50 protein-coding genes, 1 other RNA gene and 1 pseudogene (1 of these 52 running past the window's edge) are annotated in these 57,671 nt (G+C 53.2%); 24 read left to right on the plus strand and 28 right to left on the minus strand.

Features of this window, described 5'->3' with window-relative positions:
* The 4 genes from L1D47_RS03390 to L1D47_RS03405 form a co-directional block, all read right to left on the minus strand.
* Positions 1-175, minus strand: a 175-nt coding sequence (locus L1D47_RS03390; RefSeq protein ID WP_239882609.1) for a transposase, incomplete at its 3' end; no start/stop codon positions are given.
* Between the two features lie 366 nt (positions 176-541).
* Entirely contained in the window at positions 542-1,132 is a 591-nt protein-coding gene (locus L1D47_RS03395; RefSeq protein WP_239882569.1) for a hypothetical protein, read from the minus strand.
* 168 nt (positions 1,133-1,300) lie between these two features.
* Positions 1,301-4,339, minus strand: a complete 3,039-nt coding sequence (locus L1D47_RS03400; RefSeq protein ID WP_239882570.1) for a molybdopterin dinucleotide binding domain-containing protein — start codon at positions 4,337-4,339, stop codon at positions 1,301-1,303.
* 9 nt (positions 4,340-4,348) lie between these two features.
* On the minus strand, positions 4,349-5,044 hold the full coding sequence (locus tag L1D47_RS03405) for a 4Fe-4S dicluster domain-containing protein (RefSeq protein ID WP_239882571.1): 696 nt from the start codon (positions 5,042-5,044) through the stop codon (positions 4,349-4,351).
* Positions 5,045-5,603: 559 nt separating this feature from the next.
* Between L1D47_RS03405 and L1D47_RS03410 the strand changes: the two genes are divergently transcribed.
* The 7 genes from L1D47_RS03410 (at position 5,604) to L1D47_RS03440 (ending at position 14,385) form a co-directional block, all read left to right on the plus strand.
* Positions 5,604-6,569: a LysR family transcriptional regulator gene (locus tag L1D47_RS03410; RefSeq protein ID WP_239882572.1), complete on the plus strand. Its 966-nt coding sequence runs from the start codon at positions 5,604-5,606 to the stop codon at positions 6,567-6,569.
* Positions 6,570-6,756: 187 nt separating this feature from the next.
* Positions 6,757-8,970, plus strand: coding sequence for a molybdopterin-dependent oxidoreductase (locus L1D47_RS03415; protein WP_239882573.1), 2,214 nt, complete (start codon positions 6,757-6,759; stop codon positions 8,968-8,970).
* 10 nt (positions 8,971-8,980) lie between these two features.
* Positions 8,981-9,526, plus strand: coding sequence for a 4Fe-4S dicluster domain-containing protein (locus tag L1D47_RS03420; protein ID WP_239882574.1), 546 nt, complete (start codon positions 8,981-8,983; stop codon positions 9,524-9,526).
* Complete coding sequence (locus L1D47_RS03425) at positions 9,526-10,140, plus strand: molecular chaperone TorD family protein (RefSeq protein ID WP_239882575.1); 615 nt, start codon at positions 9,526-9,528, stop codon at positions 10,138-10,140. The genes L1D47_RS03420 and L1D47_RS03425 overlap by 1 nt, the downstream gene beginning before the upstream one ends.
* A 64-nt stretch (positions 10,141-10,204) precedes the next feature.
* A complete protein-coding gene (locus tag L1D47_RS03430; RefSeq protein WP_239882576.1) occupies positions 10,205-11,185 on the plus strand; it encodes a formate dehydrogenase subunit gamma in 981 nt (326 codons plus the stop codon).
* Positions 11,186-11,322: 137 nt separating this feature from the next.
* The gene (locus tag L1D47_RS03435; protein ID WP_239882577.1) at positions 11,323-12,411 is read left to right on the plus strand and encodes a porin; all 1,089 of its coding nucleotides are present in this window, start codon (positions 11,323-11,325) and stop codon (positions 12,409-12,411) included.
* Positions 12,412-12,486: 75 nt separating this feature from the next.
* Positions 12,487-14,385: a methyl-accepting chemotaxis protein gene (locus tag L1D47_RS03440; RefSeq protein WP_239882578.1), complete on the plus strand. Its 1,899-nt coding sequence runs from the start codon at positions 12,487-12,489 to the stop codon at positions 14,383-14,385.
* A gap of 9 nt (positions 14,386-14,394) precedes the next feature.
* On the opposite strand, the gene L1D47_RS03445 is transcribed toward L1D47_RS03440, so the two are convergent.
* Complete coding sequence (locus tag L1D47_RS03445; protein WP_239882579.1) at positions 14,395-15,303, minus strand: LysR family transcriptional regulator; 909 nt, start codon at positions 15,301-15,303, stop codon at positions 14,395-14,397.
* 87 nt (positions 15,304-15,390) lie between these two features.
* Between L1D47_RS03445 and L1D47_RS03450 the strand changes: the two genes are divergently transcribed.
* Positions 15,391-16,341 (plus strand): cysteine hydrolase family protein, encoded by a 951-nt coding sequence (locus L1D47_RS03450; RefSeq protein WP_239882580.1) that lies wholly within the window; start codon positions 15,391-15,393, stop codon positions 16,339-16,341.
* Between the two features lies 1 nt (position 16,342).
* Here L1D47_RS03450 and L1D47_RS03455 read toward each other — a convergent pair whose 3' ends face one another.
* The 3 genes from L1D47_RS03455 to L1D47_RS03465 all read right to left on the minus strand — a co-directional run bounded on the left by L1D47_RS03455 (position 16,343) and on the right by L1D47_RS03465 (position 19,632).
* Entirely contained in the window at positions 16,343-16,702 is a 360-nt protein-coding gene (locus tag L1D47_RS03455; RefSeq protein WP_239882581.1) for a YkvA family protein, read from the minus strand.
* A 72-nt stretch (positions 16,703-16,774) separates the two neighbouring features.
* Entirely contained in the window at positions 16,775-19,096 is a 2,322-nt protein-coding gene (locus L1D47_RS03460; protein ID WP_239882582.1) for a YgiQ family radical SAM protein, read from the minus strand.
* Between the two features lie 140 nt (positions 19,097-19,236).
* The gene (locus L1D47_RS03465) at positions 19,237-19,632 is read right to left on the minus strand and encodes an MAPEG family protein (protein WP_239882583.1); all 396 of its coding nucleotides are present in this window, start codon (positions 19,630-19,632) and stop codon (positions 19,237-19,239) included.
* A gap of 397 nt (positions 19,633-20,029) precedes the next feature.
* Here L1D47_RS03465 and L1D47_RS03470 point away from each other — a divergent pair, with 397 nt between their 5' ends.
* The 7 genes and pseudogenes from L1D47_RS03470 to L1D47_RS03500 all read left to right on the plus strand — a co-directional run.
* Positions 20,030-21,250, plus strand: coding sequence for a threonine/serine exporter family protein (locus L1D47_RS03470; RefSeq protein WP_239882584.1), 1,221 nt, complete (start codon positions 20,030-20,032; stop codon positions 21,248-21,250).
* 184 nt (positions 21,251-21,434) lie between these two features.
* Positions 21,435-23,150: a ShlB/FhaC/HecB family hemolysin secretion/activation protein gene (locus L1D47_RS03475; protein WP_239882585.1), complete on the plus strand. Its 1,716-nt coding sequence runs from the start codon at positions 21,435-21,437 to the stop codon at positions 23,148-23,150.
* A gap of 683 nt (positions 23,151-23,833) precedes the next feature.
* The gene (locus tag L1D47_RS03480) at positions 23,834-25,207 is read left to right on the plus strand and encodes a glutamate decarboxylase (protein ID WP_041511788.1); all 1,374 of its coding nucleotides are present in this window, start codon (positions 23,834-23,836) and stop codon (positions 25,205-25,207) included.
* A gap of 81 nt (positions 25,208-25,288) precedes the next feature.
* Complete coding sequence (locus tag L1D47_RS03485) at positions 25,289-27,157, plus strand: transporter (RefSeq protein ID WP_239882586.1); 1,869 nt, start codon at positions 25,289-25,291, stop codon at positions 27,155-27,157.
* Between the two features lie 101 nt (positions 27,158-27,258).
* Positions 27,259-27,909: a hypothetical protein gene (locus L1D47_RS03490; protein ID WP_239882587.1), complete on the plus strand. Its 651-nt coding sequence runs from the start codon at positions 27,259-27,261 to the stop codon at positions 27,907-27,909.
* A 133-nt stretch (positions 27,910-28,042) separates the two neighbouring features.
* Entirely contained in the window at positions 28,043-28,534 is a 492-nt protein-coding gene (locus tag L1D47_RS03495; RefSeq protein ID WP_239882588.1) for a transporter substrate-binding domain-containing protein, read from the plus strand.
* Positions 28,491-28,766 (plus strand): annotated as a pseudogene (locus L1D47_RS03500) (integrase core domain-containing protein); the annotation flags it as partial. The gene L1D47_RS03495 and the pseudogene L1D47_RS03500, both read left to right, overlap by 44 nt.
* Positions 28,767-28,973: 207 nt before the next feature.
* Here L1D47_RS03500 and rnpB read toward each other — a convergent pair.
* Both rnpB and rsmI read right to left on the minus strand, forming a co-directional pair.
* An RNA gene (gene rnpB, locus L1D47_RS03505) (RNase P RNA component class A) lies at positions 28,974-29,319 on the minus strand.
* A 59-nt stretch (positions 29,320-29,378) separates the two neighbouring features.
* Positions 29,379-30,221, minus strand: a complete 843-nt coding sequence (gene rsmI / locus L1D47_RS03510) for a 16S rRNA (cytidine(1402)-2'-O)-methyltransferase (RefSeq protein WP_239882610.1) — start codon at positions 30,219-30,221, stop codon at positions 29,379-29,381.
* 88 nt (positions 30,222-30,309) lie between these two features.
* Between rsmI and L1D47_RS03515 the strand changes: the two genes are divergently transcribed.
* The 4 genes from L1D47_RS03515 to L1D47_RS03530 all read left to right on the plus strand — a co-directional run bounded on the left by L1D47_RS03515 (position 30,310) and on the right by L1D47_RS03530 (position 33,753).
* A complete protein-coding gene (locus tag L1D47_RS03515) occupies positions 30,310-32,184 on the plus strand; it encodes a penicillin-binding protein activator (protein WP_239882589.1) in 1,875 nt (624 codons plus the stop codon).
* Positions 32,181-32,525: a YraN family protein gene (locus L1D47_RS03520; RefSeq protein ID WP_041511784.1), complete on the plus strand. Its 345-nt coding sequence runs from the start codon at positions 32,181-32,183 to the stop codon at positions 32,523-32,525. The genes L1D47_RS03515 and L1D47_RS03520 overlap by 4 nt, the downstream gene beginning before the upstream one ends.
* 68 nt (positions 32,526-32,593) lie before the next feature.
* The gene (locus tag L1D47_RS03525) at positions 32,594-33,187 is read left to right on the plus strand and encodes a phosphoheptose isomerase (protein ID WP_033540410.1); all 594 of its coding nucleotides are present in this window, start codon (positions 32,594-32,596) and stop codon (positions 33,185-33,187) included.
* Positions 33,184-33,753 carry a BON domain-containing protein gene (locus tag L1D47_RS03530; RefSeq protein WP_239882590.1) on the plus strand — a complete coding sequence of 190 codons (570 nt, stop codon included), beginning with the start codon at positions 33,184-33,186 and terminating at the stop codon, positions 33,751-33,753. The genes L1D47_RS03525 and L1D47_RS03530 overlap by 4 nt, the downstream gene beginning before the upstream one ends.
* Before the next feature lie 21 nt (positions 33,754-33,774).
* Here the strand turns inward: L1D47_RS03530 and L1D47_RS03535 are convergent, their stop codons facing one another.
* A complete protein-coding gene (locus tag L1D47_RS03535; protein WP_239882591.1) occupies positions 33,775-34,644 on the minus strand; it encodes a DMT family transporter in 870 nt (289 codons plus the stop codon).
* 126 nt (positions 34,645-34,770) lie between these two features.
* Here L1D47_RS03535 and L1D47_RS03540 point away from each other — a divergent pair, with 126 nt between their 5' ends.
* On the plus strand, positions 34,771-35,646 hold the full coding sequence (locus L1D47_RS03540; protein WP_239882592.1) for a LysR substrate-binding domain-containing protein: 876 nt from the start codon (positions 34,771-34,773) through the stop codon (positions 35,644-35,646).
* Between the two features lie 61 nt (positions 35,647-35,707).
* Here the strand turns inward: L1D47_RS03540 and trpS are convergent, their stop codons facing one another.
* From trpS to rpe, 3 genes are read right to left on the minus strand one after another with little or no spacing between them, the layout of a single operon-like run.
* Positions 35,708-36,706 (minus strand): tryptophan--tRNA ligase, encoded by a 999-nt coding sequence (trpS, locus tag L1D47_RS03545; RefSeq protein WP_239882593.1) that lies wholly within the window; start codon positions 36,704-36,706, stop codon positions 35,708-35,710.
* A 5-nt stretch (positions 36,707-36,711) separates the two neighbouring features.
* On the minus strand, positions 36,712-37,407 hold the full coding sequence (locus L1D47_RS03550; protein WP_239882594.1) for a phosphoglycolate phosphatase: 696 nt from the start codon (positions 37,405-37,407) through the stop codon (positions 36,712-36,714).
* Between the two features lie 2 nt (positions 37,408-37,409).
* Positions 37,410-38,084, minus strand: a complete 675-nt coding sequence (gene rpe / locus L1D47_RS03555) for a ribulose-phosphate 3-epimerase (protein ID WP_041511778.1) — start codon at positions 38,082-38,084, stop codon at positions 37,410-37,412.
* A 211-nt stretch (positions 38,085-38,295) separates the two neighbouring features.
* Between rpe and L1D47_RS03560 the strand changes: the two genes are divergently transcribed.
* Together L1D47_RS03560 and L1D47_RS03565 are read left to right on the plus strand one after the other, a co-directional pair.
* Positions 38,296-38,640 carry a hypothetical protein gene (locus L1D47_RS03560; protein ID WP_239882595.1) on the plus strand — a complete coding sequence of 115 codons (345 nt, stop codon included), beginning with the start codon at positions 38,296-38,298 and terminating at the stop codon, positions 38,638-38,640.
* An 8-nt stretch (positions 38,641-38,648) separates the two neighbouring features.
* Positions 38,649-38,822 carry a DUF2970 domain-containing protein gene (locus L1D47_RS03565; protein WP_239882596.1) on the plus strand — a complete coding sequence of 58 codons (174 nt, stop codon included), beginning with the start codon at positions 38,649-38,651 and terminating at the stop codon, positions 38,820-38,822.
* A 29-nt stretch (positions 38,823-38,851) separates the two neighbouring features.
* Here L1D47_RS03565 and L1D47_RS03570 read toward each other — a convergent pair whose 3' ends face one another.
* From L1D47_RS03570 to L1D47_RS03610, 9 genes are all read right to left on the minus strand, one after another.
* Positions 38,852-39,712, minus strand: a complete 861-nt coding sequence (locus L1D47_RS03570; protein ID WP_345778750.1) for a Dam family site-specific DNA-(adenine-N6)-methyltransferase — start codon at positions 39,710-39,712, stop codon at positions 38,852-38,854.
* Positions 39,713-39,909: 197 nt separating this feature from the next.
* Complete coding sequence (locus L1D47_RS03575; RefSeq protein WP_239882597.1) at positions 39,910-41,478, minus strand: AAA family ATPase; 1,569 nt, start codon at positions 41,476-41,478, stop codon at positions 39,910-39,912.
* Positions 41,479-41,494: 16 nt separating this feature from the next.
* Positions 41,495-42,571 carry a 3-dehydroquinate synthase gene (gene aroB, locus L1D47_RS03580; protein ID WP_239882598.1) on the minus strand — a complete coding sequence of 359 codons (1,077 nt, stop codon included), beginning with the start codon at positions 42,569-42,571 and terminating at the stop codon, positions 41,495-41,497.
* 15 nt (positions 42,572-42,586) lie between these two features.
* Positions 42,587-43,102, minus strand: a complete 516-nt coding sequence (gene aroK / locus L1D47_RS03585) for a shikimate kinase AroK (protein WP_011864020.1) — start codon at positions 43,100-43,102, stop codon at positions 42,587-42,589.
* A 215-nt stretch (positions 43,103-43,317) separates the two neighbouring features.
* Positions 43,318-45,369, minus strand: a complete 2,052-nt coding sequence (locus L1D47_RS03590) for a type IV pilus secretin PilQ family protein (RefSeq protein WP_239882612.1) — start codon at positions 45,367-45,369, stop codon at positions 43,318-43,320.
* A gap of 22 nt (positions 45,370-45,391) precedes the next feature.
* Entirely contained in the window at positions 45,392-45,907 is a 516-nt protein-coding gene (locus L1D47_RS03595) for a pilus assembly protein PilP (protein WP_041511771.1), read from the minus strand.
* A complete protein-coding gene (locus tag L1D47_RS03600; RefSeq protein ID WP_239882599.1) occupies positions 45,904-46,527 on the minus strand; it encodes a type 4a pilus biogenesis protein PilO in 624 nt (207 codons plus the stop codon). Before L1D47_RS03600 ends, L1D47_RS03595 begins: the two co-directional genes overlap by 4 nt.
* Positions 46,524-47,105: a PilN domain-containing protein gene (locus L1D47_RS03605; RefSeq protein WP_239882600.1), complete on the minus strand. Its 582-nt coding sequence runs from the start codon at positions 47,103-47,105 to the stop codon at positions 46,524-46,526. Before L1D47_RS03605 ends, L1D47_RS03600 begins: the two co-directional genes overlap by 4 nt.
* Positions 47,093-48,172, minus strand: a complete 1,080-nt coding sequence (locus tag L1D47_RS03610) for a pilus assembly protein PilM (protein ID WP_239882601.1) — start codon at positions 48,170-48,172, stop codon at positions 47,093-47,095. Before L1D47_RS03610 ends, L1D47_RS03605 begins: the two co-directional genes overlap by 13 nt.
* A 184-nt stretch (positions 48,173-48,356) precedes the next feature.
* On the opposite strand from L1D47_RS03610, the gene L1D47_RS03615 reads away from it, so the two are divergent.
* A complete protein-coding gene (locus tag L1D47_RS03615; protein WP_239882602.1) occupies positions 48,357-50,927 on the plus strand; it encodes a PBP1A family penicillin-binding protein in 2,571 nt (856 codons plus the stop codon).
* Between the two features lie 170 nt (positions 50,928-51,097).
* Here the strand turns inward: L1D47_RS03615 and argH are convergent, their stop codons facing one another.
* From argH to argC, 5 genes are all read right to left on the minus strand, one after another.
* Positions 51,098-52,459: an argininosuccinate lyase gene (gene argH, locus L1D47_RS03620; RefSeq protein WP_239882603.1), complete on the minus strand. Its 1,362-nt coding sequence runs from the start codon at positions 52,457-52,459 to the stop codon at positions 51,098-51,100.
* 80 nt (positions 52,460-52,539) lie between these two features.
* The gene (locus L1D47_RS03625) at positions 52,540-53,763 is read right to left on the minus strand and encodes an argininosuccinate synthase (protein ID WP_041511765.1); all 1,224 of its coding nucleotides are present in this window, start codon (positions 53,761-53,763) and stop codon (positions 52,540-52,542) included.
* Positions 53,764-53,816: 53 nt separating this feature from the next.
* Complete coding sequence (locus tag L1D47_RS03630) at positions 53,817-54,722, minus strand: ornithine carbamoyltransferase (protein WP_041511764.1); 906 nt, start codon at positions 54,720-54,722, stop codon at positions 53,817-53,819.
* 42 nt (positions 54,723-54,764) lie between these two features.
* Complete coding sequence (gene argB / locus L1D47_RS03635; protein ID WP_239882604.1) at positions 54,765-55,550, minus strand: acetylglutamate kinase; 786 nt, start codon at positions 55,548-55,550, stop codon at positions 54,765-54,767.
* Positions 55,551-55,578: 28 nt separating this feature from the next.
* On the minus strand, positions 55,579-56,559 hold the full coding sequence (argC, locus tag L1D47_RS03640; protein ID WP_239882605.1) for an N-acetyl-gamma-glutamyl-phosphate reductase: 981 nt from the start codon (positions 56,557-56,559) through the stop codon (positions 55,579-55,581).
* Positions 56,560-56,835: 276 nt separating this feature from the next.
* Between argC and argE the strand changes: the two genes are divergently transcribed.
* Positions 56,836-57,671: the 5' portion of an acetylornithine deacetylase gene (gene argE, locus L1D47_RS03645; protein ID WP_239882613.1), read on the plus strand. It continues 322 nt past the right edge of the window; the window shows 836 of its 1,158 coding nt (coding positions 1-836); it begins with the start codon at positions 56,836-56,838; its stop codon lies beyond the right edge, outside the window.

A 57,671-nucleotide genomic window follows, 5' to 3' on the forward strand; every position in this document is an offset into this window, starting at 1 on the left:
CTTTGGGGGATACGCCTTGCTTCTCCTGTCGAAGCTGGTTTACCCATTTACGCATGGCTGAATTACTGACGCCCATCGCGCTTGCAGCCTCAGTTATGCTGTATCCCTGTTTCGTTACCAGCTGCGCAGCTTCTAATTTGAACTCTGCACTGAATGTCGGTCTTGTGTTCTTCATTTCTACCACCTTTTCTCTGGAAGTGAGTCTATCACTTCGTCTATTCAGGTGGCCAAATTCACTATGCCACTACAGTTTTTGTTTGCGCTTAATCAGATCACATTCCAAGGTGCAAGTTCACTCTAATCTCATGATTTATCTCAAAGTTATCAGGGGATTCCTCAGCGTGGAGCGTATATGGATATATTCACAGCGTGCCAAAAGAGTGCTTGCACATACGTCGTTCTTTCACATCCATGTGATCACGACATTGGTACTTCCATATACAGCACCCGCCGGGCAAGCGATAGGTCACAATGAAAGTTTGACCTTCAAAAACCAACCAAATACCCACTCAACCAGATGCTAAACATCGAAAACAAGAAGCTACTCATGCCCCCATGGCGCAGGCGGCAAGGCCACCGGCTTGGTCAGATCAAACGTCACCTTAAAGTCGCGATTCTCGCGGGTAAGACGATAGATAAACTGGCTCTCTGTGATCCCCATGTGCCACACATTGGTGACCGACTGGCTCAGGCCATTCTGTTTAAAGTTGTCGATCGAGTAGGCATCGACGGGGAAAGATTGCAGCTCGGCGCTGCCGCCATCTTGTGTGTCACCACCATACATGGTGACCTTGTCTTCGCTGCCATCTTGGTGTCTGTGATCGTGCTTGAGGCGCAGTCCGGTGTCCGTCTTAGTGATCACCCAGGTGCGGGAGTGATCCTCGCCCACATGAAACGGCACCTTGAGCTCGCCGTCGCTACACTCGCGCACATGCATCACCAGCTTCTTACCACTGAAAACCGAGTCGGCGCTGTTGCCCGCCGTCACCTCGCCTTCGAACGCCTGGCCACAGTGAGCGGCAATGGCATCAAAAAACTGAGTCTGTTCGACCGTGGTCGCCATTGCGGGGGCGGCTAACAATAGAGAAAAACTAGCGCCAAGAGATAGTGATTGAGATAGGGATTTTGCCATCTTGTTTTTATGCTCCTTTTTCATGAGCCTTTGGATTGAGCATCCACACTAGCACGAACAGATAAATTGAAGCTGAATAAAAAAAGCCCCCGAAGCCGAAGCGACGGGGGAAAGGTTTACAGGATAACTATGTTTACAAATACTTATGATTCAGCTTAAAACACAGGATCAAGCTTTCTCCACCCGCACCGGGATACCGTGGCGACAGTTGGCCCCGGTCCAGTAGTCGTTGAGCATACTGGCTGCGCCGTTACGGGTCGGGTCCGCCGGGATCATCTGGTTGATCGCCACCCCGCTGGCGCGGCTGGCAATACCGGGTAACCGCTTGCCATTGATGATGCGATCGTCACCGCCGAAGCCCTCGCTATGACCAAAGCCATGGGAGACACACACGGCGCCTTTGGCGACCCCGATATCTGTCTGCAAAGTGCCGACACAGGGCTTACCATTGGCGGTCATTAGGCGCACCTGGTCACCATCACTCAGCCCCTGGGTCTTGGCCGTATCGCTATGCATGTAGACGAAGTTGGTCGGGCTGATCTCGCCGATGCGTTTAAAGGCCACCGCGTAGTTAGAGCGTACCGTCGCCTTATAGCTGGAGAACAGCAGCGGATACTCGCTTTGGGGCCAATGGCTCTCCCAGGTATCGCCGTTCCAGAACTTATGTTCTTGCAGGGTCGGCGTGCCCGGATAAAACTCACCCGAGTAGGCATGACGCAGCTGCGCCACCTCCTGATGATAGATCTGCAGACACTTGGCCCCCGCGCCCTTGATGAAGTCGCCCTCGTAGCGATCGTCATCTTGGTAGTAGCCGCCGCGTGACAGCAAGGCCTCGACCCCGGCGGCCTCCTCGGCGGTGAGCCTAGGCTTAAGCGGTTTCATGGCGTAATCCAATCCGGCCCAGAGACGATCTTCCTCGGTCACCCTAGGCAGCTGCTCACACTGGGCGGCGACGTTGGCCAGGTATCTGGCGTGCCAGTCCTCGAAGGTCAGCAGATCCACCTTGCGGCCATCGCTGGTTGCCAAGGCCTCCTTACCAAAGCCTGGCAGCTTGAGCCTGAGGGCGATATCGATCAGCAACTGCTCCATGCAGATATGCTCTCCCGCCTCATTCTTCTCGGTTCTCGGGGTCACCACGGGCGATGCCGCCACCACGCCCAGCTTATGAGATCCCCACATGCGATCCGCCGCATACTCCTCGAGCATGGAGCGATCCGGGATCAGGTAGTCGGCATAGCGATTGGTCTCGTTCATGTGGCAGTCGATCCCCACCACCAGCGGCAGACGCTTAGGGTCGGCGATGCTGGCCACCACCTCCTGGCTGATCGATGCCGCGCTGTAGAGGAAGTTGTTGCGCCAGTTGAACAGCGCCTTGGCACTGTAGGGATCGCCGTTGGCATGGCTGGTCCACTGCTCGGCCGCATTCATGGCGGGCAGTACCTCATGCCAAGGGGTGCTGGCGGGATAAGGATGCTTACCCTGCTCCACCTTGAGACGATATTCGGTCGAGGCCTCGTAGGCACCGTCGCGGCAGGCGTTAACGATGCCGTCGAGCGATACGCCGCCCTCGATGTTGGCCAGATCATACAGGCCCTCCAAGCCACCGATAGGCCCGTTGCCATAGATGGCGCCGCCCTTGGCATCGTGGGAACCCGCCAAAGTATTGAGCAGCGCCCAGATCCAGCCCATCACGAAACCATCTGACGAGTTGGTGCCGCCGTTGCCTGCCACACAGGCCTTACGGCCATAGTGAGCCAAGTCCTTGGCCACCTGACGCATATCTTTGATGCTGATACCGCTGCGCTTGGCATACTCTTCCATGCTGGTGCGCTGAGCCTCGACGCGTAACAGATAGAGGGATGACATCAGGGTCACCTTGCGACCACGGCTATCGGTAAGGCGCTTGTTCACAAACAGCTCGGCCTTGTCACCGGACTCGGCGGAAACCAGCGTCTGGCTGCCCGCCTTGATGATTAGCGCCTCATCGCCGCCCAGGCCGAAGTCTTGCGCCTTGGCAAACTTACGATAGTCGGGATGCTTAGGGTCCATCACCACCAGGTGGCCGGCGTTGGTGTAGTTCAGCTCACCTGCCGCCTCGGCCGCCTTCTGGCTCGGATTCTCAAGGTGTGGCTTGTTAAACCATTGCTCTTCGAGCATGGTGCGGATCACCCCGAAGGAGAAGGCCGCATCCTGGCCGGGTTTTACCGCCAGCCAGGTGGCGTTGGTGTCGGCCGCGACCGTGGTGCGCAGCAGTGGATCGACACACACATATTTAAAGCCGCGATCGACACGGCTGTTGGCCAGCCCCCGGCCGACACGGTTAAGGCTCACGCCTGACGAGCCAGGACTGGTGCCCATGAACAGGCCATATTCGACGTTTTCCCAATCGACATCGTTGAGCCACTCTTCGAAACCCGCCGCCATGCCCAGGCTGTAACCCGTTGCCTGAGCGGCGCCGCAGTAGGCATGCTTAGTCCCCAGGTTAACCGTGCCCCATGATTGCATCATGAAACGAGCATAGAAGCTTCCGCGCAGGGTATCTTCGGCGCAGAAGGTGGCAAACAGCTGATTCGCCTTGCTACCAAATTCGCTATGGCCCGGTTTCACCTCCTGATCCAGCCGACGAATGGCGCGCAGCCCATCCACATGGCCTTCGCCAAAGAGATCGCCCCCTTCAACTATCTCCTGCAGTGCCTGTTCATAGCTGATAGTGACCCATTGTCCACTGCCACGCTTGCCAGCACGCTTCAATACCTGAGTCACCCGGCGCTCATCGTCCACCGAATCGACACAGCTCGCCCCCTTGGCGCAAGTAGTGGCGCGATTCTTAAGGCCCGCCTCGCCCGCCAGGGCGATATAGCTCTGCTTCACCTCTGTGCTCAACGGCAGCGGCGAGCCTGAGTTGTTCTCGCAGTAGGGGTTACCACCTACCTTCAAGACCTTATCTGTCTTCTCATCCACACGTACCCTGAGGCCACAGATGTTGTAGCAGCTAAAGCAGCGGGAATAGGCGGTGCGTACCCCCTCTGTCTTTTGCCATTTACCCTCGCCATCGAAGCCCCCCTCGGCGGCGACGGGATGACCGAAACGTGTAATGTCCTGGGTCTTTTGCGGTTCAGACTCGGCATTGACTCGACTGCAGGCCGCACCCGTGATGGTCGCGGCAGACACCAGACCCGCCTGAGTTAAAAACTTACGTCTATCCATCTTTGACTCCTAGCGCTGCCAATCGAGGTAATTGAGATTCAAAATGGCTTGGTCATCGGTCGATGTTGGCAAACCAATATAGAAGATGTTGGGTGAGGTGCCGGCATCGGACAGCATGGCGTAGACCTTGTTGTCCCGCACCAACTTAGATACCTGACTATCGGGATCGTTAAGGTCGCCAAAGGTGCGGGCGCCACCGATACAGGTCTCGACACAGGCGGGTAGCAGACCCTGAGTTACGCGGTGAATGCAGAAATTACACTTCTCGGGCGGGTTATCCAGGCTCTCATCCTTACGGCGCGCCCCATAAGGGCAGGCATCGACACACAGCTGGCAATGAATGCACTCTTCGTGGTCTATTACCACTATGCCATCTTCCTTACGCTTATAAGTCGCCTCAACCGGACAGACCTGGGTACAAACAGGATTGTCGCACTGGTTACATTGGTTCGGCACCGCAAGCGTCGCGATGCGCTCACCCAAGGTCAGGCTGGCCTGGTTGACTCGGGTACGGCATCTGCCCACATCTGTTTGATTTTCAACGGAACATGAAACGGTACAGGAGAGACAACCGGTACAACGTCTGACGTCAAACACCATGGCATAACGTTTTCCAAGGGTTTTCGCTTGCAGCGTGCTGGCGGGCACCAATGAGAGCAGTGCTCCTCCTGCCGCCATTTTTAATATCGAGCGCCGATCTAACATAACGAGATCCTTAACTATGTTTTTCTAAAATAAAAACATGACTTCTGCATGACTTCTGGAAGGTTTCTTTATTATTTAAAATACACACGCAACAATAAAACTTGCAACAGGCAATAAAGCTATAAATTGAAATTAAAATAGAGATCACGAATCAAATAAAAATATAAATTCGATGAAATTATTTATGAGCAGCGGGTATAATAGTCACAGTAAAAAGACGAACTTCTCATATTAAAAATAAATTTAATTTTGATGAAATAAAATCGAAAGCTCACAATTCGAACACTTACCCTACCTAAACAGCAACTTACGGCTACACCAGTGATAGCAAGGCCTGACAAGCCCCCGCCTAGAAGTTGTTCGCCCGTACCAGTTATGATGAAAGATATATAAAGTCTGAAAATTTTAAATATCGCATTTTGCAAAATGCAGATATTAAAAAATGAGAAGTAATGCAAACTTTAAATAATAGCCATGTTAAAAGTGTGACTTTCAACACTGAACATGTGTAGATATATATAGATGATAATACCTCAATATATTTACTTAGTTCACAGCCATGAATAAGATTGACCAACTTAATTACAATCAACTAAAAGTGTTCATCGCCGTCTATGAGCACGGGCAGAGTCATCAGGCTGCCAATGAACTGGGTATTACTCCTTCAGGTGTAAGCCGCACCCTTAAGATCTTAAGAGACATCTTTAAAGACTCACTCTTTATTCGTCGTTGTTCCGGCTTCGTCGCAACCGAGAAGACCCACCAGCTGATCCCGCTGGCCAGAGAGTTGGTGGCTCACTATCAAAAACTCGAGATGCAGCACTCGGTGTTTACTCCTGCAGAATCAGGTGGCCAATATGTTATTCATGCCTATGATGAGTTCATCTATGCCGTACAGCAGGTGATCCGCAACGAGATCCTTACCGAAGCGCCCAACATGAAGTTCGATGTTAGGGTGCTGACTCATGACTGCAGCAGCGATCTCGCCAATGGCGATGTCGATTTTGTGGTGGTCTATGAAGGCTTTAACAGTAAGAACCTCAACGCCGAGATGTTTTCGGCGACCGACAATCTCTACATTTTGGCACGCACCGGCCATCCACTTCTCAAGCAAGCACTCACCCTCGCCAATATCACTCAATACCCTTGCTTAGAGATAGACAACTATGACGACCTGAGCTGTCCGCTACTGGTGAACCTCTGCCGCGAAGAAGATCTGTGCATGGAGGTCGAAGGCTACACAGACAGTGTCGCCACCGCCATGCGCCTGCTGAGTCAATCTGACGCGGTCACCTTGGTTTGCAACGAATTTACACGTGAATTCGTCGACATGTTGCCCAGTGTGCAATGGGTCAAGCTACCTGATGAGCTGGCCAAACGCTGCCGCATTCGTCGCCGTGAAAACCGCGAGATAGGCAATTACCTCCTGTATGGCAACGTGAATCAGTCAACGGCCTACAACTGGGTGAAGTCTAAACTCATCTGCGGCCTAGAAAGCGCCTGGCGCAGGGCGGCAGAACGCTGACAAAAGTTTTGATGGTGAGATCGACAGGCTACTTGAGGCACCCTTGCATACCCCTTTCGCAGCTGATCTTGCCATCTTTTTAAATCGATAACGATAACAAAACAGGTATGCAGCGAGTCCTGGACTCACAAACATTTGAGCAATGTCTGTAAAAAGCGTCTTAGACGCATCAAGATGGGGAACACTTATGAAAATGAACAGACGCACCTTCTTGCAAGGTGTCGGAGCCAGCTCCGTCGTCGGCTCGTTATCCGGTCTTATGCCCGGCATAGCAAGTGCAGGCGAGAAAGGCAACGCGCCCGATAAGCTATTGAAACGCCAAGGGGAAATTAAATACCACACCTGCCAACGTAACTGCGCCGACCGCTGTTTGTTGAAATTCACGGTGCAAAACGGTCGTATGACCTATGTTGAAGGTGCTTCAGAACTGAAGAAGATGGGCACCTCTCCTTGCGTGAAGGGTCATGCCTACGTGCAATACACCTATGCCGCCGACCGTATTCTGCACCCGATGGAACGCGCGGGCAAGAAGGGCGAAGGCAAATGGCGCCGTATCTCTTGGGACGAGGCCTATGACAAGATCGCCAGCCGCCTGCAGCAGATCATCAAAGATCATGGCGCTGACTCTATCCTACCCTACAGCTACTCGGGCCACGAAGGGGTTATCGGTAAATACGGCGGACCTAGCCGTTTCTTCAACGCCGTCGGTGCCCGCAAGCTCGACCGTAAGGTGTGTGTGTTCGCCGCCTATGAAGGCCTGAAATCGGTAACGGGTACCTATCAGGGCCCCGATCCTTACGACAACATCTACACCAACTGCTACATCTCTTGGGGCCAAAACGAGACGGCCACCAACGTACACGGCATCAAGTTCATCAACCAAGCCCGTGACCGAGGTGCCAAACTGTTGGTAGTTAACCCAGTGCGTACCCCTATCGCCTCGCAGGCCGATATCTGGTTGCAGCCTAAGCCGAGTACCGACACCCACCTGGCGACAGGTATCATGAAATACCTGGTAGAGCATGATCTAGCGGACCTCGAGTTCATCAAGGCCAACACCCTTGGCTATGACCAGCTGCTTGAGCGCCTGAACACCATGAGCTACGAAGAGATCGAGCGTGTCACCGGTGTGCCTAAAGCCAAGATGTTCGAATTCGCTCGCGTCTATGGCGAATCAGAGTTGTCTGTGCTGCGTCTGGGTTACGGCATGCAGCGTAACTACAACGGTGCCCGTATGTCTCGCGCCATCGCCATGATGCACGCGGTTGCCGGCCAATACGGCAAGATCGGCAATGGCTTCATCTATGACAACACCCAGGCCGATGACAGCCTCAACTACAGCAAGGGCCGTGCGGATCATATCCACCCGAACCCAGACACGGTTGGCCACGTCAACATGACGGAGATCGCCAAGGCGCTCCACCCAGAGAACCCAACGGCCTATGGCAAGCCGATCAAACCGATTAAGGCGGTGATCAACTATAACGGTAACTTCGTCTCGGTTGCGCCCGACTCAAACGCCTGTCGCCGCGGCGCGATGCGCGATGACCTGTTCTTGGTCGTGCATGACTTCCTGATGACAGATACCGCAGAGCTGGCCGACATTATCGTACCGGCGGCCACTCAGTTTGAGTTCCCTGACATGGGTACCGACTACAACTGCTACCACATGCAGACCTCGGAGAAAGTTATCGAGCCCCTGGGCGAGTCGAAAGACAACTGGATCTTCTTTAAGGAGCTGGGCGCCCGCATGGGACTGGACCGCTTCCCTGAGATGCGCGTGGACTATGAGCAGATCCTACGCGACTTCCTCGACACCGAGGAGCCGGCCTTTAGACACAACAACATCACCTATGAGCAGATCATTCGCGATAAGTTTGTCACCGTCTATGACCAACGCCCTTACTTCGGCGACGGCAAATATAAGACGCCAAGCGGTAAGATCGAATTCTACTCGGAGATGATGAAGGAAGCCGGCTACCACCCTGTCATCGACTTCGGCCTACCGGAAGACGAGATGGTACAGGAAGAGAAGACACTCCCGTTCCGTCTGCTGTCTCCTGCCATTCCGCAGCGTGCCAACAGCTCTTTCTACAACGTGAAGTACATTCGTAACTTCCCGGCCTACTTAGCCAAGATCAACGCCGAAGATGCCAAAGAACTTGGCATTCAGAACAACGATCGCGTCAGGCTCAGCAACCAGCGTGGTGAAGCCCACTTTATCGCCCAGGTTTCTACCCAGGTGGTCAGGGGAACTGTCATGGCACCGAAGAACAACTGGCGCCGCATGGACCCGCAGGGCAAAGACAGCTGTACCAACAACCTCACTACCGACACCTTGACCGATATGGGTGGCTGCTCAGCGTACCACTCTACTCGCGTCGCGATTGCCAAAGCCTAAGGAGTAACTGATGTCGTTAAATAAGAAAGTGGGCTTTGTGTTCAGACAAGAGAACTGTGTCGGTTGCGGTGCCTGTACCGTTGCCTGCCAGATCCACAATGAACTGCCCGAGAACCATAGATTCCGCAAAGTCGATCGTTATGAGGTGAAGCGCGACGATGGCGCCATCGATGTCTGGCTATCTCACGCCTGCATGCACTGTGAAAACCCGGCCTGCCTCATGGTCTGTCCGGCGAAAGCCTACCATGTGCGCGACGACGGTATCGTGGTGCTGGACCGTGAGAAGTGTACCGGTTGTGGCCTGTGTGCCAGCGCCTGTCCTTACGCCGCGGTAAGCATCCGCGAAGACGATGGCAAGGCCGACAAGTGCAACATGTGTGTCGAACTGCTGGATCGCGGCATGAAACCCGCCTGCGTCAGCGGCTGCCCGGTTCAGTGCCTGGATGTAGGTAATCTGCAAGAGGTACTCAAGCGTCCATCGGCAAGCAAGCAAGGCATAGGCTATGGCGACTGCATCACCAAACCTAACCTAGTGATCATTAAGGAACGCGCATAATGACAGCAGAATATGGCCCAACGGCAATGGCTTATCATGCCTTTAAATCGATGATGTTTGCGCCCTCGGATACTCAAGCGCTCGCGGGCTTAATCGCCTACCTGGAGCAGGAGTCACCCGAGAGCCCCTTACTCGTCGAGGCACGCAAGTTCAGTGACGACGCATCCGAATTGGAATTTGATTTTAATCGCATGTGTATTGGGCCATACAAGCTATTAGTCGCCCCCTACGAATCGGTTTACCTCAGTGGCAATCATCAGATCTTCACCGAAGAAACCGTTCGTGTGGCCGAGTTTTACCAACAGATAGGTCTGGTCATCGACGATAGCTTTAACGAGCCGGCCGACTTTATTGGTAACGAACTCGAGTTCCTCTACTGCCTGCATGCCATGGCTGCCGAGCAACAAGCGCTGGAAAACAGCGAGCATGTTAAGGCCCTCAACGAACTCGCGGCGGAGTTTCTCGACGCCCATCTCGGGCGTTGGATAACGCCCTTCTGCGAGGGGATCGTCAAACATGCGAAACAGGCTTTCTGGCCGCTGTTTGCTCAGGAGCTACTGCAGTTTATTAACCAACAAATTCAAGCGGTGCCCCGCCAAGAAGGCGCCGAATGATCGATGAATCTGCCTGACACCAGGCAGGTTCCAACGCGACAAGCGATGTCGCAAGGAGTTTTCAATGAGTAAAGCAATAAGATGGTTAAGCCTTATTGTGCTCGGTCTGTTTGCATCCAGTTATGCACTGGCCGAAGAAACCGCCACCCTGCAACCTCAGCAGTGGCAAACCATTCAGGAACATGCCATTCCAGGCGATATTCCTGAGATCCGCGGCATGCCGACTCAGCCTGAGCTGCTGATGCCGGCGTCCATTCCTGAGCAGGCCGACGAGTCGCTGCTGGGCTATCTGGGCGCGACCGACACCATCGCCTTCGCGCTATTTGCCAGCCTGTTTGGCGTCATTGCACTGTTTATTCTGTTTGTGGTGGTTAACGGCGTTTCCAAGCTGGATGACGGCTTCTCGGGCAAGCTCATCAAGCGCTGGTCAGGTCTGAGCGTCAGCGTACACTGGCTGGGCGCCATCCCCTGTATCCTGCTGCTCCTCACCGGTCTGGTACTGGGCGGCGGCCGTTTCTACTTCGAACCTGGCATGAATGCCGGTGCCTGGACCGCCCTGGCGGGCCTTTCCAGCAGCCTGCATGAACTCATGGCCTTCCCCTTCATCCTCGGCTATGTGCTGATGGTGCTGATGTGGGCACCCAAGCAGTTCCCCGCCAGCTACGACCTAAAATGGTTTGCCGTACTGGGCGGTTACATCAACTTTGGTAAGAAGCAGCATCCCGATGCAGGCTTTGCCAACGCGGGTGAGAAGCTGTGGTTCTGGGTCTTCGCCCTCTTCGGCGGTGTCATGGTGGTGTCAGGCCTGGCAATGATGTTCCCTGAAACCTATGGCGTCACCAAGAACACAGCCAACCTGATGCTGGTACTGCATATCGTCTCGACCGTGGTTATCAGCGCCTTCTCTGTGGTGCATATCTTCATGGCGACCGTGATGTCAGAAGGCGGCATGTCAAACATGACCTCTGGCTACTGTGACGAGAACTGGGCCAAGCAACATCACAACCTCTGGTTCGCCGACCTGAAGAAGACTGGCAAGGTTTAACCAATACCCGGCCCGTGGCAATTGTCATGGGCCGCTTTAATCCCTTTTTTACCGCGTGCAAACGCCCCTATCCTCCATCGAGTCGATGGCAGGAGGGAGACTTGCATGCCTAGAAACCCTATTGAAGGCAAGAAGCCATGAAAAATCATAAAACTGTTTTTCGCACCTCAATGATCGCCACCGCACTGGCACTCACCGCCACTAACGGCTACGCCGCCGGGCAGCCCCTCGCCGAGCAGGTCGAGGCGCTCAACCAGCGTATCGCCCAGCTGGAAACTCAGGCCGCTCCCTCACAGTTCAAGAACAGCGAAGTCAGCCTATACGGCTCGATCCGTCCGACACTGAGCTACCTAGATGACAGCACGGATGAGACCTGGGACGTGAGAGACGCCCTCTCACGTGTCGGTATCAAAGCCAGCACAGAATTTGCCGATGGCTGGCGCGCCATCGCCCAGGGCGAATGGAGTGTCGACATCGCCAACTCTGGCAACTTCGGCAAGGCCAGACAGGCCTATGTGGCCATCGCATCACCCTATGGTCAGGTGGGCATAGGCAAACAGCGTCCGGCGCAGTACAGCCTGATCGTCGAGTATGTGGATATCTTCAACCACGGCAACAGCCCTTACGCCTACGACCATGAAAGCCCCTTCTTCGTCGACAACTTCGTCACCTACAAGCTGGTAACCGGCGGTTTCACCTGGATGGCCGGCGCCCAGTTTGACGGCGATAAAGGCGATACCGGCGCCGATCTGGTCAACCTTGGCGTAGGCTATGATGTGGGTACCCTGCATCTGGGTCTGGGTTATGTCACCCAAGACAGCCTGGAGAATGGCCAGGTCAATGGCGATAACCAGACGCTGGGCGGCGTGGTCGCCTACACCTTCGGCAACGGTCTCTACCTTGCCGCGAGTTATCAGGATAAGGAATACAACTTCGACAATCAGGGGCTAAACGCCGATCGCAGCGGCAGCACCTTAGATACCGCGCTGGCCTACCCATTGGGCGATGCCTATAAGATCAAGCTGGGGTACTTCCAGTTCAAAGACGGTATCGAGGATGTCAGCTCTATGGACTACGACGGCTTCAACACCACACTGGAATGGAACCCGCTGGCCAACGTGCGCGTGCACCTCGAATACCTGGACAAGAACTACGACAACTTGAGTGACGACCACGCCGTCACCGTCGGCTTCCGCTATGACTTCAACCTAAACTGGAAGGGCTGATCGCCCAACTAGGCTCCCTCCAGAAGAGGCCAGATCTGGCCTCTTCTATTCCACATCTCATGGAGTTAGCAATTGATGGGATTCAAGAAATCACTCGTAACCTCAATGGTCACCCTAGTCGTCCTCTGCCTGTTGATCTCCAACTGGCTCTCCTATGTTCAAATTAAAGAAGCGACTATCAACAGAGTCAACGACAAGCTCACTGGTGTAACGCGCAATGAATCCGCCAGGGTCGCCACCTGGTTTACCGCCAAGGCACAAGCATTAGACGAACTGGCCCGACACTACCGCCTTGGGAGTTATCACGACAACTATGTCAACACCGCGCGCCTTGCCACCGATTTATCTGGTGTCGCCCGTATCTATTTTGGCTTCGATGATGGCAGCGCCTACTCGACCGAAATCGGCGACAAGTGGCTAAACGGCAAGGCGATTGCCGGAAAATACGACCCCAGAACACGTCCCTGGTATCAGCAGGGCAAGGCGACCAATCAACTGGACGTGACCGATATCTACATCGACGATGGTACTGGGCATAAGGTGATCTCCATCCTAAAGAACCTGGGAGATGGCGTGGTACTCGGTGACATCGAGCTTACCTACCTGCATGAGGTTATCAGCGCGATCGATTACCCGGGCGCGGTCGCCCTTATCACAGACCAAACCGGCAAGGTGCTGGCCTCAGACTCTCCGACGCTAGTGACCGGCAGCCGCTTTAGCGATTTTGGCCTTTCTCAGGTCGAGCAGAAGCTGATTAGCCACGATGAGGTGATGCAAGAGTATCGTATCGACGGTGTCGACAAACTCGCCTTCTCGAAGGCCATCCCCCTGGTCAACGGCAAACAGTGGTTTCTGTTCATTGGCTTAGATAAGTCAAATGCTTACGCCGTGGTTGATCAGGCACTCAGCAGTGCTCTCATCTCCTCTGGCATCATGTTGCTGTGTGCCATCAGCATCTTACTTGGGGTTCTGTACCTCCTCTATCGTCCCATCTTATCGCTCAAAGCCATGGTTACCGAACTGTCTAAGGGTAATGGTGACCTCACCAAGCGGCTCGAGATACATAGCAAGGACGATCTAGGCCAGATATCCATGGGCATCAACCAATTTATCGCCAATCTGCAAACCATGATGCGCGAGGTGTTACAGGCCTCGGCGCATATCTCAAGCAGCGTCGAGCGACTCAACGCAGAAACCGAGACCAACCGCCACATCTTGTCCGCTCACACCAAGGAGACAGAGCAGATCGTCGCAGCGGTAGAAGAAATGAGCGCCACCGCCAATGATGTCGCTCAAAATGGTAACGAAACCGCCTCATTTACCCAGCAGACCAATGAGCAAGCCCTAGCTTCCAAACAGCAGGTTGCCGAGGCCACCGAGACCGTTAATCGCCTGGTCGGGGAGGTGGAACACACCGCCGATAAGATAGGTCAGATCGACAGGGATACCATCAACATCACCCAGGTGCTCAAGGTGATCGGCGACATTGCGGATCAAACCAATCTGCTGGCGCTCAACGCGGCCATCGAGGCGGCTAGAGCTGGCGAACAAGGACGGGGGTTCGCCGTCGTGGCCGATGAAGTGCGCGCATTGGCGGCGCGCACACAGGACAGCACGGCGGAAATAGAGGTGACCCTGAACAATCTGAGGCAAGCCTCCAACAGTGCAATTCACTCGATGGAGGTTACCAAACAGACTTGCCTTGAAACGGCCAACTCGACTGAGAGGGTCGCCACAGATCTCGATGCCATCGGTAACTCAGTCAACCAGATCAACGATCTCAACACACAGATCGCCACGGCCGCCGAAGAGCAAAGCTCGGTCTCGGCAGAGATCACCCGTAACATGAGTGCCATCTGCGACATGGCCAATGAACTGGCTCGCAGCGGCGAATCGAGCCGTAACGAAACCGTCAATCTGGCCACCGCCAACCAGCAACTGGAACAGATAGTGGGACAGTTTAAACTCGACTAACCCCTTCCCTCAAACACTCCCGGGGGCCTTCTGCCTGAAGGCCTCCTTTAGCCTGTCCACCACCAGACGCAACACCAGCGGCAACTGCTGTTGATAGGCGTGGATGGCAAACACCTCCCGTGATGGCCCCCTATGCTCGGGCAATACTCGCTGCAATTTTCCCTCGGCCAGCTCTGCTTGAATAAAAATAGAGGGCACCAGGGCGATGCCTAGACCATTGATGGCGCTGTTGATAGCGCTGATGGAGGTGTTGAGCCGAATCTCCCTGGCCGCAGTAAAGGCCAGCGCATCAGGCCCCTCTAGTACAAGTGGTCGCTGCCAGGGTAAGAGGATCAGGCTATGGTCATGCAGACTTTGGGGCGTAATGGGCGCACTTAGGTTAATGTAACTGGGCGCGGCCACCAGGACGCTATCGAGCCAGCCGATGGGGATGGCATGGTAGCCACTGTCTTTCTGCGGCCCGACGGAGATCGCCATATCCAGGTTGTGCTGCAAGATGTCCAGCCGCGCATCGTCATAGTGCATCTCAGGCAGAAGCTGAGGAAACTCACGGCAGAGATCGGCGATGATGGGGGTAAGCAGCGGCGCCTCGAACGCCAGCGGCGCGGTGATCGCCACCCGCCCAGCCGGCACGGCCTGCTGGGCGTGAGCGGCCTCTAAGGTCTCGGTCATCAGACGCCAGAGTTGTTGGCTGCGCTGCGCCATCGCCTCTCCCTGAGCGGTCAGATGCAGCTGACGCGTGCTGCGGGTCAGCAGCTTAACACCGAGATCTTGCTCCAGCTGGCTCACATACTGACTCACCGCCGACTTGGTATGGCCAAGCGCCTCCGCCGCCGCGGTAAAGGAACCTTGATTGACCACCTCATCGAATACCAACATCTGGTAGGTCAACCGTTTTTGTTCATTTTTTCTGAACATTGTTATCAACCAAAGCCTAAATATAGTAAATAAAAAGAACAATAGACTGACCTCCTTATCGATTCAAGTGAAAAACAAGGAGCCAACATGAGTCAATCTATCCACCAAGCCGTCATGCAAGCCAGCCAAGCCTGGATTGCCGATTTCAATCGTCAGGCCTTTGCCGACTGCATCGCCCGCTACCTGCCCACGGCAAGGATGCAGGTCTCGCCCTTCGGCCGCTTCAATGGCGTGGAAGCCATTAGCCAGTTCTGGCTTGGCTTCGCCCAGCAAAATCCGGGGGAGCTGGTCTATCGCAATGTGCAGATCAAGGTGCTCAGCGACAGGCAGGCGATACTGTCGGCCAACTGGCGCATGAATATCGCCAGCGGCTTCATCAGCAAGGAGCTATGGACCCTGCCCGACGACGGTGAGTGGTACCTGGAGGAGGATGATTTTAGCGTGCTAACTCAGCTGAGCGAGCCCCTGCCGCTACAGCAGCGCACTGCCCTGGTGCTGGTCGACCTGCAAAACGACTACTTCAAGGGGGGCCGCTTCGCACTGGATAACTGCGAGGCCGCGGCGGCCAACGCCGCTAAGCTGCTACATCATTTTCGTGCCAATCGACTGCCGGTGATCCATATGCAGCATATCTTCGAGGATCCTAACGCCAGCTTCTTTCAGACAGGCACACCTGGCGCTGAGATCGCCGATATCGTCGCGCCCAAGGGGCAGGAGCCGGTGATCGTTAAGCATCATGTCGATAGCTTTCTCGGCACGACGCTCGAACAGACACTGGTCGAGCAGGGAATAGACAAGCTGGTGGTTGTCGGCGCCATGGCCCAGGCCTGTGTGCAGACCCTGTGTCGCAGCGCGGTCACCCGAGGTTTCGAGTGTGAGGTGATAAGTGATGCCATCGCCGCCCCAAGCCTCTCCTGGGCTGAAACCCAGCTGAGCGGCCATCAACTGGTGGCGGCGAATCTGCTGTCGCTGAGCTTTGGCGGCGCCACGGCGATAACCCTGGATCAGTGGTTAGCCGAAGCCAAACTGGCAGGCTAGCTCAGTCGAACCAGGCCGAGGTCTTGGCCGCGGCCTGCTGCTTCACCTTGTCATCGACATACATGCTGACCATAGCCAGCGCCGCGGCTAGGGCGCCAAGATCGTCTGAAAACCCCACCACGGGCGTGAGGTCGGGTATGGCGTCGAGTGGCGTGATGAAATAAGCCAGGGCGCCGAAGATCACCGTCTTGGCCCACTTGGGGGTATCTGGTCTTTGGGCCGCATAGTAGAGACACAAGGCATTGTCGATCACCTCGCGCCCGGCCAACTTGGCAAACTGCTTGACCTTATGCCAAAAGCTCTCGTCGCTGTAGCCGTCGACCTTAGCCTTGCCATTTGAGTCTTCTCTTGGGTCGCTCATGGTAAGCTCCATGCAATAAAAAGGGGAGTGGTTAAATACTCCCCTTTTTTTGTCGCTTTGACCAGCAGCAGTTTAGCGTTGATGCTTGGGCGTGGTACCCCAGGCGTTCTTCGCCGGACGCTTGCCGGGCTTACTCCAGCCGCCCTTGCCCGAATCACCTTTACCCGAACCGCCCTTACCTGCGGCCTGACCGCTCGGCTTGCCCTTAGCACCAGACTTAGCACCGGGCTTAGTTTGAGCCTTGCCTTGGCCATTGCCCTTACGCTCGTCGAACTGGTTGGCGCTGAAACGGGTCACGGCCTTCTTACCCGCGGGCGTCTTAGCACCCTTGGCGCGATAGCCCTGGCGCTCCTGGCGGGTTTCCGCCGGCACCAGGCAGTTAGCGCCGCCACCGATGAGGTGTTCCTTACCCATCTTGATCAGTGCCTCGCGGATCATAGGCCAGCCGGCCGGGTCGTGATAACGCAGCAGCGCCTTGTGCAGCTTACGCTGACGCCCGCCCTTGGGCACATCTACCGTCTCACTGCTGTGCTTGACGTTTTTAAGCGAGTTAAGCTCGGTGTGATAGATGGTGGTCGCATTAGCCATAGGTGACGGATAGAAGTTCTGCACCTGATCCAGCTTAAACTTCTCGCCCTTGAGCCAGAGCGCCAGGTTCACCATATCCTCATCCGTAGTGCCCGGATGGGCCGAGATGAAGTAAGGAATAAGATACTGTTTCTTGCCCGCCTCGGCGGAATACTTATCGAACAGCTCCTTAAACTTATGATAGGTCCCCATGCCCGGCTTCATCATCTTGTTCAGCGGGCCCTCTTCGGTATGCTCGGGAGCGATCTTCAGATAGCCGCCCACATGGTGGCTGGCCAGCTCCTTCACATAGCGGGGATCTTCGGTCGCCAGGTCGTAACGCACCCCTGAGGCGATCAACACCTTCTTGATCCCCGGCACGTCACGGGCGGCGCGGTAGAGATCGATCGTCGCCTGATGGTCTGTGTCCAGGTGGCCACAGATAGAGGGGAAGACACAGGAGAGTCGACGACAGGTACTCTCGGCCTTCACCGAGGTACAGCCCAGGCGGTACATGTTGGCAGTTGGGCCGCCAAGATCGGAGATCACCCCGGTAAAGCCAGGCACCTTATCCTGAATGTCCTTAATCTCTTTGATGATCGAGTCCTGGGAGCGGCTCTGGATGATGCGGCCCTCATGCTCGGTAATGGAGCAGAAGGAGCAGCCACCGAAACAGCCCCGCATGATGTTGATCGAGGTCTTGATCATGTCATAGGCAGGGATCTTGTCGTTGCCATAGACGGGGTGCGGCACTCGCTTATAGGCGAGATCGAATACCCCATCCATCTCGTCGGTGTTGAGCGGCCAGGCGGGCGGATTGACCCAGATGGCTCGCTCGCCGTGGGGCTGGAACAGGGCGCGGGCACAACCCGGGTTCTGTTCCTGGTGCAAGATGCGCGAGGCGTGGGCGTAGAGGTATTTATCCCCGGCGACCTTCTCGAAGCTTGGCAGCAGCACATAGGTCTTCTCCCAGGGCTTGGGTCTTGGCGGCTGCACGGAGATCGCCTTAGGCGCGTCGTTATCGAACACCTTAACGTCGCTTGGGCCCGAGAGGTTTTGGCAGCCTACGTCATCGGCGCCATAGGGGTTGGGGATAGGATCTATCTTATGCAGCTGATCCAGCTTCCGTGAATCCATCCCCTTCCAGCCTGGCATAGGCTCTTTACGTATCACTGTGGTGCCGCGCACGTCGTGAATGTCACGCACATCCTCGCCCGCCGCGAGGCGATGAGACAGCTCCACCAACGGGCGCTCAGCATTGCCGTAAACCAAGATATCGGCCTTGGCATCTAAGATCACCGAGCGGCGCACCTTATCCGACCAATAGTCATAGTGGGCGATGCGGCGCAGGCTGGCCTCTATGCCGCCAATGACCACGGGCACCTGCTTAAAGGCTTCCTTACAGCGCTGGGTATAGACGGTGACGGCACGATCAGGACGCTTACCGCCCAGGTTACCGGCCGTGTAGGCATCGTCGTGACGCAGACGGCGCTCGGCGGTGTAGCGGTTGATCATCGAATCCATGTTGCCCGCGGTCACCCCGAAGTAGAGGTTAGGCTTGCCCAGCTTCATGAAGTCTTCTTTGCTCGACCAGTCTGGCTGGGAGATGATACCCACCCTGAAACCCTGGGCCTCCAGCATACGGCCGATCACCGCCATGCCGAAGCTAGGATGATCCACATAGGCGTCGCCGGTGACGATAATGATGTCACAGCTATCCCAGCCCAGCTTGGCCATCTCCTTGCGCGACATGGGCAAGAAGGGCGCCGGTTTCTCATTGCGGCCCAGATACTTGGGATGGGAAAAGAGTGTGGATTCGACCTGCATGTATGATACTGCCTAACTTTCAAACCAAAGAATAAGTGTAGTCGCCATGCGGCTCGGCGTGACGACCACTAAAAGGAGGCGGAGTATAACAGCGAAACCCGCTCAGGTGTGAACAAAAAAGCAGCAACGATGGCGATTTTCTATGCCAAGATGAAATAAAACAGATTCACCAGGGCCAAGGCCAGGATGACAATCCAGCTCAGCAGGACGCCCCAGAAGCGGCCGAAGTGATAACCGCCGCGCCCCTGAGTCAGACCGATAGCATGTAAGATGCGCGCCACCAGCCATAGGGTGCCCGCCCCGTGTAGATAAACCGGTGCCAGACCGTTGAGTTCAGCCACCAGCAGCAAGAGGAGCGCGATTGGGGCATTCTCGATGAGATTGGCATGTACCCGACTCGCCAGGCGTAGGTCGTCACTGCCGCCAGAACCCAGACCGATTTTAAGCCCGCGCCGCAGACGTACCACGCGATAGGTGAAGAACACCGCCATGATGGCAGTGAGTGCAATATAAAATCCCGAAACGCTTACCGACATATCTCTATCCTTAATGACACCAACTAAATTTCACGCCACTCTTTAACACCGACAAATAAAAGCCCTAAATAATACCAATCACAGTAAACATGTGATCAGAAATAGCGCAGGAAAAACGCTTGAGAACAAAGCAGAATTTTTAGATAAGTAGTTATTCTACAATTAAAAATACTAATACAGTTATCAAGCGTTTTAACAAGCTAGAATGATCAATTATTTATTACGATTGGTATACAGCCCCGAACAAACCAGCGAAACGCACTGGTAGATTCTATCCTTGGCTAACTTAACCCGAATTTAAAAAAATTCCCAAGCCATTAACCTTTTTGGTACAAGATAGGTTAAGATGCGCTCGCTTGAGCATCACCCCCAGATTTCACCATCATGGACTGTACAATTGGATAACGCAGAGTTTCTTGAAAAACGCAGGTTTATCATAAGATTAGGTAAAGCCCTGCACAAGTTTGGTACCCCTGCCTACCGTCTAGAGGCCCATCTGCAATCGATCTCTAAAGTCTTAGGCATCGAAGGCTACTTTCTCATCTCACCGACCTCCATGACCTTCGTGTTGCAACACGACACAGATCAGGAATACAACCATATGGCTCGCGTTAAGCCTGGCGAGATGGATCTGGGTTCCCTGGCCCGTACCGACGAGTTGGTGGAAGAGGTACTGTCTGGCAAGCGCACCCTGACCGAGGCACTTGAACGCCTGGAGGAGATCGCCAACAAGCCCAATCCCTATGGTCCCCTGCTGACCCTGCTGGCCTTCGGCTGCTCCGCCGGCGCCTTCGCCATGTTGATGGGTACCAGCTGGAACGACGTCTTCTGGTCGGCCATACTCGGCTTCATGGTCTATGGTCTGGTCTATCGCGCCGAGCACTCCAAGCGCATTGCCGAGACCCTGGAACCCCTGGCCGCCATCTTGTGCGCCATCGCCGCCTGCGGCATCGCCTACTTCGACCCCTATATCAATATCCCTGTGGTGATCCTCTCGGGCATCATCGTCTTTATCCCCGGGCTGGCGCTCACCCTGGGGCTGGCCGAGCTGTCGGCGCGGGATCTTATCTCGGGTACGGCGCGCATCATGGATGCCTCCATGTTGCTGTTTAAACTCTATTTCGGCGCCATTTTCGGCATGGTTATCGGCAACGCCATGTTTGGCGAAGCCATCTATTTCGAGCCAGAGCCGCTGCCGCGCTGGGCCATCTGGTCGGCCGTGCCCCTGCTGTCCACCGCGCTGGTGATTATCTTCAAGGCCAGGCTGAAAGACTCTCCCTGGGGCATTTTTGCCGGTATCGTCGCCTTCTTCTCGGCCATGCTGGCCGGCATCTACCTGGGCGAATCTATCGGTATCTTCTTCGGCGCCCTGGCGGTGGGGATCTACTCCAACCTCTATGCCCGCTGGATGAAGTCGCCCGCCTCCATCGCATTGCTACAAGGGATAGTGATCCTAGTTCCCGGCAGTAAGACCTATATCGGCCTCAACACCCTGATTCTGGGTGAAACCATGCTCAACCAGTCGCATATTGGTACCCAGATCTTCCTGATCTTCATGTCGCTCATCGCCGGTCTCATCTTTGCCAACGTCGCCGTGCCGCCCCGTCGTACCCTCTAATTGACCAATCAAGTCCTGATGCGGCTTCCGGGCCTGCATCAGGATTTGCGCAAGTAAAATCATCAGCTTATTTTATCTTCGCCGCTTGACTATTTGGTGTTGCGGGTGTGTTATTAAATTGTGTCTATTTTTTTAATCCCTAGAGTTCTCCTTAACGATAAAAGCAAAGATAAGGATGATCGCTATGCTGACTGGTGCGCGCTACTCTCTGCTGTTTAGCTGCCTATTGGCGAGCGGCCTCTGCGCGGCCGAACCAGAGCACACGAGCGCTATTTCGCAGACGTCAGCCCCCCAAGACTCAAGCGCACAATTCATCCGAACAAAGGCAAGCTCACCCGAAGAAGAGGCGAAGCTTAACGAGAAGAAGCCGATCAACAAGATAGTGGTGGTGAGCAACGCCATCTTCGACGAGTCGGCTCCCGACGCCTTCTTTATCCATCGCTGGGCCAACTACCTACATATCAACACACGGGAATCGACCGTGCTCAGCAAGCTCAGTTTCGACGAGCAGGATAAGGTATCGCAGAAAGATCTCGACGAGGCCCAGCGCATTCTGCGCCAGGAGCCCTATATTCGCGACGCCCGAATCAGTGTTACCCAGCGCGATCCCGATGCCAGCCCAGAAGCGGCTGAGGAGGGCGACACCATACTGGTGGAGACCTGGGACAACTGGTCATTGCTGCCCACCTTTAGCGCCGGCCATAGCGGCGGCGAGAATACCTTCTCTATCGGCATCAAAGAAGATAACCTGCTGGGGCTAGGGGTGCGCACCCGTCTGAAATATAAGTCCAGTGTCGATCGTACCGGCTATCAGCTGGCTTTTCGTGTCCCCACCGACTGGTGGGTGAAGCACTCGACCCTGACCGCTAACTTTTACGATAACAGCGACGGCCAGGCAACTTACCTGGACTTTACTAAGCCTTTCTATCGGCTCGATACCCAAAACATGTACTCGGGCACCTTTATCGATGACTTACGTACCGACACCATCAAGCAGAACGGCTTCGACGTGAATGAGTTTGAACACAAGGTGGAATACGCCAATGCCCAGTATGGTTGGCGCCTGAATAAGGTCGAAGACTGGCGCTCGCGCATCATAGTCGGGGTAACCCAGGACAAACACAGCTTCACCAATATTCCGCAATTTCCCACCAGCGAGCTGCCGAAGGACAGGGACTACCTCTATCCCTGGGTCGCCTATCAGTTTATCGAAGACGACTACAAGGTGCTCAATAACGTCTATCTGATCAACTATAACGAGGATATCAACCTGGGCTGGCAACACTATGTCAAACTCGGCCTGGAGACCCAGGACACGACCGACAGCGATCCCTTGGGCTACCACCTCAACTGGTATTCCTCCCGTGGCTATCAGGGCGATGACCAGCTGATCCTGCTGAGCTTGGACGGTGAGGGGGTATTTGCCACCAGCCAGCCAGACTACTTTAAGGTCAACGCCACCGCCGAGTACTTCTACCAGCTCAATCCCAAGTGGACTGCCTACTCCAAGGTGCGCCTAAGCACCTCGCAGAATAACTATCTAGATGCCCCCTTCGCCCTAGGCGACAGCACGGGCGTGCGCGGCTATCCCAACGACTATCAGCATGGTGACAATCAGTGGCTGTTAAGCGCCGAGATCAGAAACTATCCCAACATCAACCTGTATCAACTGGCCGAACTAGGCTGGGCAGTCTTTACCGACATCGGCCAGGCCAGCGGCGGTCCGGATCAAGACAATGAGACTTCGGGCCCTATCGGCAGCATAGGCATAGGCGCCCGTATCTACTCCTCTCGCTCCAGCTATGGCCACGTGGCCCACATCGACCTGACCCTGCCCTTTACCAGCGGCGAAGAGGTCAACAGCTGGGAGTGGCGCTTCCAGGTAAGAAGTCGCTTTTAAAATTAGCAGCCGCTTTTAAAATTAGCAGCCGCTTTTAGAATTAGCAGCCGCTTTTAAAATTAGAACTCGCTATTAGAGTCGCCACCCGCTTTTAGGTTTACGCAGCACACTCGGCCTGTACCTATACCGGCTTGCAAACGAGAGGGCCTCGGGAAAAAGAGCCTTAGCTATTAGCATCAGGGCGGTACAAGCACCACTTCGCACAGCCTTCACCGCGACAAAATCGAATGATGAGACTGCCCGGTATATCGACAGGGTTTGCGCTTCTCATTAGAGGCAGGAAAACTGCTCCCCAACGGGCTTACTCGCCTTTCCTCTATGAGCGCAGCTCTTTATACCTCTGATCTCTTATCTCGGCTCTCTTATCTCTGTTCTCGTATTCCTGTTTTCAAAAATAACCGACCAGCTCCGGATGTCATCGAGCCACTCCCTTAAAACCAGCGCCGCTAAAGCCGACATCGGCTTAAAGCTAAAAGCTTGAAAACACATCAAACCAGAGTGTTTGCATGATTGAATCATTCAAAAGCGAGTTAATGGTTTGCTAAACCTCTAATAATATCGCCCTCAGTCAACGCCTGTTGTGTGGAAATGAGAACGACCAGGCTGACTACTAACCAATGCATCACAACCTATTTGTAGGCTTAACCTTAGCCTCAACTAGAAACACCACAGGAATACACATAATGTCACACGATAAAAATGCTGATTTGAGCCCATATGAACAATTTAACGTAGAAATTCCGCAAGACTTCCCGGAAGAAGGCATGGCTGCACGCGCCGCTGCCGCGCTGGTGAGAAGCGAGTGCTGGACTGACGCTAACCCAATGCTAAACCTATCTTCTTTCGTCACCACCTTTGTTGAACCCGAGGCTGCCGAGATCTTTAAGGACGGCTCTTTCAGAAACTTTGCCGACCCAGACATGTATCCGCATACCAAGGCGACTGAAGAGAAGTGTGTGCGTTGGCTGCATGACTTATGGAATGGCCCCAAAGACGTTGAGGCCTATGGTGCTGCCACTATCGGCTCTTCTGAAGCCTGCATGCTGGCGGGCCTCGCCCATAAGTGGAACTGGCGCCAGGCACGTGAAAAAGCGGGTAAGGATACTTCAAGACCTAACATGGTTACCGGAGGCAATGTTCAGATTGTCTGGAAAAAATTCCTCAAGTACTTCGATGTTGAGCCACGTATCGTACCACTCAAGCCGGGCCAATATCGCCTAACGGCCGACCAGCTGGACGAGTATGTCGATGAAAATACCATCTGTGTCGTCGGTATCGCAGGCCAAACCTTCACGGGTGAAGACGATGATTTTCAGGCAATCCACGACTGGCTAGATGCTTATGAAGAGAGAACCGGCATATCTATTCCCATGCACATAGATGCGGCATCAGGCGGATTTGTTAACCCCTTCCTTTACCCTGACTACAAGTGGGACTTCCGCCTGCCTCGCGTGCAATCGATCAACGCTTCTGGCCATAAATTTGGTTTAGTGCCTCCGGGACTAGGCTGGATCATCTTCCGTGAGCGTGCGGTGTTTAATGAAGACCTGGTGTTCTACGTCAATTATTTAGGTGGCGAAGCAGCCACAGCCACACTGAACTTCAGCAAGAGCTCGGCCACCGTACTGGCACAGTACTACAACTTCATTCGCCTGGGTAAAGATGGTTACACCCGCATAATGAAGCAAACAGTTGAAAATGCAGAATATTTGCGTGATCGCCTACTCTCTAGCGGAAAGTTCAAAATCATGAACGAAACCCAACGTATTCCCGTTGTCGCGCTGACACTCGATGAGTCGGTCACCAAGTACAACGAATTTGATATCTCCAATAAGGTGCGCGAGCGCGGCTGGATTCTATCTGCCTACTCAATGCCAGCCAATGCCGAGATGGTTAACAGCCTACGCATAGTAGTAAGACCACACCTAAATCGTGACTCGGTAGAGATCCTTGCCAGAGATATTGAGATGGCCTGTGAGTTCCTCGAAGAGCATGGCGGTAATGCAACACCACCTAAGCTACACAACACTCACAAAGTGTCGTCAGGAAAGTGTTAATGAGCCATTAACCGATTAACTCTTAAGAAGAAGTAAGCCTCTGTTACTTCTTCTTTTCTTTATAAAACGGCAGATAATTTTATGAACAAACAATCTAAACTCTTACAGGCGCTATCGCACCCGCCCAAATATATGGTGAGTTTATTCCTGGGCCTCATCGCCCTTGCCTCCCTGTTTTTGGGCAATGCTTACGCCTCAACAATAGAAGCAGAGACTTACACTGGGCTAGCATCGGCACTGAGCTACCTTGCCAGCAACCCTTTTGCCTACCTGTTTTTAACCCTGGCAATAGGCTATCCCATCGGCCGCATTACCATAGGCGGTATCAGCCTGGGGGCAACTGCGGGGACACTGGTAACAGGGATATTGATCGCCCTCGCCTCGAGCGCACTATATGGCATTACCTATGACATCCCCGGCCTGGTGGAAGACATTTTCTTAATGCTGTTCATGTATGCCCTCGGCATGCGTGTCGGCCCGCAATTCTTCTCAGGCTTAGCCAGAGGCGGAATAGATTTCATCGTCATAGGCTTGATCGTCGTCGTATCAAACTTCCTGATCGTCTTCTTTGGGGTGAAATTGCTGGATCTCGGCCCTGGCTATGCCGCAGGCATTATTTCTGGAAGCTACACAGTCACGGCCGTAATGGGCGTCGCGCAGTCGGCCGTAAATAGCGGCGCATTCCATCTGCCTGATGGCATGACAACGGATATGGTGAGCGCCAACATGGCGGCCGGTTATGCGATCAGCTATGTCTTGTCTTCGATATTCATCATCTTGTTGGTTAAATACCTACCCAGCATGTTTGGTAAAGATCCCGTTGTCGAAGCACAAAGGGCAGAGCAAGACTATAGTGGCGGCGAAGACGGCGGCGCCTTACCCGGCACCGCAGGAGCATCGATTCTCGGCTTTACCGACAAGCAAATTCGCTCTTACTTAGTGGAGCATAAAGAACTCGCCGGAAAGTCGGTTAACCAGTTATTCAAAATCAACCCTCATGCGGCCATTGTCAGAGTGGTTCGTGGTGATGAGGTCATCGAAGCGCGAGACAATCCAACGCTGCAACTTGGCGACATAGTGGGTGTGCTGGGTAACTACGGCTTGCTACTTAACGGCGAAGATAAGGTCGGGCAGGAAGTATCTGAACCGCGCGCCCGAATGATCGATATCGAGGTTGCCGATGTGCACGTGGGTAACAGCGAATTTGCGGGCAAAACCTTAGAAGCCCTGGGTCAGGAGATAGGTTTCGGGATTCACTTAAAGTCTATGTTCAGAGCCGGTGTGGCCATTCCGCATCTGCCAAAGACCATAGTGGAAAAGGGTGATGTATTGAGATTGGCTGGCCCTGCCTGGTGTATAGCGCAAGCCGCTAAGTCACTCAAGGCGGTACCGATAATTGAGAGTACTTATACCGAAGTCTCCTTCATGTCTATCGCGTTATTTATCGGCTTCTTGATTGGTCATGCGAGCGTCGAGATTAGTGGTATTCCATTTGCGTTGGGTGCCTCTGCAGGCTGTATGCTCATGGGGATCCTGGTGTCTTGGTTACGTACCCGTAATCCCGAGTTTGGCGGCCCAACGAGTGAAGGCGCTCGCGCGTTTTTAAACGATATCGGCTTAAGCATGTTTGTCGCGGTACTCGCCGCCGGGGTAGGACCTAAGATCATCTCTTCGTTCCAGGGAACCGTCGTCATCTGGATCGCGATTCTCGGCATGCTGGGGGCATTGGTGCCACCGTTCCTGGCCTGGATTTATGGCTACTACTTCAGAAAGATGAACCCTGTCGTCTTGGCTGGTGCATGTGCTGGCGGGCGAAACAGTACGCCAGCGTTAAATGGTATCCAGGATATATCTCGAAGTGGTATCGCTGCTGTGGCCTATCCGGTTCCCTATGCGCTGACCTCGGCTGCTGTGCTGATATTGGGTTATATCGCAATGGTATTTTCCTAATTCGCTGCAGCGCCTAGCGTCATACAACTTATTGAAAGTCTTAGCAGTCGATTATTGCTGAGGCTTTCTCTATTCGCATCTCCTCTTTAGAAAGATTCGCCATGAATAATCCGCACCAAATTGGTATCGCCATCAACGTCATGCGTGCTCGCCTGACGCTAGTCGGCTTCAATATTGCGATAGTGTCGTTCCAACTGTCTGAAATGTTTAATCTGGCTGGCGGCATACCTATACCAGGCTTAAGCAAGGCCATTCATTTTAGGGCCGATATGGCACTATTTTTGGCTTTAGCCCTGTCGTTATTATCCTTAGTCGCATTTATTAGCTCCTCAGCCTTGGATGACCAGGGCACCTGCGATCACAGGATTTTTATCGTGGGGGAACTGCTGATGTATTTAGGCTTGGCCCATACGGCAACCGGCTTCTTCTCCCCCTTAAACGCCACATTTCTCGTCGTGGGTCAGCACCTTCCTGATCAATTCGAGCAAATAGCGCTATTTAGAGAAGCGGTATTTTACCTAGGCAGTTTGGTGTGGCTTGCCGCCATTTACATAGGCCCAACGATAGCGCTGATCCGAGCGCCATTTTCTAAGAAGATGACCCTCAAACTGGGCCTTGTCTATGTCGCATTGTTAGTCTTGATGTTTTGGTTTAGCCATCAGGTGACGCTATTTGAGGCAGCCAACACAACCAAGGTACCGCTAAAAACACCACACTTTTGGCAAGAACTGTTGCAGCCCATGCTCTGGTAAGACACACAGCCAGCCCTATGATAGCCGGCCCTTTGCTCTCTAAGACTGAAGCGCGTAAGTGAGCAATGGCAGGGTAGGAATCAATCTCAGCGACTAAACTGATCATTATCGTGGCCATAAAGGTAGAGAACACATGATCTCACCAAGATTCAGCCTGCTGCTATTGAGCTTGTTCTTGCTGCTCCCGTCATGGGCAAAGGCCAGCGATCTGAATATTGTCTACCACGACTTTGCCCCCTTTAGTTACGAGGATAGTCGAGGCAGGACCCAAGGGATCTTGGTGGAACTCTCTCAGGCAATCTGCCTGCAGTGGCCTGGGCAATGCAACATCTCCATTCGCCCCTATCGCCGGGCGATTCACATGTTTTCCAACGGCGAGGCCAAGGGGATCTTTCTCGGCTGGAACAGAGAGAGGGCCCAGTCCATGTGGTTTTCCCTGCCGCTGGTACAGACAGAGTACGGCTTCTATACCCTAAATGACTTTCCGATAACCGAACTGAGCCAGCTGTCGGGCAAGGTAATTGGCGTCTATGGTCCCTCCAACACCTATACCTCACTCATGCGGCAACAGGAAAAACTTAAGCAGCCGCCGCTTCCGCCAACAGCTCTGGCGCTATCAGATTAAGCAGAGCATGAGTCGACGAGGAAACTGCTGGGACAACAGCCCGATGGAGCGCTTCTTTAGAAGCTTAAAAACAGAATGGATACCGATGACCGGCTATCGGGATATCGGTGAGGCTAAGAGTGAAATTTCGCGATATGTGACGGGGTATTACAGTCAGCTGAGACCACATCAATATAACGGTGGGCTGACACCCAATGAGTCAGAGCGAAGATACTGGCATGAATCGAATTAGTTTAACTGATTCGGTAATTACGGCATACCTTAAACTGAGGAATACCGCAAAAGGCTGCGAGGCACTTTATATCGGAAGTAATATGTGTGATTTCTTTGAAAGAGATAGCGCATTGTGTACCAACTTTTGTCTCAAGTTGTGTACCAATTGATTCATCTGAGGTAGGAGAATCGGGTAACCGCCTGAAAACAGACGATTACCTCTAATTCAACGAGTTGGCCGATAAGCCGGGTCCTGTCGTGGACAGTTATTCATCTAGGCCTGCAATCGCTCACAGGCTCAAGCGACCTACCCGGTCCCAACGCGAGCAGCGCCATACGGGACCCTATTTGGTCTTGCTTCGGGTAGAGTTTACCTTGCAACGGACTGTTACCAGCCGCCCGGTGCGCTCTTACCGCACCCTTTCACCCTTACCAATCCGAAGATTGGCGGTCTCCTCTCTGCTGCACTTGTCGTCGGTTCACACCGCCCAGGCGTTACCTGGTACCCTGCTCTATGAAGCCCGGACTTTCCTCCCCGTTCTTGCGAACGCAGCAACTGTCTGGCCAACTCGGCGCGGATTATAGCCTAATGCGCCGCCGCGCACCACCTTATATTGGCCTAAGTAAATGACTAGAGATCCAGCTCGAGCCCCAACTTATAGAGGGCGTTCTTCTTCAACCCATGGATCTGGGCCGCCAGCGCCGCGGCCTTCTTCAGAGGCAACTCCTGACTCAGCAGCTTAAGTGTCTCCAGCGCCGGAGCCGGCACACCGGCATCATCGTCGGTGCGGTGCCCATGACACATGAGCACTATCTCGCCTTTCTGCTGATTGGGATCCTCACTCACTGTCGCCAGCACCTCGGCTGCCGTGCCAGAGAGGAAGGTCTCGAAGGCCTTGGTGACTTCACGGGCCATCACCACCTGACGATCGGTTCCCAATGCTGTCACGATAGAGGTGAGGCTATGAAGGATACGATGGGGTGACTCGTAGAAGATCAGGGTGCGGGGGTCCTCTTTCAGTTCGGTCAGCTTATCGATACGTCCCTTCTCCTTAGCGGGCAGGAAACCCTCGAATGAGAAGCGATCCGACGGCAAGCCCGAGGCACTCAGCGCGGTGATCGCCGCACAAGGCCCAGGCAGAGGCACCACATTGAAACCAGCTTCACGCACCTGAGACACCAGATGATAGCCGGGATCTGAGATAAGCGGCGTTCCGGCATCGGAGATCAGGGCCACCGACTCGCCTGCGGCCAGCTTCTGGATGATTCCCTGGGCACGGTCACGCTCGTTGTGATCATGCAACGCCGTCTTACGGGTCTCGATACCGAAATGGCTCAGCAACTTACCGCTATGGCGTGTGTCCTCACAGGCGATAAGGGAGACCTGATTCAATACCTCCAGGGCGCGGCTGCTGATGTCGCCAAGGTTACCGATTGGCGTAGGAACTATGTAAAGTGCGACCGACAGGTCCATATCTACCTCTGTAATGATTGTCACAAGACTTTCGTCAGGCGTAAGAGAAGGTTAAACTACAGCCAGCATCTTACCAGAGTGAAGTCCTGTGTTAAAAAGACTGAATACAACTAAATTAATCTCCGCAGCTGTGTTGGCCACAGTATTATTCGGTTGTGCCACGGCACCAACCCCAGTGAAAGAAACCAGCAGCCAAGTTTCTTTGGTGAATGCCACCCAAAGCCCTGCACAGTATCTGGCGGATGCCAAGCAGGCCAAAGATGCCGAACACAAGAACCGTCTCATGCTGCTGGCGGCTCACGCCTTTATCAACCAAGGCGATACGGGCAATGCCGGTAAGACGCTGGCCGCCGTTAAACCTAGCCTGGTCAACAAGCCTGAGATCCTGGCCGAGCACAGATACCTGAGCGCCAGAGTGCTGGAGCAGACCGACAACTATGATCAGGCCCTGGCCCAACTCAATTATCCCAGCCAGTGGCGACTCGCCAGCTGGCAGATGGTCTCCTACCATCAACTCAAGGCGCGTCTCTATCAACTGAGCAAGCAGCCCATAGAACAGGCGAAGGAGCTCACCCTGCTGGCCACTTACCTGCCAGGCGCCGAAGCGAGTGAGGTTAACGACGAGATCTGGGGCATATTGCAGCCCCTGCACGAACAGACACTGCTCTCCTTTAGCCAGGATAGCAGTAACCCTACCTTTGCCGGTTGGCTGCAGCTGGCCTATATCGCCAAGCATTATGCCATAGACCCGCAACTATTGGTGCAGCAACTGGGCAACTGGCAACAGGACAACCCAGGCCATCCGGGGGCCAAGAAGCTGCCGACGGATCTGGAGCGGGCGCTTAACACTAAGCCCTACAAGCCGAAGAATATTGCCGTACTACTGCCGCTCACCGGCCCCAGAGCCGCCATTGCCGATACGGTCAAGCAGGGGATCATCTCCAGCTATCTGACCAATCCAGACGACTCGGTTTCGGTCAACTTCTTCGACACGGCCCAGGGCGCCGAGCTTGCCCAGCAGCAGGCGATTGCCGCCGGCGCCGACTTCATCATAGGCCCGCTACTGCAATCTGAAGTCGAGAGCCTGATGCAGGCGGAGGCCAGAGCCGAGCAACAAGCCAATGGTCAGACGCAGCCACTCACTCAAACACAGATACAGCCTAAGGTGCCTCAGCTGTTTCTCAACCATGTGGACAGCATCACCCCGTCTAATGATCGCTTTTTCTTCGCGCTCTCGCCCACGGACGAGGCATTAGATGCCGCGCAGAAACTCTATAATGACGGCATAGAGAAGCCACTACTACTGGCCAGCGACGACGCCGTGGGCCGCCGCATGGCAGAGGCCTTCAACGCTAAGTGGCAGGAGCTGACCCATGAGGCGGCCGAGATCCACTACTACAAGCGCGGCGACGAAATGAAAGTCACGGTACAGAAGTCTCTCGGAGTGATCGACAGTAAGGAGCGTATCGCCCGCATCAAGACGCTGCTGGGGAGTAAGATCGAGGCTGACTTCCGATCTCGCCGCGATATCGACGCCATCTATATGATCGCCAGCAACCAAGATCTGCCGCTGCTCAAGCCTTTTATCGACGTCAACTTCAGCGTGTTTGCCGAGCCTGTGCCGCTATACACCACCAGCCGCAGCCGTATCGAGAGCCAGTCGCGCGCCGCCGCACAGGAGCTGAATAACCTGACTATCAGCGATATTCCCTGGTTGCTCGAGTCTAACACCGAGACCAGCGAGGTTGCCCGCCTTTGGCCGACCTGGGGCAACAGCCAGAAGCGCCTCTATGTGATGGGCTTCGACGCCCTACAGCTGGTGAGCAAGCTGGCGCAGATGCGCGCCCTACCCGGCTACCAATACTCGGGTCGCAGCGGTCTGCTTTCTGTATCACCCGATGGTACGATTAACCGTCAGCTCAGCTGGGGACGTTACCAGCGAGGCAACTTGAGACCCCTATGACGAGTGCCGAGCACCTCACCAAGGGCCAGCAGGCGGAAGACCTCGCCCTGGCTTATCTGGAGCAACAGGGGCTCACGCTGGTCGAACGAAACGTACGCTACCCATTTGGTGAAATTGACCTCATAATGCGCCAAGGTCACAAATGGGTTTTTATTGAGGTAAAATACCGCCAATCGAAACAATTTGGTGGTGCGATACAGGCCGTTAGCCGAGGCAAGATAGCAAGACTTAATCGAGCGGCAAGCCATTATATGCAGCTCAATCAGATAGATGCGCAGTGTCGCTTCGATCTTCTGGCCATAGATGGCAATGACATTCAGTGGGTCACCAACGCCTTTTAGTGCTCCACTCAGCCACGACTAGGCAAATGAAGGCTTGTTAAACAGTTTTATTTTTAAAGGATCATTCCATGTTAGAACGTATTAAAGACAGTTTTACCCACTCTATCCAGACCAAGATCGATGCGGCCGAAGCCCTGCCCGAGTCTATCGAGAAGGCAGCCGAGATGATGGTGCAGTGTCTACTGGGCGGCAACAAGATCTTAGCCTGTGGTAACGGCGGCAGCGCCGGCGACGCCCAGCACTTCTCGGCCGAGCTACTGAACCGCTATGAGATAGAGCGTCCGCCGCTACCGGCCATCGCCCTGACTACCGATACCTCGACCATTACCGCCATAGGTAACGACTACAGCTATGACGAGATCTTCTCTAAGCAGATCTTGGCATTGGGTCAACCTGGCGATATCTTGCTGGCCATCTCTACCAGTGGTAACTCTGGCAACGTGATCAAGGCGATGGAAGCGGCGCTGAGCCGAGACATGACCATAGTCGCCCTCACGGGTAAAGATGGTGGCGCCATGGCGGGCCTGATGGGCGTGAACGACGTGGAAGTACGCGTGCCTTCAAATGTCACCGCGCGTATTCAGGAGGTGCACCTGTTAGTGATCCACTGCCTGTGCGACAACATAGACCGCACCCTCTTCCCACAGGATGACCAGGCATGAGAGCTCTGATCCCCATCCTAGCCGTACTCCTGTTGTTACAAGGCTGCGCCGGGGCCGTAATGGTCGGCGCAGTCGGTGGCGCCATGATGGCCAACGATGAACGCAGCTTCTCGACCCAGCTGGACGACACCAACGCCGATTTTCAAATCGCCAGCGCCCTGGCGGCCCATGAAGATATTAAGAACCAAACAAATATCACCGGGGTGGCGATGAACGGTAACGTGCTCATGATAGGCCAGGCCCCCAGCTCTATGCTGCGAGACAAGGCGATCAACACGGTGCAGAAGCTGAATCTGGGCGGTAAGATCCACAATCAGATCCGCATAGGTAACCCGACCTCCTTTACCACTCGCAGCAACGACACCTGGATCACCACCAAGGTGAAGACGCGTATGCTCAACGACAAAGATCTGGATGTCACCCGCATCAAGGTGATCACCGAAAATGGCGAGGTCTTTCTTCTCGGCGTCGTGAGCCGCGAACAGGCCGATCTGGCGGTAGATATCACCCGCAACACCGCCGGGGTACGTAAGGTCATCAAGGTCTTCGATACCCCCAACAGCTAGTTCGCCTAAGCGGCATAACGCCTAAGCGAGCTCTGCCTGTCTTACCTTACGCCATCTTCGCGCCAGCACCGGCAGAATCATGGTGGGCAGCACAATCAGCGCGGCACCCAGCCAACCTAAGGCGTCCAGCCATTCGTCAAACCAGAGCCAACCAAACAATACACAGAACAGCAGACCGCTGTATTCGGCTATGGCTATCTCTCCCGCCTGAGCCCTACGATAGGCCAGCACGCTAAAGAGCTGGTAGGCGAGCAGGAAAATATTGCTCAACACTGCGATACCCAATACGGGCCAACTAAAGCCTGCGAATCCCTGCCAGGCAGCAAAGCCTATCACTAACGGCAGGCTCAACAGGTTGTAACAGATCAGGGTAACACTCGCCGCCTCACTGCTTGGCAACCACCTGAGCATCAGCTGATTGGCGGCAAAGATGATCGCCGACACCAGCACGGCCAGCGCCGCCAGATTCATCTCGCTCGGTCTGAGAATGATGAGGATGCCGATAAACCCCAGGATACTTGCCAAGATCTGATCGCCACTGAGCCGCTCCTTGAGAAACACCATACCCATGACGATGATCATCAAGGGGGCGGAGTAAAACAGCGAGCTAACGGTCGCCAGTGGCAGTGACATCAGGCCCAGGATCAGCATGAGTCCGCCGATCGCCCCGCTATTAGCCCGTATCATATGCAGCTTCAGAAAGGCGGTCTTCGGCCGTCCGGCGTAAAACCAGAGCGGCAGCATCATCACAATCGCCGTCACCTGGCGCAGCAGCAGAAACATCGCCGCGTCGCTCTCTGCCGGCAACCACTTGATCGACACATCGTAGAGGGCGGTAAACACATTGCCCAGCAGCAGTAATCCAAGGCCCAACATCAGATTGCGTTGCATCTCAGGCTCCAATATCAAGAATCATCTGGCGGCATGATAGCGAGCAAAATACTGTAGCTGAAATGATGATTTCTTATCATAGATGAATTAAATTCATTTATTGATTGCCGAGACACGAGACAGACGATGAGAAAGATCCCCCCGCTGAGAGCCTTGCAGGTCTTCGAGGCTGCCGCCCGTTTGCAGCACTTCTCCCGTGCGGCACAGGAGCTGTGCATTACCCAGAGTGCGGTGTCTCACCAGGTTCGCCTGTTGGAGGAGCATTTCGCCTTACCCCTGTTTAGGCGAGAGGGACGCAGCCTGAGGCTCACCGACAAGGGGGAGCAGCTTTACCAGGAAACGGCGAGGATCTTCAACGAACTGGGCGAGTTGAACCAAAGATTGCTGGGCGAGAAACCCGAGGCGCTGCGCCTGGCCGTCTACAGCTCTTTTGCGGTGAAATGGTTGATCCCCAGGCTCAGCGGATTTCGCCGCTTACACCCAGGCATTCAAGTGCGCCTGGACATGATCACCGAAGACCCTGTGTTGTCCCACAGCAGCGCCGACATGTTCATCACAGGTCAGCAGAACCAGAAAGGCTACTGGCAGCAGCTACTGCACGCCGAGCGGTTGATCCCCGTCTGCAGCCCTGAACTCATCAATAGCGGTGACAAGCTGGATCTCGACTGGCTCAAGTCCCAGCAGCTGCTCACCGTCGACGAGGGCCCCCAGGGACTGGATTGGCAGCGCTGGTTTGAACATCATAAAGTGTCTCAACCCGAGGAGGAACAGCAGCAGCTCTTCAGCCATGTACTGATGGCGATCGAGGCCGCCATCGCCGGTCAGGGGGTGGCATTAGCGTCAGACTTCATGGTGCTGGATGATATCGCCAAAGCGCGTCTGGTGGCCCTCCCCTTTGCGGGTATCGACACGGGATTTGAATTTAACTTCCTGTGCAAGCAGCGTCGCCTGCAGGAACCCGCCATCGCCGCCTTCGTCCACTGGCTGACCCAGCAGCACTAGCGGCTTTCCTTAACGCCACCCATAAAAAAGCCGGCTGCTGCCGGCTTTTTCACACATTCGATTAGAGCAGAAGACCAATCTTTTCGTAGACCTTCTTCAGGGTCACTTCGGCGCGTGCCTGGGCCTTCTCGGCACCTTCATGCATCACCTGATTGAGGAAGCTCTGATCGGCTCTGTACTCCTTAAAGCGCTCCTGCAGCGGCTCTAGCATACCAACCACGGCCTCACCGACGGCGACTTTAAGATGACCGTACATCTTACCTTCGAACTCGGCTTCCAGGCTGGCGATGCTCTGACCTGTCACACCCGACATCAGGCTCAAGAGGTTAGAGACACCCGGCTTGTTCTCGACATCGAAGCGCACCACTGGCGGCTCATCGCTGTCAGTCATCGCCTTCTTCAGCTTCTTCATGACGGCCTTAGGGTCTTCCAGCAGACCGATCACATTGTTACGGTTGTCGTCAGACTTAGACATCTTCTTCAGCGGATCCTGCAGAGACATCACCTTGGCCCCAAGCTCAGGGATGAAAGGCTCGGGAATGGTAAAGGTCTCACCATAGGCGTTGTTGAAGCGTGTCGCGATATCACGAGTCAGTTCAAGATGTTGTTTCTGATCTTGACCCACAGGGATCTCGTTAGCCTGATACAGCAGTATGTCTGCCGCCATCAACACCGGATAGCCGAACAGGCCGACGTTGATATTGTTGGCATGCTTTTGCGACTTGTCCTTAAACTGTGTCATGCGGCTTAGCTCACCCATCTGGGTGTAGCAGTTCAGCGCCCAGCCCAGCTGAGTGTGCTGAGGCACCTGAGACTGGATGAAGACTGTGCTCTTCTTAGGATCCACACCACAGGCCAGATAAAGGGCCAGGGTATCTAAGCAGGCGTCACGCAGCTTCTGCGGATCCTGGCGTACGGTAATGGCATGCAGATCGACCACACAATATAGGCAATCATGACTATCTTGCATCGCAACCCACTGACGTAGTGCACCCATGTAGTTACCAATGGTCAATTCACCTGACGGTTGGGCACCGCTAAGCACAATAGGTTTAGTCATAAAATTTATTGCTCCAATACTATTTGGCTGTCTGTTATCTGCGCCAATACTTCGCTAAATGTGTTACAAACGGCCGTTGGGCCGCTGAGCCCAATATCTTCACCGTAGTTATACCCGTAGGTCAAGCCGATCGAGGAAATACCCGCCGCTTTCGCCGCTAAAATATCGTTTCGAGAGTCGCCCACCATTAAAAGCTGCTCATCATCGAGCTGCCATGTCTGTTTGAGGTGCGTCAGCGGCAGGGGATCCGGCTTCATCTTCTCCAGCGAATCACCACCCAGCACCTGATTAAACAGGTGAGCGATACCAAACGCCTCCAGCAGAGGCACAGTGAAGCGATAGGGCTTGTTGGTCACGATCGCCAGCTGATATCCCAGCTTAACCAACTGCTCAAGCACCGACTTAACGCCATCGTAGAGGCGGCTATGCTGTTGCAGATTAGCCTCATAGTGCCTGCTAAACAGCGGCATGGCCGCATCGATATCGGCCTGTGTGGCTTGCTCACCGCGGGCGAAGGTCAGCGCACGCTCGACCAACTTGGCCGCGCCGTTACCTACCCAGCTGCGTACCTGATTCTCGTCACACAGGGGCAAGTCCAACTCGGCAAGCATGCCCTGGGTGGCAGCCGCCAAATCCGGCACACTGTCGATCAGCGTGCCATCGAGATCGAAGGCGATAGCCTTAATAGATTGGGCTTTCATACTCAGGCATCGACCTTAGCCAGCTCGCCGCGCATCTCGTCGATCACCGCCTTGTAATCTGGCTTGTTGAAAATGGCCGAGCCAGCCACGAACATATCGGCACCTGCCGCCGCGATTTCGGCGATATTGTCGACCTTAACGCCGCCATCGACTTCTAAACGTATGTCGAAACCGCTGGCATCGATACGCTCACGCACCTGGCGTAGCTTATCCAGCGTCGACGGGATGAATGACTGACCGCCGAAGCCAGGGTTAACCGACATCAGCAGAATCACGTCCAGCTTATCCATCACATGGTCCAGATAGTGCAGCGAAGTAGCCGGGTTGAATACCAGACCCGCCTTACAGCCAGATTCTTTAATCAGCTGCAGAGTGCGGTCGATATGCTCAGAGGCCTCAGGGTGGAAGGTGATGATAGAGGCACCGGCATCGACGAAATCAGGAATGATGCGATCCACTGGCTTCACCATGAGATGCACGTCGATATCGGCGGTCACACCGTAATCACGTAGCGCCTTACACACCATAGGGCCTATGGTCAGGTTCGGCACATAATGGTTATCCATCACGTCGAAGTGAACCACATCGGCACCAGCCTTGAGTACCGCCTCGACATCTTCCCCAAGACGGGCAAAATCGGCAGATAAGATAGAGGGAGCAATTAGAAATGGACGCATGATAAACTCACTAATCTGAATAAGAATTACGCTATTCTACCTTATAGCTCAGTCCAGCCTCTATAGGCGATAACCGATTAAACGTGTTCTGGTTCAGAATTGAGTAAATTTCACCTGTGGCAAATAGCCTCACCGAAAAATTATGTTCAAAATATAAACGCCTTTGCTATAATGCGCTGATTAGGGGTTTCCATGTTCACAGGATGTAGAGATGAGAGATAAAGCCAAAGCTTCAGCCAAGATGAAATCGGCAACGGTATTTACCGTCACAGCCGCCGTTGTTGGTTTTACTGCCATTGGCGTTCAGAGTCTCAGTGAAAATGAAACCAACCTGGCCTGCGTGTGCGATAGCAACACCAGCTACAACTCCTCTCTCCCAGCCAGTCATCCCAATAATCGCTGTGCCGATCAGGCAGATAATGTCAGCTGGAGTAACTGGCTGACGGGTCGAAGCCGCTCTAATCAACTGCACTTTGTGGATCTACTCGAACTGCTCCATGGTCATCAAGACACGCCCATGGATGATGTTACCCCCACCAGCAAACAGCGCCTCTAGGCACTCTCTTGCTGCAACTCTTTTTGAGCACCCTAGCCGCCTTCTTTGGCGTGCAGACAGAGCAAAACCGCGTGCGTGACTTTCAGGCCAGCTCGCCGCTGCCTTTTATTGTGACGGGAATCCTACTGGCCATTGCCTTGGTCGCTTCACTCATCTTTATCGTGAAACTGGTACTGAATTAACCCCAATTAACTAATGTATTGGTTTGGGCTTAATCGTTTTCGCTGTGGTAGCTGTCGCCATACAGCGCCAGTACTTCTTCAACTTTATCGCGCTTTTTACCATTTTGGCTAATTGAACGCTGAACAGAAAATAGCTTATGCGCATCCGCTGACGAATAGAGATCATCAGTAAACTCAGTAACATGATTAGATATTAATGTTGATACCCCCTTACCTTTTGCTTTCAGAGCACACTGAACTAACCTTCTTTGGTCTTCATCAGAAAATTCGGCACCAGTATATGCTGTAAAGTTTGAAGTTCTGTTTATGGGAGAATAGGGAGGATCACAATAAACCACATCACCTGATTTAACACATTCAAAAGCTTGTTCAAAATCGCCTACTATAAACTCAGCTTTTTTTAGCTTATGGGACAGATGTTCAATTTCTAACTCAGGAAAGTATGGCTTTTTATATCTCCCAAACGGTACGTTGTAGCCACCTGACTGATTGTAACGACAGAGGCCATTGTATCCATGCCTATTTAGGTATAAAAACAATAAAGCTCGATGATACGAATCATCTGTATCGTTAAATTTTTGTCTTAGTAAGTAGTATTGTTCAGGTGTATTATTTTGTTCAGTGAAATACTGTCGAGCATCTCTCTCAAACTTAAGAGGAGCTTTCTTAACTGCTTTAAATAATGAAATTAGATCGCTGTTAGTATCACATAACAAATATTCATCAAAATCTAGATTTAGGAAAACGGAGCCGCCACCAACAAAAGGCTCAACTAATCTCGTTTTTCCAACACGGGGCAATACTGCTTTGATATGGTGAAGAACTCTTTTTTTCCCGCCCGGCCATTTCAAGGGGGAGCGCACACCTTGGCTCAAACTCTCATTGGTCATTTATTTTCACTGTAGCCTTGTTTTGTCCATTCCCAAAAAGAATTTCATACTTTTCTGAAAAGCATAAATCGTAGCGGTAGCATTTCATAATTTTTTCGTATCGGTAACCGACCCATTTTAAGAAGGCTCTCTATTTTTTAATCATCTAAATTGCTTGAGTGCACAATGAAAACAAGTTGTCGATTGTACTCTGTTTATTAATGAATTTCACGACTCACTGCCCCTTGTTGCAGCTCATAGGCGGATAAATCTACCCAGGCTCTCACCCATGGAGAGGCTAATTGACTCGTCTGGGCTAAATCGAGGGCGGCCTGCTGCCCCGCTTGCCTATCTGTGTATTGCCCATAGAGGAGTACCCAGTAGCTCTTGTAGCGGGCAATCTGCACCTGATTAACGTCGGGCAGCTTGGCGATCGTCGCATCGAGCGACTCAAGGCGTTTCACCGTCGCCAGCTGCAGCGTAAAGCCCGCAGGGTGTGGTTGCGATGCCGCCAACTTACGAGATTCCCTGGGTTCGCTTACCGGCACCAGGGCAAAAGTTTCCACTGGCTTAGCAGCCCTAGCCTCATCCGATACCTGGCGCTGTTGCGTTTGCTCTATTGCTCCTGCAACTTGCGACGGTTGCTCAGCCACCTCAGGCTCGGACGCATCTTGATGAGCGGGTACTTCCTGATTAGCAGATAGTGCTTGATGCGTGAGTGCTTCAGCCTGGGGCCGCTGCTCTTCGCTCACCTCTTTTAACTGAGGAGCTGACTGAGATCTGGGCGAGGCACTTAGCTGAGCATCTGGCAGAGCTTGCGTCGGCGTTTCAACCTGATCGCCAGACTCCTCTTTCGGCTCGGTCGCAGGCAGCGCAGCATCAGCAGGACTAGCCAGCGTTTTGCGCAATTGTGAGCCTTGCTCGAAATAAACACTCAACAGGCGCTGACCATATTGAGTGTTAAACGCGGCCGCGCGCACCGCCGCGACAGTCTGCACCTTAGACTTGGTCATGATCTCTTCAGGTTCAGCCCATAACCAATAGAGACTGGTGAGCAGAAAAGCCACGCAGGCACCTATGGCCAAATAGACAGGCCAAGGATTTTTCTTGGGGGCTGCAGGTTCACCGTGCAGTGCCAGGTAGAGCAGATTTAAGACTTCGGCAGGCGTCCCCTGCTGACGCAGCAGCTGATCTTTGACAATATCCCGCGGCGTAAAAGGTGTCTCTTCGCTGCGATGCAACAGGGTATAATAGAGACCCTCGCGCTCCGGCAAGGTTAAAGGCGATATGGCGACAGGCAACAAGAGCGGACGCTGAGTCTCTGGTAGCTGGGTCAAGATCTGATTTAAGTAATCCGCCGGGGCCGTTAATGTCAGCGAAAGCTTTTTGCCCGCAATGTTCAACTGGCTCAAGACGATACATTCCGCCCACAGCTCTAGAGGCAGATATTGGGCATCATCGAGCACAATATGGCTGTGTGAGGGCAAGGCATCGCCGAGGCGCAACAGGGTCTCAGGCAGCGGCAATTCGTCGTCGAAAACCGGTTCGGTTAGGAGTTGGACTAAGATCTTGCGGCGGATCTCGGCGCTATCGACATGCTGTGGACAAACAACCAGGGCCGAGCTGACATCATCCAATGTGTCCACAAGCGCCGTAGTGAGGGTGGTCTTTCCTGCGCCGGTTTCTCCCGTCAACACAGTCAGCTGCTGGCCATACAAGACCACATGCTGCAATCTATGTAGCAGAGACTCCTGACTGGGTAAGAGAATAGCTGTTTGAAATGTCACTTAATCACCACACAAACTAGGCGCGGCTAATGACCTCTTGCAGAAGGGACTCGGAAACCTCGCCATACACCTCTGCCTGGCCTATAGCCTTTGGCAGCACGAGTCTGAGTTTTCCGTTCAGCACTTTCTTGTCACGCCGCATATGCTTGATGAACTGTTCGAAGTCCATCGCCTCTGGGGCCTCTGTTGGTAGGTCAAATGCCTCGAATATCGCTTCGATTCGACAAACAATTGACTCATCCACCAGCCCCATCTTAGATGCAGTTTGCGCAGCAAGTACTGTGCCAGCCGCCACGGCTTCACCGTGGAGCCATACGCCATAACCCATCTCGGCCTCGATGGCATGACCAAAGGTGTGTCCCAGGTTCAACAGGGCACGCACCCCTTGCTCGGTCTCATCTTGCGCCACGACGTCGGCCTTAATCTGGCAACATTTGGCGATAGCATAGGTGAGCGCCGCCTCATCTAACGATCTAAGCGCCGCAACATTCTGCTCTAACCAACTGAAAAATGAGCCATCCCAGATAATGCCATACTTGATCACCTCGGCCATGCCGGCGGCAAATTCACGGGCCGGTAAGGTATGCAGACATGCAGTGTCTATGGCAACCATCTTAGGTTGATAGAAGGCACCTATCATGTTCTTGCCCATGGGATGGTTGACGGCCGTCTTGCCCCCCACGGAAGAATCGACCTGTGACAACAGGGTCGTTGGGAGCTGAATAAAATCGACACCGCGTTGATAACAAGCGGCGGCAAAACCCGTCATGTCGCCTATGACACCACCACCCAAGGCAATTAATACGGAATCACGCCCCATATTCTGCGCGAGCAGCGAGGTAAAAATCGCATCCATCTGCGACAGTGTCTTGTATTGTTCGCCATCGGGTAAGATGACAGGATCGGCACATTGGTAGGAAGCCAATAGCGCCTGTACCTTAGCCAGATACAGAGGCGCTATTGTGTCATTAGTTACGATTAGAATTTTTTTGCCTTGAAGATAGCTTGAAAAGTAATCGCTATTTTCGAGGAGATTCTGGCCAATAAAGATAGGGTAACTGCGTACACCAAGTTCAACCTGAATCTGTTCCATTCTACCGCCTAATGTTTAGAAGCCTAACTGGTCAATAATTTGATTTGCAACAACTTTTGCGCTCTGCTCGTCAGTCTTGACTATGACATCGGCAATCTCTTCGTACAGTGGATTACGGATCTCAGCAAGCTTTTCTAACACTTCTCTAGGGTCTTCAACCTGAAGTAGTGGACGACGCTTGTCACGCTGGGTACGCGCAACCTGCTTATCGATAGTGGTTTCCAGATAGACCACTATGCCTCGGGCAGACAAGTTGTTACGAATGTCTTTACTCTGAATGGAGCCGCCGCCAGTGGCTAAAACAATACCCTGTTTTTCAGTTAAATCGGCAACAACTTGTGTTTCGCGACGACGAAAACCTTCTTCGCCCTCAACGTCAAATACCCACGCGATATCAGCACCGGTACGGTTTTCAATCTCTTGATCTGAATCGTGGAACTCTAAATGAAGCATCTGCGCCAGATGACGGCCTATAGTGCTTTTGCCAGCCCCCATAGGACCTACTAGGAAAATATTACGTTTTTCAGCCATTGCTTTACGTCTGAATCTTATATGGAAAGTTTGCCTACGCCAGCCAAAAAATCAGGCCGACCTTAAATGTTACCTTGCTCTAATGAGACTTGACCACGGATTATCTCAGCTAATTCCCCTCAAAGGCAAGTAGAGGGAGTAAATTCTGTGAAATTATACTCAGGCATTAAAAAGCCAGCGTCGAAACGCTGGCTTTATCTCAGATATGCTTCGAACTACAGCTGTTCGGAGATAATCTTAGGTGTCACGAAGATCAGCAGCTCTTGGCGCTCGTTCTTATCTGTGGTGTTTCTGAAAAGGTAACCCAAAAACGGAATATCACCGAGTACGGGTACCTTGCTGACACGATTGATCAATTGTTGCTGGTAGATACCACCGAGCACAATGGTCTCACCGTGATCCACTAACACCTGGGTACCGATACGCTGGGTATCGATAGACACCGCTTGACCCAGTGGCGTATCAACCGTCTTACCCTGAGAGTCCTGAGTGATCTCAAGATCTAAGATCACACGATTATCAGGGGTGATCTGTGGTGTCACGCGCAGTGACAATACCGCCTTCTTAAACTTCACAGTGGCAGCACCACTGGAAGCCGATTCGACATAAGGGATCTCAACACCCTGCTCAATATAGGCCGCCTTCTGGTTTGAGGTGGTAATGCGCGGGCTGGCGATAATCTCACCCTTGCTTTCTTGCTCTAGGGCGCTCAGCTCAAGATCCAGCAGGGTGCCATCGGCCAATTTGGCCACATGGAAGGCGATACTAGTTGGGTTCGCCACGGCCGCAGGCAAGTTAACATTCAGTCGGTCGCCAATATCCGGCACGACACCGTTTGCAATATCGTTCGCGCCTTCCAGGCTACCGGAAGTCCCCTTGTTGCCCTGCTGATCGGTAATGCCCCACTTGATACCGAGATCTTCAGAGACATCATCCTTCACGGTAACCATACGAGATTCGATCAACACCTGACGAATAGGGATATCCAAGACTTCCACCAGACGATGAATACTCTCCAGACTCTCTTCGGTATCTTTAACCAACAGGGTATTGGTTCTATCGTCCACCGCAACCGTGCCTCGAGCCGATAACAGAGAGGCATCTTCCCCTTTAAGTAACTCGGCAATGTCTGTTGCCTTGGCATAGTTGATCTGTAGATATTCAGAGTATAGCGGCGCGAGCTCTTTCACTTCCTGCTGGTTTTTCAGCTCTTGGCTCTCGCGAATAGCGATCTCTTCGGCTGGCGCCACCATCAAGATATTGCCTTCGATGCGCTTATCCAGTCCCTTAGTCTGCAGAATCAGATCCAGGGCTTGGTCCCAAGGCACATCGTCGAGTCTCAGGGTGATATCCCCTTCGACCGTATCACTGGTCACCAGGTTGAAGTTGTTATAATCGGCAATGATCTGCAACACAGTACGTACCGAGATGCTCTGGAAGTTAAGAGAAAGCGAGCGACCTTCATACTTCTTCTCTTCCTTAACGACGGCGGCGCGCTCTGCCTTACGCACGTTGAGTCTGAATAGGTTGCCTTCCTGCTTGTAGTTGTACTCGTACTGACCCGAGACATCCACCAATACACGTGCCGTCAACTCATCCTTAAAGGTCTCAAAGCTCTTCACCGGCGTCGCAAAGTCTTGAACATCCATGACATAGAGAAGATCTGAACCTATGTCAGTGTTGTAAAGTTTGAGTTCTAACTTGGCACCGACCTGCTGCACATTGGCGGCAACCGACGAGTTATTTAATTTAACCAACAACTCACCGCCACCATCACTTGTACGGTGGAAATCTATGTTCTTGATGCCGTTAACGAAAGGATTCGTGGCCGTGTCACTGCGACTGGCGACCTCATCGTTAATGGTCAGGCGATAGGTATTACCCAGCACCTTACCTTGATAGGCCTTGACCTTAGCCAGATCCACCAGCACCTTAAGCTGCTCGCTTTCCTGCAGAGTGGACATGGACTTAACGCCAACGTTGTTGATCGGTAGGATATCTTTTTCCAGCCCAGACAGGCTATCGTCGAACCCAAGAATGATCTGTGCCGGAGAGGCATTGAGATTAATCTCAGGCTCCTTCACAGCCTCCTCAAAGACCAGTTGTAACTCTAACTGATGGTCGACAATTGAATGGTATTTGACATCAATCAGACGGTTCGCAGCAGAAGAATACGGCGCCACACCCAACAATAAAGCCAAGCCAAAGGCCACTTTAAACAGGGGCAACTTTTTTAATAAAACGCTTTTCGCGGCAGAAGATTCCATTATTCCCTCATCCTTCGCTTTGTTATTCACCAGTCAGTTCCATGTTGCTCATTCTTTCAGCCCAGCAACCTGTCCCATCTGGAATTAATTCAACTATTTCGACCATTTGCTGTGTAACTTTAGCAATTCGCCCGTGATACAAACCTACGTATTCGCCAACACCTAGACGATAAACGCTACCATCGTTAGTCTCGATCAAGGCCCAAATATTCTTATCTTCGCTCAAGGTACCACGCATCTTTAAGTTGTCCAGGGCATAAGTCTCTAGACGCCCCTTGCGCCGTTTCAGATCTGGCTGCAGACAATCTTTAGTCGTGTCGACCACCTCTTCGGTCAACTCTCTTGAAGGTGGTACGAAGGGACTGCGCATCAACTCTGCCTGATAGGCAAAGTGTTCAAACTTAGGAGGCTCTTTCAGGGGAGGCACACGCGCGACATGTTGAGCCTTAGTGGTGGTCACAAACAGCTCAAGATCGCTGCGGTCTCCCATACAACCCGTTAGCATCAAGCCTAGAATTAGCAAAGGTAGCTTCTTCATTTCTTCGCCCCCTTCGCCGCTTTGCCTTTAGGAACCTGAGCTCCCTCCTTGAAACGATAGGTCTTAGCCAAGATTTCCATGGCAAGTTCACCGCTATCACTTCGCTTTATGACGAAATCATGCAGGCTCACGATACGTGGCAACTTAGCAACACCACTGACCAGATGCCCCATCTCATGATAATCACCCGTCACCGACATGCTGATAGGAAATTCGATATAGAAATCGCGCTGTATCTCTTCTTGCCACTCCAGGCTCTGAATCCCCAGTCCCGATTCGGTGGCAACGAAGGTTAAATCATCGAGTAAGCCAGGCATCTCATTTTGCGACGGCAACATCTTCAATAGCTCAGCAAACTGAACTTCCATGACCGCCAGCTGCTCTCGGTACAACTTAAGATTAGCCGCCAATTGATATTTCGCTTTAAAATCATCTCGTAAGGTGATTTCTTTATCTTGCTCACCTTTGAGGACATCGATAGCATCAGAGACAAACAGGAAATATCCTGCCACGAAGATGATGATGGCCAAGAAAGAGGCGAATACGACCTTAACCTGGGTCGGCCAACCGCCAATGTTCTCAAAATCGATATCATTGAATTCACTCAGATCGAGTTTCATTTGCTCGCTCCTTGTGTCGTCTTGGCATCATCTGCATCTTCTTCACCGATAGAGACCCTTAAACTAAAACGCTGTAACTGGCGCATCTCATCATTCTGCGAGACGATCGATTGCATATTAGGATCGTGTAACCACATAGAGGCCTTGATCTTACGCATCATGTTGGCGACGTTATTATTAGACTCACTACGCCCTTCTATCCACAACAAACTGCCCTTCTTTTCTATGCTGGAAAGGTATATTCCTGGGGGCACAACACGCACCAACTCATCCAATACGTGGGTCGGTAAATTTCGCGCCTGTTGTAGGTTTAATATGATCTCGGTACGGCGCTCGATATCTTTCTTACGCTCGCGAATCTTTTTAATTTCGGCAATTTGTTTTTCTAACAGCTGAATTTCGCCCTGCAGATAGGCATTTCTTCCTCTCTGCTCCTCGAGCATCATATCGATAACGGTTAAGGCTAAATAAACGACTAATGCTGCGCCGATAAATACGGCTGCTAATATCCCCAAATAATCGCGTTTTTGTTTTTCTCTTGCTTCTTCGCGCCAGGGCAATAAGTTTATGTTCGCCATTGAGAGTAACTCCTCAGCGCTAATCCACACGCGACCATGTATTTATTAATATTGGGCTGTAGTTGCGTCTTCACTTGCTCGTCCGCATGCAGACAACCCAAGAATGGGTCGGCAATAATGGTGTGAACACCGAGTTCGTTGGTGAGCAGATTAGCCATACCTTCCAGCTTCGAGGTTCCACCGCACAAGACGATATGCTCGACCTTGTCCTTGCCACTAGAAGTGCAGTAAATCTGCAAGGTACGTTTGATCTGTTGCAGCAACTGCGTCTGGAAGGGCGAGAGCACCTCGAACATATAATTGCGGGGTAGATCGCCTTCGAGCTTGGCCTTCTCCGCTTGCTCATGAGACATGCCGTAGAAAGATAAGATGGACTGGGTAAACTGCTCACCACCGAAAGCCTGTTCGCGGATAAAGGTCGTTTCGCCCTTCTCCACCACGGCAAAAGTTGTCATGTTCGCACCGATATCCACCAGCGCAACCACCTTGTCTTCGGCACCATCGGGTAACTGGGCGGCGACTAACTCGAAGGAGCGTCCCAAGGCATATCCTTCAACATCAATCACTTTGGCTTCTAGATTGATGTCGTCCAAGCTATCGACCCTGGCATCGATATTCTCGGTACGACACGCGCTAAGCAGCACATCCACCTTGGAGGGGTCGGCACTGTTAACATTGAGAGTTTCAAAATCTATGCTGACTTCATCGAGTGAATAGGGGATAAGGTTGTCGGCTTCGATCTCGATCTGCGTCTCCATCTCCTCTTCACTGAGCGCGGCATCCATGTAGATCACCTTGGTCATCACAGCCGATCCCGAAACCGCTGCTGCCGCATATTTTACGCTCTTAGGCAAAGATCGTTTGATCAATCTTAAGGACTCCAACACCGCGTCTGAATCTCTTATTTCATGATCATTAACGGCGCCTTTTTTAACGGGCACCGCTGCGTGACTCAAAATTTTATAACCATCAGCAGTCTTACTCAGCAGTATTGCTTTTATCTCGTGGGAACCGATATCGATCCCAACCATCTGCGGAGCCTGACGCTTCCATAAATTTGAAAGCATAGTCCATCGTCACTTTTGTTATAGTTTCAGGGATTAGATTAGCACAAAATCAACTCGTTATAGATATTTGTACAAAATGTTTGTAACTTTTACAATTGCCATTTTTTTGACAACCATTTTTGCTTCACCAATAGCTGCTCGCCTTATATACTATTGTGCCTGCTAAATTTATTGGAATTATCTGGTGAAGTGGTTTAAACGAATTACCATCGCTCTGTTCAGCCTAGCCCTTTTGGGAATAGGCGCAATTGCTGCAGCATATTTTTATGTGCTGCCGGACCTCCCCGATGTTACCACTCTTAAAACCGTAAAATTGCAAACTCCATTACGAATTTACAGCATGGACGGCAAATTAATTTCACAATTTGGCGAAAAACGCCGCATTCCTGTCGAATATGAGCAGGTGCCGCAACAATTGATTAATGCGGTACTCGATACAGAAGATGCCCGTTTCTTCGAACACAAGGGTATCGATCCCATCGGCATCATACGTGCTGCCGTGATTCTGGCCACCACGGGTAAGAAGAGCCAAGGGGCGAGTACCATCACCCAACAGGTTGCCCGCGGCTTCTTTCTCTCCAGAGAGAAGACCTATATTCGTAAGATCAAAGAGATTTTTCTGGCTCTCAAAATTGAGAAGGCCCTAAGCAAGAAAGAGATCTTAACCCTCTATCTCAACCGTTCCTTCCTGGGTAATCGTGCCTATGGTGTCGGCGCTGCCGCTCAGGTTTACTATGGTAAGGAACTCCACGAGCTCACCCTGCCAGAGATGGCCATGATCGCCGGCCTGCCCCAGGCACCTTCTGCGGCCAACCCGATACGTAACCCATCCCGAGCGATGAATCGCCGTAACTGGGTACTCAGCCGTATGCTGGAGAAAGAGAACATTACTCAGGACGAGTACCAAGAGGCGATAAGGGCTCCGATCACCGCCCAGTATCATGGCGCCGAGGTAGAGCTTTACGCCCCCTATATTTCAGAGATGGCCCGCGACTACCTGGTTGATACACTCGGTGAAGAGGAAGCCTATACCGGCGGCTACAACGTCTACACCACGGTCGATTCTCGCCTGCAGATGTTAGCCCAGGAGGCACTACGCAATAACGTCTACGCCTATGACGAGCGCCACGGCTATCGCGGCGCCACCAAGGTGTTATGGGAGGCCGATGCCTCAACCGAGCTAGACGATACCCAAATCGTTGCACAGCTTAAGCAGACTAAAGGCTTCCAAGGACTCGAGCCTGCCGCCGTCACCGAGGTCGCCGAGCAGAGTGTCAAGGTCATCAACGCCAAGGGTGAGACCCTCACCCTCGAGTGGGAAGGACTAAAGTGGGCACGTAAATTCATCAGCAACAAGCGCCAAGGCAAAGCCCCCAAGACAGCAGGCGAGATCCTCAAGGCCGGTGAACAGGTCTGGATCCGCAATAATGGTAACATCTGGCAGTTGTCTCAGATCCCCGAGGTGGCCAGCGCCATCGTCTCACTGGATCCTAAGGATGGCGCCATCAAGACCCTGGTCGGTGGCTATAGCTTCCACACCAGCCAGTACAACCGCGTTACTCAGGCCAAACGTCAGCTAGGTTCCAACATCAAGCCCTTCATCTATACAGGTGCACTGGAAAAAGGTTATACCCTGGCAACGCTCATCAACAACGCTCCCATCAACAATGCCGATATTCGTCAGGGCACGGCGTGGCGTCCTAAGAACTCCCCCGATAAGTATACGGGGCCGACACGTCTGAGGGTGGGACTGGCACAATCGATCAACGTCATGTCGGTACGCGCCATGCGCTATACGGGGCTGGAAAGCGCCATCGATACCCTGGTGAAATTCGGTTTCGACCGCGAAGATCTGCCGCAAAACGAATCTCTGGCCCTGGGGTCACCTTCGGTCACGCCGCTACAGGTAGTCACCGCCTTCTCGGTTTTTGCTAACGGCGGTTACCGGGTAGAGCCTTACTTTATCGACCATATCGATAATGCCTACGATCAGACGATAGAAGAAGCCAACCCAACCCTAGCCTGTACACCCGAGCTAGTCGAACCACAGAGCCTTCCAGCGGACGATCCGTTTGCCGCCATGGCACAGGAGCTACCAAGCCAAGAGGACACTAGTCAGGAGATCGCCAGCCAGGAGATAGCTTCTGAAGATCCTAGCTGTCCGAGCACGGCTCGCCATGCGCCGCAGATCATCAGCAAACAGACCGCCTTCTTGATCACCGAAGCGCTCAAGAGTGTTATCTGGGGCGGCGGCGATTGGAGTAAAGGCACGGGCTGGAACGGCACCGCCTGGCGCGCCGCACGCGTCGTCAACCGCCGCGATATCGCCGGTAAGACAGGTACCACCAACGAATCGAAAGATACCTGGTTCAGTGGTTTTTCGCCGGCGCTGGCCACCACAGTATGGGTGGGCTTCGATGATCACAGCATCGAACTGGGCCGCACCGCATGGAACACCAACGGCGCGAAAGATCAGATCTCGGGTGCCGAAGCCGGTGCCAAGACAGCCGGCCCAGGTTGGAACGAGTTTATGAAAAATGCCCTCCAGGGCACGCCCGAACTGCCTTCACCACCACCTGAAGGTATAGTGTCGGCCCGTATCGACCTGGCTACGGGTAAATTAAGCCGTAAGACAGACTACACCACCAAGTTCGAATATTTCATCCAGGGAACCGAGCCTAAGGAATTTGCGACCGAGGCTCAGACTCAGGACGATATCTTTATCGACGATTCGGTGGAAGATCTCTTCCAATAACCGTCAATTGGGCTGGTGCCACTCGCCACCAGCCCAGTGAATTTCACTAGCTTTAAGCCATTTTTCAGTGGATTCATAGCGCCAATTTTTTGAAGCGGATAAAACTTTAGATGTAAAAAAACCTGCGGCTGCAGGTTTTTTAATCAATTGATTAGGCAGATATTATCTTTTTAGGCCTTAGCCGCTAACGCCGCCTTCACCTGAGTCAGTGACGTGCCGCCCAAGGCCTCACGTTTTGCCAGGCAAGAGTCGATCGTCAGACATTGATATACATCTTCCTCAATGACAGCGGCGAACGCCTGCAGGCTAGCCAGCTCGAACTCTTCGATAGGCTTCTTCTGGGCAATCGCCTCGACTACCACCTCACCCACCACATGATGCGCCTCTCTAAAGGGCATGCCTTTGGCCACCAGATAATCAGCCAGCTCGGTTGCATTGGCATAGCCCTGCTGCGCCGCCAATAGGGTATTCTCTCTGTTGACCTTTAGGCCAGAGAGCACTAGCGCAGCCATCTCCAAACAGATAGACCAGCTGTCCATTACGTCAAACAGACCCTCTTTGTCTTCCTGCATATCCTTGTTATAGGCGAGTGGCAGGGCCTTCATGGTGGTCAGTGTGCCCATCAGGCTGCCATAGACCCGGCCCGTCTTGCCACGGATCAGCTCGAGTGCATCTGGGTTTTTCTTCTGTGGCATGAGCGAAGAGCCCGAGGTGACCTGATCGTCCAGCTCGATAAAGCCCGCCTCGCCACTGTTGAAGAAGATGAGATCTTCTGCCATGCGGCTCAGGTGCATCATGCTGATGGCGGCATCGGAACATAATTCGACCACATGGTCACGGTCAGACACAGTATCTAAGCTATTAAGGGTTGGCGAGGCAAATCCCAAAGACTTGGCTAGCGCATGTCTGTCCATGGGATAAGCGGTACCGGCCAGCGCGCCGGTGCCGAGCGGACAGGTATCGAGACGTTGCAAACAGTCTTGCAGACGGCTGATATCACGCTCAAACATCTCCACATAGGCCAGACACCAGTGACCGAAGGCCACAGGCTGCGCCCGCTGCAGATGGGTGTAACCCGGCATCACGGCATCCAGCTCACGACTGGCCAGTGACAACAGCGCCCCTTTCAGTTGCGTTAGCAGTTCAAGCAGCGCCTGGCCTTCCTTCTTACACCAGAGTTTCAAATCGGTCGCCACCTGATCGTTACGCGAACGGCCGGTATGCAACTTCTTACCCAGATCGCCCACCTTGGCGATCAAGGCCTGCTCGACGAAGCTATGAATATCTTCGGCGCCCGAGGCCAATATGGTCTCAGGCTGATCCTTCACCTCGGCCAGCAACGCTTGTAGCGCTTGTTTGAGCGCCTGGCACTCCTCCTGAGTGAGAATACCCGCGCCCGTGATGGCATCGGCCCAGGCAATGGAACCGACAATATCCTCTTCCACCAGACGATAGTCGACCGGCAGGGAGTCATTGAAAAGTTTAAACAGTGCGCTGCTCTCTTGGCTAAATCTTCCGCCCCATAATGCCATCTCTGTATCCTCTAAAATCTGCTCTAAAACCTGTTCTAAAAATGAAGGGGCGTTCGCCGCCCCTTATAACCTAGTCGACTCTACTTAACGTTAAGCGCCCGGATGCGGCTCGCCAGAGAATAGAGACGAATGAAGCCTTCCGCATCTTTCTGGTTATAGACTTCGTCTTCACCAAAAGTCGCAAACTCTTCAGAATACAAGCTATTAGGTGAACGTTTCTTCACCGCCTGTGCCTGACCCTTATACAGCTTCAGCACAACTTCACCATTCAATAGATCTGCCAGCGGCTTGGAGGCGCCCAGTAGGGATTCACACAGAGGCGTGAACCAACGACCGTCATAGACCAGGTGCGCCATCTTGGCACCAACCTGCTCACGCCATTCGCGGCTGGTCTTGTCCAGTACCAATTCTTCGATCGCCCTTAGTGCGGCAAACATCACTGTGCCGCCCGGGGTTTCGTAGCAGCCACGGGACTTCATGCCCACCAGACGGTTTTCGGTGATGTCGATACGTCCCACGCCGTGGGCGCCAGCAATCTCGTTGAGCGCCATCAAGGCGCCGTAAGGTGTCAGCGCCTCGCCGTTCACCTTAGTGATACGACCCGCTTCCATCTCCACCGACACATACTCTGGCTCATCGGGAGCATCTTCCGGCGCGACCGTCATGGTCCACACCTCTTTGCTCGGCTCGTTCCATGGATCTTCCAGCTCGCCACCTTCGTGGGATATGTGCCAGGCGTTGGCGTCACGGCTATAGATCTTAGTGGCCGATGCTGTGGTCTTGATGTTGCGCTCCGCCAGATAATCCAGCAGATCTTCACGGCTCACCATGCTCCACTCACGCCACGGGGCGATCACGGTAAGATCCGGTGCCAGGGCGGCGAAACAGCCCTCGAAGCGCACCTGGTCGTTACCCTTACCGGTACAACCATGACATACGGCGTCGGCGCCCACCTTGCGGGCAACTTCTACCTGAGCCTTAGCAATAATTGGTCGCGCCATAGAGGTACCCAGCAGATAGGTGCCTTCGTAGATGGCGCCTGTGGCTATGGTGGGATAGATATAATCGGCCACCAGCTCCTCTTTCAAATCAACGATATGACATTCGGATGCACCCGAGGCGATCGCCTTCTCATGTAGCCCCTCAAGCTCGGCCTCGCCCTGCCCCACGTCGGCACAGAAAGCCACGATCTCACAATTGTCGTAGGTCTCTTTTAACCAAGGAATGATCGCCGATGTATCCAGACCACCTGAGTAGGCCAGTACCACTTTTTTCACCGATGCTTTGTTGTTTTCGCTAGACATTTTGTTTTCCTAAATACTCAATTCGTTGGCCCAATCGCTATTGGGAAGATTCATTAACTCAGTAGGGTCACTAATACGGCATTTTGCGCATGCATGCGGTTCTCTGCCTGTTGCAAGATCAGTGAGCCGGTCCCATCGACCACCTCGGCAGCCACCTCGACACCACGATAAGCAGGCAGGCAGTGCATAAAGAATTTAGCTCCCGCCTTATTCATCATGTCGCTATCGACATGATAAGGAGCAAATTTGGCTTTGATCTCGTCTAGACTGGCGTTGTCTCCCATGGAGATCCAAGTATCAGTATAGATGGCATCATGGCCTGCAATCGCCTCGACATCCGAGCTCAATACCAACTCGCCGCCATGGGCCTCGGCGATGGCTTGAGCCTCGAGCACCACCTGGCCGTCGGGGAAGTGGCCTTGGGGACAGATCACCGTCATCTTGGCACCTAACAGCGCCGCACCATACATGAGCGAGTGGGTCACGTTATTGCCGTCACCGACATAGGCCAGCTTAACCTTGCTGACGTCATCGAACTGCTCGGCCAGGGTCAGGAAGTCGGCCAGCCCCTGACAGGGATGGTACATGTCGGACAGCGCATTGATCACAGGCACACTGCCATGCTCGGCTAGCTCTTCTATGGTCGAATGTGCAAAGGTTCTCGCCACGATTGCATCGGCCCAGCAGGAGATGTTGGCGGCAAAATCGGATACCGGCTCACGCTTGCCCAGGGCACCGTTTTGCTGATCCAGGTAGAGACAATGACCACCTAGCTTGTTAATACCGATATCGAAGCTCACGCGAGTACGCAGCGATGGCTTCTCGAATAACATCACCACACTCTTACCGTCGAGTGCCTTGCGATAGTCTTCTGGGTTGGCCTTGATCGTCTTCGCCAAGGCGAGTAAGTCGATCAACTGCTGCTGATTAAGCTCTTTTATCGATAGTAGGTGATTCATATATCTACTCCTAGATGAAACCTGTTCTCATGTTCCGTTTAATTAATGTGGCATGACCTGAGTGCCGATAGACTCGCCCTTCTCCAGCGCGCTCAGTTGCTCCGCGTCACGCCAGGAGGCGACCTGTACCGGCTGCCCCATCCACTGGGCAACTTCTAATGCCGCCTCGACCTTGACCTTCATTCCCTTCTCGATGACGCCTAGCTTGGTCAACTCATCGGCATGGGCCTTATCCAGGGTCTTGATCAGCTGTCCCTTGCCGTCGAGCACACCGCTAACATCGGACAACAGCACCAGTTGCCCCTCCACCAGCTTGGCGATCACAGTCGCGGCCTGATCGGCATTGACGTTAAGCAGATTGCCCGCGTCATCCACGGCGATCGAACTGACAATCGGCATCCAGCCCTGGGCCAATAGGAAGTTCAGGTAAGTCGGGTCATTGGGCGACACTTCACCCACGAAGCCGAGCTGTTCGTCTTTGATCGCCGCATTCACTATGGCACCGTCGCACAGGCTCATGCCCACACAGGTGATACCCGCCTCGACCGCACTGGCCTGAAGAATTTTATTAGAGGTGCCCGCCAGCGCGCCGACCACAATGGGTACCTGCTCTTCGGGCGTAACGCGCAGGCCATCTAGCTTTACCGTCTCCATGCCATTGGCCTTGAGCTGTTCGTCCACCAAGCAGCCGCCGCCATGCACCAGAATGACTGATTGCCCCGACTTGATGATGTTCGCCGCGCTTGCCATCAGGCGTGACAGCCCCATCTCACACTGCATCAGGGCGCCACCCACTTTAAGCACTAAGGTTTTCTTGTTTGCCGACATAGCTACTTCTCTCTCACAGGTGACAATATTAACAATTAAAATGAATCTTTATGCATTGGTGCGCCTGACTGGCCGCACCTTTCATCAGATTGTCGATGGCACTCGCCACCACTAGATAACCATTGAGGGGATCGTACTTCCATCCCAGCAGGCAGTTGGGGGTATGCACCACATCATCAACCTTAGGAAATTGATTATGGTGCACATTCACCAAGGGTGCCGACTCATACACCTCATAGGCCTTGGCAATATCGGCTTCGCTCACACCAGGCTTCATCTGCACCGTGATGGTGGCCAGGATGCCGCGCTTAAAATTGCCCAGGTGAGGCGTAAAGATCACCTCCTGTCCCAGGTGAGTGGCTATCTCGGGTTGATGTCTGTGGCCTAAGACACCATAGGGCGTCAGGCTCACCTCACAGAAACTCGTATGTAGCTGGGCCTTTCTGCCTGCACCAGTCACACCGCTGACGGCATTGATCACCGGCAGGCTATCTGTCATCAAGTCTTTCAGGGGTTTTAACGCCGTTAGCGAGGCGGTGGGATAACAACCAGGCACCGCAATCATCTTGCTGGCGGCGATTGCCTCGGCATTCCACTCTGCCAGCCCATAGACAGCCTGAGCCAACACCTCAGGATAAAGATGCTCGAAACCGTACCACTTGGGATATTGCTCACTATCGGCAAAACGGTAGGCACCGCTTAGATCGAACACCGCCAGACCCGCCTGATAAAACCAGGCTGCCAGATGCAGGCTCACGCCATGATCTGTAGCCAATACCACGGCATCGGCCTGCTCGACTATGGCCTGCTTGGCCTGCTCCGTCAGCGGGGCTAAACAGAGATCGATATGACTATAAACCGGATACAGGCTGGCTAATGTTTTACCTTTATCCAGACTGTTTTCAGAGACATAGAGCCCTTGAATCTTAAGCTGCTCATCGGCCTGAATCAGTGAAGTAACCTGAGCACCTGTGTAACCACTGGCGCCAATTATCGCTATGCTTTTCATACTTTATGACTTCTATATTGTATTAACGGTAAAAAAGAGAGGGGCACGACTTAAGCCCTGGTATAGATACCAATATGACAAGATTATCGTCGCAGGAAGTGATTACAGCTAACCTTATATGCAAAAAGTAAGAAGAAATTGTTCATTTTTTATCTCTAAGTTAAGCCTTTAATAATGGCGCTCGCTTTAGCTGTTTGATAGACTAACACAACAAAATAACTATGCAACATTATTGAATAGATATTTTTTAATTAAATTGGTAAATTGAATCAAATGATGAAAACCTTTCCCGACATCAAGCAATCCTTTCGCGAGCTGATCGCCACCCCATCCATCAGCGCCCTGGAAGCAGAACTCGACATGAGTAACCAAAATGTGGTGAGTCTGCTCAGTCAATGGTTAGCCGATCTCGGCTTCGACTGCCAGATGCTGGCCGTCCCCAACACAAGAGGCAAATACAACTTGCTGGCCAAAATCGGCCAGGGGCAAGGTGGACTATTACTGGCAGGGCATACAGATACTGTGCCCTTCGACGAGGGGCGCTGGAGCCAGGATCCCTTTACCCTGACGGAGAAAGATGATCGCTGGTATGGGCTGGGCACCTGCGACATGAAGGGCTTCTTCGCCCTGGTTATCGAGGCCGTACGCCAGATGCCGACACAGGACTTTATCCGGCCGCTCTACATACTCGCCAGCGCCGATGAAGAAACCACGATGAATGGTGCCAAGGCCTTCGCCCAGTCTAAGGCGATCGCCCCCGAATACGCTTTGATCGGCGAGCCCACGGGCCTTAAGCCCGTCTATATGCATAAAGGCCATCTGGCACAGGGCATTCGCATCACGGGTCGTAGCGGTCACTCCTCGGATCCCGCCAAGGGGCTCAACGCCATAGAGATCATGCATCAGGTGATCGGCCAACTCCTTAAGCTGAAGCAACATCTGGCCGAACATTACCGCGAAGAGGCCTTTAGCGTGCCCTATCCCACCATGAATTTCGGCCATATTCATGGCGGGGATGCCGCCAACCGTATCTGTGGCTGCTGCGATCTGCACCTGGATATTCGTCCGCTACCTGGTCTGCCGTTAGAGGCGCTGGAACAGCTACTGACCCA

The sequence above is a fragment of the Shewanella sp. Isolate7 genome (genome assembly GCF_022398425.1).
Taxonomy (GTDB): Bacteria; Pseudomonadota; Gammaproteobacteria; order Enterobacterales; family Shewanellaceae; genus Shewanella.

Excerpts from the sequence above, each read along its gene's own strand:
- trpS (WP_239882593.1), bottom strand. The coding sequence starts at position 36,706 with ATGACTAAACCTATTGTGCTTAGCGGTGCCCAACCGTCAGGTGAATTG.
- argB (WP_239882604.1), bottom strand. The coding sequence starts at position 55,550 with ATGTCGGCAAACAAGAAAACCTTAGTGCTTAAAGTGGGTGGCGCCCTG.
- L1D47_RS03490 (WP_239882587.1), top strand. The coding sequence starts at position 27,259 with ATGAATAATCCGCACCAAATTGGTATCGCCATCAACGTCATGCGTGCT.
- L1D47_RS03395 (WP_239882569.1), bottom strand. The coding sequence starts at position 1,132 with ATGGCAAAATCCCTATCTCAATCACTATCTCTTGGCGCTAGTTTTTCT.
- aroK (WP_011864020.1), bottom strand. The coding sequence starts at position 43,102 with ATGGCTGAAAAACGTAATATTTTCCTAGTAGGTCCTATGGGGGCTGGC.
- L1D47_RS03610 (WP_239882601.1), bottom strand. The coding sequence starts at position 48,172 with ATGCTTTCAAATTTATGGAAGCGTCAGGCTCCGCAGATGGTTGGGATC.
- L1D47_RS03480 (WP_041511788.1), top strand. The coding sequence starts at position 23,834 with ATGTCACACGATAAAAATGCTGATTTGAGCCCATATGAACAATTTAAC.
- L1D47_RS03485 (WP_239882586.1), top strand. The coding sequence starts at position 25,289 with ATGAACAAACAATCTAAACTCTTACAGGCGCTATCGCACCCGCCCAAA.
- L1D47_RS03530 (WP_239882590.1), top strand. The coding sequence starts at position 33,184 with ATGAGAGCTCTGATCCCCATCCTAGCCGTACTCCTGTTGTTACAAGGC.
- L1D47_RS03560 (WP_239882595.1), top strand. The coding sequence starts at position 38,296 with ATGAGAGATAAAGCCAAAGCTTCAGCCAAGATGAAATCGGCAACGGTA.
- L1D47_RS03535 (WP_239882591.1), bottom strand. The coding sequence starts at position 34,644 with ATGCAACGCAATCTGATGTTGGGCCTTGGATTACTGCTGCTGGGCAAT.
- argC (WP_239882605.1), bottom strand. The coding sequence starts at position 56,559 with ATGAAAAGCATAGCGATAATTGGCGCCAGTGGTTACACAGGTGCTCAG.
- L1D47_RS03405 (WP_239882571.1), bottom strand. The coding sequence starts at position 5,044 with ATGTTAGATCGGCGCTCGATATTAAAAATGGCGGCAGGAGGAGCACTG.
- L1D47_RS03570 (WP_345778750.1), bottom strand. The coding sequence starts at position 39,712 with ATGACCAATGAGAGTTTGAGCCAAGGTGTGCGCTCCCCCTTGAAATGG.
- L1D47_RS03400 (WP_239882570.1), bottom strand. The coding sequence starts at position 4,339 with ATGGATAGACGTAAGTTTTTAACTCAGGCGGGTCTGGTGTCTGCCGCG.
- L1D47_RS03590 (WP_239882612.1), bottom strand. The coding sequence starts at position 45,369 with ATGGAATCTTCTGCCGCGAAAAGCGTTTTATTAAAAAAGTTGCCCCTG.
- aroB (WP_239882598.1), bottom strand. The coding sequence starts at position 42,571 with ATGGAACAGATTCAGGTTGAACTTGGTGTACGCAGTTACCCTATCTTT.
- L1D47_RS03540 (WP_239882592.1), top strand. The coding sequence starts at position 34,771 with ATGAGAAAGATCCCCCCGCTGAGAGCCTTGCAGGTCTTCGAGGCTGCC.
- L1D47_RS03595 (WP_041511771.1), bottom strand. The coding sequence starts at position 45,907 with ATGAAGAAGCTACCTTTGCTAATTCTAGGCTTGATGCTAACGGGTTGT.
- L1D47_RS03465 (WP_239882583.1), bottom strand. The coding sequence starts at position 19,632 with ATGTCGGTAAGCGTTTCGGGATTTTATATTGCACTCACTGCCATCATG.
- L1D47_RS03455 (WP_239882581.1), bottom strand. The coding sequence starts at position 16,702 with ATGAGCGACCCAAGAGAAGACTCAAATGGCAAGGCTAAGGTCGACGGC.
- L1D47_RS03440 (WP_239882578.1), top strand. The coding sequence starts at position 12,487 with ATGGGATTCAAGAAATCACTCGTAACCTCAATGGTCACCCTAGTCGTC.
- L1D47_RS03625 (WP_041511765.1), bottom strand. The coding sequence starts at position 53,763 with ATGTCTAGCGAAAACAACAAAGCATCGGTGAAAAAAGTGGTACTGGCC.
- L1D47_RS03550 (WP_239882594.1), bottom strand. The coding sequence starts at position 37,407 with ATGAAAGCCCAATCTATTAAGGCTATCGCCTTCGATCTCGATGGCACG.
- L1D47_RS03475 (WP_239882585.1), top strand. The coding sequence starts at position 21,435 with ATGCTGACTGGTGCGCGCTACTCTCTGCTGTTTAGCTGCCTATTGGCG.
- L1D47_RS03495 (WP_239882588.1), top strand. The coding sequence starts at position 28,043 with ATGATCTCACCAAGATTCAGCCTGCTGCTATTGAGCTTGTTCTTGCTG.
- L1D47_RS03450 (WP_239882580.1), top strand. The coding sequence starts at position 15,391 with ATGAGTCAATCTATCCACCAAGCCGTCATGCAAGCCAGCCAAGCCTGG.
- rpe (WP_041511778.1), bottom strand. The coding sequence starts at position 38,084 with ATGCGTCCATTTCTAATTGCTCCCTCTATCTTATCTGCCGATTTTGCC.
- L1D47_RS03605 (WP_239882600.1), bottom strand. The coding sequence starts at position 47,105 with ATGGCGAACATAAACTTATTGCCCTGGCGCGAAGAAGCAAGAGAAAAA.
- L1D47_RS03600 (WP_239882599.1), bottom strand. The coding sequence starts at position 46,527 with ATGAAACTCGATCTGAGTGAATTCAATGATATCGATTTTGAGAACATT.
- L1D47_RS03460 (WP_239882582.1), bottom strand. The coding sequence starts at position 19,096 with ATGCAGGTCGAATCCACACTCTTTTCCCATCCCAAGTATCTGGGCCGC.
- L1D47_RS03520 (WP_041511784.1), top strand. The coding sequence starts at position 32,181 with ATGACGAGTGCCGAGCACCTCACCAAGGGCCAGCAGGCGGAAGACCTC.
- rsmI (WP_239882610.1), bottom strand. The coding sequence starts at position 30,221 with ATGGACCTGTCGGTCGCACTTTACATAGTTCCTACGCCAATCGGTAAC.
- L1D47_RS03420 (WP_239882574.1), top strand. The coding sequence starts at position 8,981 with ATGTCGTTAAATAAGAAAGTGGGCTTTGTGTTCAGACAAGAGAACTGT.
- argH (WP_239882603.1), bottom strand. The coding sequence starts at position 52,459 with ATGGCATTATGGGGCGGAAGATTTAGCCAAGAGAGCAGCGCACTGTTT.
- L1D47_RS03425 (WP_239882575.1), top strand. The coding sequence starts at position 9,526 with ATGACAGCAGAATATGGCCCAACGGCAATGGCTTATCATGCCTTTAAA.
- L1D47_RS03435 (WP_239882577.1), top strand. The coding sequence starts at position 11,323 with ATGAAAAATCATAAAACTGTTTTTCGCACCTCAATGATCGCCACCGCA.
- L1D47_RS03410 (WP_239882572.1), top strand. The coding sequence starts at position 5,604 with ATGAATAAGATTGACCAACTTAATTACAATCAACTAAAAGTGTTCATC.
- L1D47_RS03415 (WP_239882573.1), top strand. The coding sequence starts at position 6,757 with ATGAAAATGAACAGACGCACCTTCTTGCAAGGTGTCGGAGCCAGCTCC.
- L1D47_RS03525 (WP_033540410.1), top strand. The coding sequence starts at position 32,594 with ATGTTAGAACGTATTAAAGACAGTTTTACCCACTCTATCCAGACCAAG.
- L1D47_RS03630 (WP_041511764.1), bottom strand. The coding sequence starts at position 54,722 with ATGAATCACCTACTATCGATAAAAGAGCTTAATCAGCAGCAGTTGATC.
- L1D47_RS03430 (WP_239882576.1), top strand. The coding sequence starts at position 10,205 with ATGAGTAAAGCAATAAGATGGTTAAGCCTTATTGTGCTCGGTCTGTTT.
- L1D47_RS03445 (WP_239882579.1), bottom strand. The coding sequence starts at position 15,303 with ATGTTCAGAAAAAATGAACAAAAACGGTTGACCTACCAGATGTTGGTA.